This window comes from Methylosinus sp. sav-2 (genome assembly GCF_004366495.1).
GTDB lineage: Bacteria > Pseudomonadota > Alphaproteobacteria > Rhizobiales > Beijerinckiaceae > Methylosinus.
Window position 1 is genome coordinate 226,728 of the sequence record NZ_SOEJ01000002.1, and the last position, 56,999, is coordinate 283,726.

Consider the following 56,999-nt stretch of genomic DNA (forward strand, 5'->3'; position numbering starts at 1 on the left):
GCGCATCGTCTGCGGAAAGCCGTGAATGGTGAGGAAATCCGCGCCGAGCCGGGCGATCTGCCGCGTCGCGCGCTCGACCGTCTGGCCGATGTCGTGCAGCTTCAGATCGACGAAGACCTTCTTGCCGCCGGCCTTCAGCTCCTCGACCAGCGGCAGGCCGCCGCCATAGGCGAGCTCCATGCCGATCTTATAGAAGGAGACCGAATCGCCGAGCCGCGCGACGAGCACGCGCGCCGCTTCCACACCGTCGACGTCCAGCGCGACGATGAGGCGATCTCGCGCCGGGATCGTCGCGCCATTCGTCATGTCAGCCCGCCCGCCGGCTGTAGCGCCACACGCGCGCCGGCGGAATATTCGCCCAGACCTGCGAGCCCGCAGCCGTGAAGGCGGAGCCATTCGGATGGCGCTTCAGCGGCATGGGCGAGAACAGGCCATAGGTGAACTGAATGATGATGCCGCCCGGCGCCATCATCTCGAAGCCCTGGTCGAGCAGGCGCAACCGGTCCGATTCGGGCTGGTTGAGCAGCGGCAGGCTCGAGACAATGGTGGAGATCGGCCCTTCGACCTTGCCGGCGAGCGTCTGCTTCAGCGAATAGGCGTCGCCCTGCACCACTTCGACGCCCGGAAAGCGCTGGCGCAGGAGATCGCAAAAAGCGGTCTCATATTCGACCAGCAGCAGGCGCGAGGCGGGAACCCCATGCTCGAGCAGCGCCTGCGTGACCGGGCCGGTGCCCGGTCCGAGCTCGACGATCGGCCCCTCGCGGGAAAGATCGACATAGCTCGCCATGGCGCGGGCGAGCATAGGCCCCGAGGGCGAGACGGCGCCGACGCCGCGAGGATTTTCCATCCAAGACCGCAGAAAGCGCGCATTATCGGCGAGAGCGGATTTCAGTGGCTCGATATTCAGTGACACGCTGAGACAGCCTCTCGATCGTTCCAAACGCGCGCGAACATGTATGAGGTCGCACGCCCGGTCAATGGCGTCCGCCTCATTTGCCGAACAGGTCTTTCATCTTCGCGAAGAATCCGGTCGCCTCCGGATGCGTCTGGTGGGACGATTCCTCCTCGAATTCGGTGAGCAGCTCCCGTTGGCGCTTAGTGAGACTTTGCGGCGTCTCGACGCTGATCTGCACATAGAGATCGCCCGATTCGCGACCGCGCAGCAGCGGCATGCCCTTGGCTTTCACCTTGATCTGCTTGCCGGTTTGGGCGCCTTCGGGGATTTTGATCTCGGTCTCGCCGCCGTCGATCGTATGGACGGTGATCTTGCCGCCGAGCGCCGCGCGCACCATGGAGATCGGCACGCGGCAATAGAGATCGGCCCCGTCGCGCTGGAAGAACGTATGCGGCTTCACCGACAGGAAAATATAGAGGTCGCCGGAGGGGCCGCCGCGCAGCCCGGCCTCGCCCTCGCCGGCGAGGCGGATGCGCGTGCCGTCCTCGACGCCGGGCGGCACATTGACCGAGAGCGTGCGCTCTATGGTGGCGCGGCCGGTTCCCGAGCAGGCGGAGCAGGGATTGTCGATCACCTCGCCGCGGCCCTGGCAGGTGGGGCAGGTGCGCTCTATGGCGAAGAAGCCCTGCTGGGCGCGAACGCGGCCATGGCCGGCGCAGGTAGGGCAGGTCTTGGGCTTGGAGCCCTTTTTGGCGCCTGTGCCGCCGCAGGGCTCGCAGGAGACGGAGGTCGGCAGCTTCAGCGTCGCCGCCTTGCCGTGGAAGGCCTCCTCCAGCGTGATCTCCATATTGTAGCGCAGGTCCGAGCCGCGCTCGCGAGCGGAGCCGCGGCCGCCGCCGCGCCGTCCCATCACCTCGCCGAAGAGATCGTCGAAAATATCGGCCATGGAGGCGGCGAAGCCGTCGCCGCCGCCGAAGCCGCCGCCTTGCTCGAAGGCGGCGTGGCCGAACCGGTCATAGGCGGCGCGCTTCTGCGTGTCGGAGAGGCATTGATAGGCCTCGTTGACCTCCTTGAAGCGCGCCTCGGCCTCCGAGTCGCCGGGATTGCGGTCCGGATGATATTGCATCGCGGCCTTGCGAAAGGCGATCTTGAGCTCGACGTCGGTCGAGGTCTTGGCGACGCCGAGAATTTCGTAGAAGTCGCGTTTGGACATGGGGTCGGTCGATAGGAGTTGGGGAAGGCGTCCTGCGGGCGGAAGCGCCGAGGATCGCAGCCGATATAGGAACTCGGAAAATTTGTTACCACGGTTTGACGGACGCGCCAAAGTCGCGTTTCCGAACCCGCTGGGGTCTTTCGCGCCTCGGCGAAATTGCGCCCGATCCTGTTTGTCAGCGTCGACTGTCTCAGCGCGAAAAGCGTGGCGGGCGTGAACCGAGGCTGGCCGCGCTCGCTCTCGACGCGCCTCTCCTTCTCCCACTCGTGGGAGAAGGTGGCCCGACGCAGCCGGGTCGGATGAGGGTTCCGCGAGCTTAGAGCGCTTTCCGATCGAACGGAAACGGTCGATCGATTAGAATTCGCTCCAGCGAAAAAAGGCGAGAGCGCCATCCGATCCAGTTGGATCAGGTGGCGCTCTACAGCGTCGTCGAATGTCGGCGGAATGCGACAGGGACCCTCATCCGACCCTCGCGGACGCGAGGGCCACCTTCTCCCGTGAGCGGGAGAAGGGAGCGCCCTTTCGACGAACCGCCTTGTTTGTTACTTCTTCTTCTCGTCGCCGCCGACTTCCTTGAAATCCGCGTCGATGACGTCGTCCTGCGCATGGGTCTCGCCCGTCGGGGCGGCGCCTTCGGACTGCTGGGCCTTGTACATCGCCTCGCCGAGCTTCATCGAAGCCTGGGTCAGCTCATTGCTCTTGGTCTTGATCGCCTCGGCGTCCTCGCCCTCGAGCGCGGTCTTCAGCGCCGCAATGGCGGCCTCGATCGCGCTCTTGTCGGCGGCCGACACTTTGTCGCCGAACTCGGCCAGCGACTTCTCGGCCGAATGCACGGCCGCCTCGCCATGGTTCTTGGTGTCGACGAGCTCGCGGCGCGCCTTGTCCTCGGTGGCGTGCGCCTCGGCGTCCTTGACCATCTTGTCGATGTCGGCGTCCGACAGGCCGCCGGAGGCCTGGATGCGGATCTGCTGCTCCTTATTGGTGGCCTTGTCCTTCGCCGTCACATTGACGATGCCATTGGCGTCGATGTCGAAGGTCACCTCGATCTGCGGCACGCCGCGCGGCGCCGGCGGAATGCCGACGAGATCGAATTGGCCGAGCAGCTTATTGTCCTGCGCCATCTCACGCTCGCCCTGGAAGACGCGAATGGTGACGGCGGTCTGATTGTCCTCGGCCGTGGAGAACACCTGGCTCTTCTTGGTCGGGATGGTCGTGTTGCGGTCGATGAGGCGCGTGAACACGCCGCCCAGCGTCTCGATGCCGAGCGACAGAGGCGTCACGTCGAGCAGCAGAACGTCCTTCACATCGCCCTGCAGAACGCCGGCCTGCACCGCCGCGCCGATGGCGACCACCTCGTCCGGGTTGACGCCCTTATGCGGCTCCTTGCCGAAGAACTGCTTCACCACCTCCTGCACTTTCGGCATGCGGGTCATGCCGCCGACGAGCACCACCTCGCCGATCTCGGCCGCGGAGAGGCCGGCGTCCTTCAGCGCCTTGCGGCAGGGCTCGATGGTGCGCTGGATGAGATCGTCGACCAGCGCCTCGAATTTCGCGCGCGTCAGCTTCAGCGTCAGATGCTTCGGGCCGGAGGAGTCGGCGGTGATATAGGGCAGGTTGATTTCCGTCTGCGTCGCGGAGGAGAGCTCGATCTTCGCCTTCTCGGCGGCTTCCTTCAGGCGCTGAAGGGCGAGCTTGTCCTTGGTGAGATCGATGCCCTGCTCCTTCTTGAACTCGCCGGCGAGATATTCGACGAGACGGCCGTCGAAGTCCTCGCCGCCGAGGAAGGTGTCGCCATTGGTGGACTTCACCTCGAACACGCCGTCGCCGATCTCGAGGATGGACACGTCGAAGGTGCCGCCGCCGAGGTCATAGACCGCGATCGTGCCGGCGCCCTTCTTGTCGAGGCCATAGGCGAGCGCGGCCGCTGTCGGCTCGTTGATGATGCGCAGCACCTCGAGACCGGCGATCTTGCCGGCGTCCTTGGTGGCCTGACGCTGGGCGTCGTTGAAGTAAGCGGGAACGGTGATGACCGCTTGAGTCACGGTCTGGCCGAGATAGGCCTCGGCCGTCTCCTTCATCTTCTGCAGGATGAAGGCGGAAATCTGCGAGGGCGAATATTGCTTGCCGTCCGACTGCACCCAGGCGTCGCCATTGGGGGCCTTGACGATATTATAGGGGACGAGGCCGATGTCCTTCTTGGTCATCGGATCGTCGAAGGAACGACCGATGAGTCGCTTTATCGCGAAGAAGGTGCGCTCCGGATTGGTCACCGCCTGACGCTTGGCGGGCTGGCCGACGAGACGCTCTCCGTCCTCTGTGAAAGCGACGATGGACGGCGTCGTGCGCGCGCCTTCCGCGTTCTCGATGACCTTGGGGCTCGACCCTTCCATGACGGCCACGCAGGAATTCGTCGTGCCGAGGTCGATGCCGATGATTTTAGCCATATCGCCGTTCCTTTCGTTCTTTCGAAATCGGGTCCCGAAGCGGCCCGTATGTCGCCGATCCTTCGGCGGCTCGCATTTTCAGCCCGCCGCGCATCGGCTGTTCATCGTCACTTCAGATTGTAATCGGCCTGCATCGGCGCAAGTGCGATCTGCATATAGAGCGCGCCGGGCATATAGAATGAAGGCTCCCATGGCGGCAAGCGCCGTCGGGGCCGGGATTTTCTGTTCTTCCGTCGGCTTTGCCGCTCGGGCTCGCTTTCGCTTATTCTCCTCGCAGCGATTCGCGAAGCGAAGCTCGGCCGCGGACGAGCCCGCGCCTATTTCCGAACTCTGATTGCGAACAGGCCGACGCGTGCTTCCCCACTCGATCGAACCCATTCTGCGAATCGTCGCCGTCCTCGGCGACGCCGGCTTCGTCCTGCCGGCGAGCGGCGGCCTCGCCGCGGCGCTGTGGGCGGCCGGCGATCGCCGCGCGGCCGTCGCATTCCTCGGCGCCATAGCGGTCTGCGGCGTCATGGCGACCTTCGCCAAGATAATCTCCATGGCCTTCGGCCCGCCGGCGCTGCACAGCCCCAGCGGCCACGCCGCGCTCGCGGCGGCCTTCTTCCTGCCGCTCTCCGCAATTTTCATGCGCGTTCGCGAGAAGCGCGCCGGAATTTTGGCCGCCGCCCTCTGCCTGGCGGCGGCCGTGCTCGTCGCCATCATCAGAGTGGCGCAGGGCGCGCATACGGAGCCGGAGGCTTTCGCCGGATTTTTCATAGGCTTGGCGTCATTCGGCGTGTTTCTGCGCGCCGCCCCGGCGCAGGTCTCGATCGGCGCTCCGGCGATCATCGTCTTCTTCATCGTCGCTGTCGCGATTCAGTCCCAGATCGGGCTCAGCATAGAAGTAGAAGGGCCGCTCGAGCGCATTGCGACACGGCTCGCCGAGATGCTGTCGCTCTAGCTCCAATGTTTCTATCTTGTTTCTTTTGCGCTTTCGAAAAAACCTCGGGGCCGGAAGCGGATAGGCTCTTCTCGCGCGGCGCGGCTGACGCCTGACAATATTTGATTTTCATCACGAAGCGTGCGATTCGACACGATAGGAATAGCGTTTTTGGCGGAGAAACGCCGCAATGCAGAAGAGTCGATTGTTGCGGTCCGCGGCGGCGTTATCCATTCTCCTCCTGCTTTCCGCCTGTGACAATTCCGGCCGCAAGGCCGAGGACCCGGCGCGGGTCGTGCTCGTCGCGCCGGTTCATTACGCGCCGCGCTCGCCGACGCGCCAATTCGTCGCCGCCATCCGTCCTCGCGTCGAGACCGACCAATCCTTCCGCGTCGCCGGCAAGGTGGTGCGCCGCCTCGTCGAGAATGGGCAGGCCGTCAAGGCCGGCGATCTTCTGGCGGTGCTGGATGAGGCCGATCTGCGCCTGCAGAAGGAGCAGGCCGAGGCGGAACTCTCCGCCGCGCGCATGGCGCTGGAGCAGGCCGCCGCCGACGAGCGCCGCGCGCAGACCTTGCGCAAGGATGGCTGGACCGCGCAGGCGGCGCTCGATCGCCAGAAAGCCCAGGCCGAGGAGGCGCGCGGCCGCCAGCAGCGCGCGCTGCGGGCCGTCGAGCTCGCCAAGAATGCGCTGGATTACGCCTCGCTGCGCGCCGATTCGGACGGCGTGGCGACGGCGACCTTCATCGAGCCGGGGCAGGTGGTCGCGGCGGGTCAGGCGGCGGTGCGCGTCGCCCGCGCCGGCGCGCTCGAGGCCGTCGTCGCTCTGCCGGAGGCCTTCGCCTCCGTCGCCGGAGCGGGGGAGGCGAGCCTCTTTCTCTGGTCCGATCCAGCCAAGACCTATCGCGCCAGCCTGCGCGAGCTCGGCGCTTCCGCCGACGCCGCCACCCGCACCTTCTCCGCGCGCTATTCGATCGTCGGCGCCGATGAGAAGGTCGGGCTCGGCATGAGCGCGACGCTGACGCTCGCCGGCAAGGATCAGGGCGTCGCCGCGGCTCTGCCGCTGGCGGCTCTGTTCGATCAAGGCTCCGGCCCCAGCGTGTGGAAGGTGGAGGAGGGCGGCAAGCTCACCCTCGCGCCCGTCTCCGTGCTGCGCTACGAGGCCAAGACGGCGCTGATCACCGCCGGCGTCGCCGAGGGCGACCGCGTGGTCGTGCTCGGCGCCCATAAGCTCGATCCCGGCCAGCGTGTGCGTCCGGTCGACGCCGAGAGTCTGTGAGGCGCGGGGCGATGGGCTTCAATCTCTCTCTTTGGGCGGTCAAGCGTCAGACGCTCACTCTGGCGCTGATTCTGGCCGTGGCCATCGCCGGGGTCTTCTCCTATTTCCGCCTCGGCCGCGCCGAGGACCCGTCCTTCACCATCAAGGTCGCCAATCTCACCGCGATCTGGCCCGGCGTCACCGCGCTCGAGATGCGCGATCAGGTCGCCGACCGCCTGGAGAAGAAGCTGCAGGAGCTTCCCTATCTCGAGAAGATCGAGACCTATGTGAAGCCGAGCTTCCTCGCCATGCAGGTGACGTTCAAGGACACGACGCCGCCCGCGCAGGTGCCGACCCTCTTCTATCAATTGCGCAAGAAGCTCCACGACATTCAGCCGGAGCTGCCGCAGGGCGTGATCGGCCCCGACGTCAATGACGAATTCGGCGACGTCGACGCCGTGCTCTACGCCGTGCATGGCTCCGGCGCCGATTATCACCAGCTCGACCGCGTCGTGGAGATGTTCCGCCAGCGCCTGCTGGAGACGACGGACATCGTCAAGGTCAATGTCTATGGCGAGCAGGATCGCAAGATCTTCGTCGAGTTCAGCCAGGCCAAGCTCGCCAATCTCGGCGTGACGCCGCAGGCGCTGTTCGAATCGCTCGCCAAGCAGAATGCGGTGAACGCCTCTGGCGTCTTCGAGACGCCGGCCAATCGCGTGCCCTTGCGCGTCACCGGCGCGCTGAAGGGCGCGGAGGCCATCGCCGCGACGCCGGTGGAGGCGAGCGGCCATGTGTTTCGCCTGGGCGACGTCGCCGATGTCGTGTCTGGCTATCAGGACCCGCCGAACTTTCTGGCGCGCTACAAGGGCGAGCCGACCATCGTTGTCGGCGCGGTGATGGCGCGTGGCGGCAATGTCCTCACCCTCGGCAAGAATCTCGAGGCCACAATGGCCGAGGTTCGCGCCGAGACGCCGGTCGGCATAGAGATCACGCAGATCGCCGATCAGCCGACCGTCGTCTCTCATGCGGTCGGCGAGTTCACGCGCTCCTTCGTCGAGGCGCTGGTCATCGTCCTTTTCGTGAGCTTCGTCTCGCTCGGCTTTCGCACCGGAATCATCGTCGCCCTGTCGGCGCCGCTGGTGCTCGCCGTCGTCTTCGTGTTCATGAACGCCTTTGGCGTCGATCTTCAGCGCATCTCGCTCGGCGCGCTCATCATCGCGCTCGGCCTGCTGGTCGATGACGCCATCATCGCCGTCGAGATGATGACGGTGAAGATGGAGCAGGGCGAAGATCGCATCAGCGCGGCGACCTTCGCCTGGACGTCCACGGCCTTTCCCATGCTCACCGGCACTCTGGTGACGGTGGCGGGCTTCATGCCGGTCGGCTTTGCCGCCTCCTCCACCGGCGAATATACGGGCTCGCTGTTCTTTGTGCTGGCCGTGGCGCTCGTCGCCTCCTGGTTCGTCGCCGTGCTGTTCACGCCCTATCTCGGCGTGAAGCTGCTGCCGGATTTCTCGCGCCATGCGCATCACGATCCCGAGGCGATCTATTCGACTCCCTTCTATCTCGGCCTGCGCCGGCTCATCACCTGGGCGGTCGACAATCGCCTGCTCGTCGTTTGCGCGACGGGGGGGATTTTCGTCGCGGCGGTCCTCGGCTTCGGCCATGTGCAGAAGCAGTTCTTCCCCATTTCCGAGCGGCCGGAGCTGTTCTTCCAGCTACGCATGCCGGAGGGCTCGTCCATATTCGCGACGGCCGCGGCGGTGGACGAGGCCGAGAAGCTGCTGAAGGGCGATGAGGACGCCGTCCATTACACGAGCTATATCGGCCGCGGCCCGCCGCGCTTCTGGCTCGGCCTCAGCCCGGCGCTGCCCAATGAGGCCTATGCGGAGATCGTCATCGTCGCCAAGGATCTCGAGGCGCGCGAGCGGTTGAAGGTCCGCCTGTCGAAGGCGCTGGAGGATGGCGCCGTCTCGCAGGCGCGCGCCCGCGTCGATCGCTTCAACTTCGGCCCGCCGGTAGGCTTTCCGGTGCAGTTTCGCGTCATCGGCCGCGATCCGGCGGAGGTGCGCGCCATCGCCTATCGCGTGCGCGATCTAATGCGCGAGGACAAGGCCGTCGTTGAGCCGCATCTGCAATGGAACGAGCAGACGCCAGCGGTGCGGCTCGTCATCGATCAGGACCGCGCGCGCGTCATGGGCCTCACGCCGCAAGAGGTGGCGAATCGGCTGCAGATGATGGTCTCCGGCGTGACGATCACCAGCCTGCGCGACGGCATAGACCGCGTCGATGTGGTCGCCCGCGCCACGCCTGGCGAGCGCGGCGATCTCGGGCGGCTCGACGACATCGTGATATTGACGCGCGCGGGGGCGCCCGTGCCCGTCTCGCAGATCGCCAAGATCGTCTATGAGCATGAGGAGCCGATCATCTGGCGGCGCAATCGCAACATGCTCGTCACCGTGCGCGCCGATGTGAAGGACGGCGTGCAGGCGCCGGACGTCACCAATCGCATTTGGCCGCGCCTCGCCGAGATTCGCGAGCATCTGCCGCCGGGCTATCGGCTCGAGATCGGCGGCGCGATCGAGGAATCCGCCAAGGCCAATTCCTCCATCGCCGCCGTGGCGCCGGTCATGATTCTCGTCATGCTGGTGATCGTGATGTTCCAGCTGCAGGACTTCACGCGGCTCGGCCTCGTTATGATGAGCGCGCCGCTCGGCCTCATCGGCTCCTCGCTGGCGCTCAATCTCGCGGGCGCGCCTTTCGGCTTCGTCGCTCTGCTCGGCCTCATCGCGCTCTCCGGCATGGACATGCGCAACTCGATCATCCTGGTCGATCAGGTGCGTCAGGACCTCGAGAAGGGCGCCAATTATCGCGAGGCCATCATCGGCGCCACGGTGCGCCGCGCCCGGCCGGTGGCGCTCACCGCGATGGCCGCCATTCTCGGCATGATTCCGCTGACGCGCTCGCTGTTCTGGGGGCCGATGGCGCTCACCATAATGGGCGGCCTCTTCGTCGCGACCTTTCTGACGGTGCTGTTCCTGCCGGCGCTCTATGCGATGTGGTTCCGCCGCAAGCTCGGCGACACGCTGGTCGAGACGCAGCCGCCGCCGGCTGCCGCGCAATTCGCTTATTGCGAGCTGCCGAGGGTGGCGGAATGAGCGGGAGCCCCGCCCGCCGCGGCTGAAGCGGTTTGCCGAGCGCGGAAGGTAATATAGCCGCATTCCGGTTTGCCAGAATGCGGCTAACGATAGAGTGGAACCATTGAGCGAGCGCTCTGCGTCGAGCGCGCAATATTTCTTCGGAGCGGCATATGCGTAAATCATTGGCCGTGGCGGCCCTTTTGACCAATCTCCTCTGCGGCGCGACCGCCGTTCGCGCGGATGCGTCGCTGGAGGATGTCCGCGTCGCGCGACAAGTCGTCGACGCGCTCCATTTGAGCGATCAAATGGCGGCGATTCTGCCGCAGCTCGTCGACGCCGTGGGGCGCGGGCTCACCGCGCATTATCCCCAGCACGCCCAAGAGATTTCCGAGATCATGCCGCGACTGAAAGTCAAAGCGGCGGCGCGGATCGACGAATTCATGAGCCTCATGGCCACGGCCTTGGCCCCGAAACTGTCGTCGATGGAGCTGCGCGAGTTGCGGAGCTTCGCCACCGGACCGCGCGACGTCGCGGCGCGTAATGATTTCGCTCGCTCGTCGACAGGAATCAGATTTTTCTCCCTGCGCGAAGAGTTCAAGCGCGAAATGCGGGAGCGGGGAGAGCAATGGGGCGCGAAAATCGGACGCGAGGTCGATGAGGAGTTCAAGGCCGAGCTGAAGAGCCGCGGCGTCCATTTATAGAAACTGCTATCGCGCCGTCTTTGAAAATGAATTGCGCCGCTCCTTCGTTAAGAAGGGCGGCGCTGAAACCTCCAGAGAATATGCGGCTCGAGGGGAGCGATTCCCGCCCCCTCAGCCGCCGTTCTTCTTCTTGCTCTGATCGCTGGCGATGGGCGAGGCGTCGGTGAGGCCCTTGTCGATCTTCTCGAGGATCTTCGGCAGATCGTCCGGATCGGGGCTCATGTCGCGCGCGTGATTCCATTGGAAGCGCGCCTCGAGCTTGCGATTGACGCGCCAATAGGCGTCGCCGAGATGGTCGTTGATGACCGGATCGGAAGGCTTGAGATCGACCGCCTTCTCGAGCTCGCGCACCGCCTCGTCATAGCGGCCGAGGCGGTAATAGGCCCAGCCGAGACTGTCGACGACATAGCCGTCGCGCGCGCGCAGATCGACGGCGCGGCGCAGCATTTTGAACGCCTCGTCGAGATTGACGCCCTGATCCACCCAAGAATAGCCGAGATAATTCAAAACCAGCGGCTGGTCCGGATAGAGCTCCAGCGCCTTTTTGAGATCGGCCTCGGCGGTCGGCCAGTTCTTGCGGCGCTCATTGGCGATGCCGCGATAATAATAGAGCAGCCACTGGCTCTTGTCCGTCTGCGGCTGTAGGTCCAGCACCTTGGTGTAGGTGGTGACCGAATCGGCGAAGAGCTTGCGCGAGCGCTGTATGTTGCCGAGCGCGGTCAGCGCCTCCTGATCCTTGGGATGCTCGACGATCACCGCCTGGAGGTGGTCGGTCGCCTCCTTGGTCTTGCCGAGCGTCTCCAGCAGCAGCGCCGCCTGCACATCGGCGTTGACGCGCAGCGGGTTTTCCTTCGGCACGCTGTCGTAGAGATCGATGGCGATCTCCTCCTGCTTCATGCGCTCATAGATGTCGGCGAGGGTGATCGTCGCCAGCGCATTGTCGGGCGCGAGGAAGAGCGAGAGGCGCAGATAGATCAGCGAGGCGAGCTCGTCGCCCTGGCGGCCGCCGATCGCGCCGAGGCCATAGAGCACCTCGGCCGCGCCGGCGTCTGCGTCGCGAACGAAGGGCGTGAGCGGCTTGCCTGTGTCTATGTCGGCGATCGCCGCGGTGACGATGGGATGACGCGGGGCGAGATCGTCGAAGGCGCGATAGACGCGGCGCGCCTCCTCGCGGCTGCCATGCGCGACGAGGAAGCGCGCATAGGCGTCGACGAGGCGCAGCGTATTGCGCTCGGAGCCATAGGCGGATTTGAAGCGCTTGGTCGCCTCGGCCTTGTCGCTGTTCTTCGCCGAATCGACGATGAGCGCGGCGTGATAGTCGCGGAAGACGGCGAAGGCGTCTTCCTTGAGCTTGTCGGCCGTGGCCAGCGCCTGCTTGGTCTCGCCGGCGCCCGCATAGGCCCAGGCGGTGAGCAGCGTGGAGGTGACGTCATGCTTGCGGTCGAGCCCGCCTTTGGCGAGGACGGCGCGGGCCTTGGCGAATTTCTTGGCCTTTATCGCCTCGACGCCGAGCGTCAGATTGGCGAGGCCATTGTTTTTGTCGAAGGTCGCGACGCGGGCGGCGAGGGCGAAGGCCTCCTGCATATTGCCATTGGCGAGAGCGGCGACGAAGGCGCGCTCGGTCAGCTCGCGATTGCGCGGATCATTGCGCAGCGCCTCGCGGAAAAATGTGGATGCGGCCAGCGTGTCGCGTTCCGCCCCGGCGACGATGGCGGCGAGGTAATTTCCGGACGCGCTCTCGCCGACCTCGAAGGGCGTCGCGATGGAGAGAGACGATTCGCGGGCGTGAGCCGAGCCCTCGCCGACGAAGGAGATTTTGCCGGCGAAATCATCGACCCCGAGCGAAAGCGCGCAAAACGCCGCGGCGGCATAGGCCGTGCGGGTCGAGAAAGAGCGAACGCGGCGCCGTCCAGGCGCATCGGACGAGAGGAATCTGTTCACGTGCTGTTTCCCGCAATCGGCCGCAGCGGCGCGGCGCCGGCGCGCCCCGAAAGAGGCCGCCGAGCGCCACCATCATGCGGGAAGATGGCTGTTTTGAGCCGCCCCCGCAAGTGCGAAATATCCCAACGGGGGCAGCCGTCTTTTGTCGCGAAAGCGTCGCGTCAGCTTCGTCCGCGCACGGCGGCGACGATCTTCTGCGCAGCGTCGTCGAGATCGTCGGCGGGGATCACATCGAGGCCCGAGCTGGAAATAATTTCCTTGCCGAGATCGACATTGGTGCCCTCGAGGCGCACCACCAGCGGCACGGCGAGGCCGACTTCCTTCACCGCGGCGATGACGCCCTCGGCGATGACGTCGCAGCGCATGATGCCGCCGAAGATGTTGACGAGAATGCCCTTCACCTTGGGATCGGCGGTGATGATCTTGAAGGCGGCCGTCACCTTCTCCTTGGTGGCGCCGCCGCCGACGTCGAGGAAGTTGGCGGGGTTCTCGCCATAGAGCTTGATGATATCCATCGTCGCCATCGCGAGGCCGGCGCCGTTCACCATGCAGCCGATGGTGCCGTCGAGCGCGATATAGGCGAGCTCATATTTGGAGGCCTCGATCTCCTTCTCGTCCTCCTCGGTCTTGTCGCGCAGCGCGACCACATCGGGATGACGATAGAGCGCGTTGTCGTCGAAGGAGATCTTCGCGTCGAGGCAGCGCAGGCGGCCGTCCTTGGTGACGATCAGCGGATTGATCTCGAGCAGCTCCATATCCTTGGCGACAAAGGCCGAGAACAGGCGCTCGGTGAGCGAGACCGCCTCCTTCACCAGCGGGCCGGTGAGGCCGAGCGCGTCGGCGACGCGGCGGCCGTGATGCGGCAGCACGCCGGTCGCCGGATCGACGGCGAAAGTCACGATCTTCTCCGGCGTCGCATGGGCGACGGCCTCGATATCCGTGCCGCCCTCGGTGGAGACGACGAAGGAGACGCGCGAGGTGGCGCGATCGATAAGCAGCGAGAGGTAGAATTCCTTGTCGATATCGGCGCCGTCCTCGATATAGAGGCGGTTGACCTGCTTGCCGGCCTCGCCCGTCTGCACCGTGACCAGCGTCGAGCCCAGCATCTCCTTGGCGAAGGTCTCGACCTCGTCGAGCGAGCGGGCGAGGCGCACGCCGCCCTTCTCGCCGGCCGAAGCCTCCTTGAACTTGCCCTTGCCGCGGCCGCCGGCGTGGATCTGCGCCTTGACGACATAGACGGGGCCGGGCAGGCCGCTCGCGGCCTGGCGCGCCTCGTCGGCGGCGAGCGCCGGAGCGCCTTCGGCGACCGGGGCGCCGAACTCACGCAGGATGGCTTTGGCCTGATATTCGTGGATGTTCATTTCTCACCGATCCTGATTGCGACCTTACGTCGCGACAACGCGCCCCTCGCCGGGGGCGGAAACGGGGCTCAGCGCGCTCAGGCGAAGGCGGGGTCGAGCGCCTTGCTGGCGGCGATCAGCGTCTTCACCGAGCCGACGGATTTGTCGAACATCTGCTGCTCGGCCGCATCGAGCGAGATCTCGACGATGCGTTCAACGCCATTGGCGCCGATCACCACTGGCACGCCGACATAGACCCCGCTGACGCCATATTGGCCGTCGAGATAGGCGGCGCAGGGCAGCACGCGGCGTTTGTCCTTCAGATAGCTCTCCGCCATGGCGATGGCCGCGGAGGCCGGCGCGTAATAGGCGGAGCCGGTCTTCAGCAGGCCGACGATCTCGCCGCCGCCTTTGCGCGTGCGGTCGACGATGGCGTCGATCTTCGCCTGAGTGGTCCAGCCCATGGCGACGAGATCGGGCAGGGGAATTCCGGCGACGGTCGAGTAGCGCACGGAGGGAACCATATCGTCGCCATGGCCGCCGAGCACGAAGGCGCTCACATCCTCCACCGAGACGTTCAGCTCCTCGGCCAGAAAGAATCGGAAGCGCGCCGAATCGAGCACGCCCGCCATGCCGACGACCTTATTGGTCGGCAGGCCGCTCGCCTTCTGCAGCGCCCAGACCATGACGTCGAGCGGATTGGTGATGCAGATGACGAAAGCGTTCGGCGCATAGGCCTTGATGCCGGCGCCGACCTTGGAGACGACGCCGAGATTGATGGTGAGCAGATCGTCGCGGCTCATGCCCGGCTGGCGCGGCACGCCCGCCGTCACGATGACGACATCGGCGCCGGCGATGGCGGAATAATCGTCCGCGCCGGCGATGCGCGCGTCGAATCCCTCGACAGGCGCGGATTGGGAGAGGTCGAGCGCCTTGCCCTGAGGCACGCCGCTCGCGATGTCGAACAATACGACGTCGCCGAGCTCCTTGAGGCCGATGAGATGGGCCAGCGTCCCGCCGATATGGCCGGCGCCGATCAGGGCGATTTTCTTGCGCGCCATCTTTTCTCCTATGGGCGTGCCTGGAAATAAACTGCTAGCGCGCTTTTTCCCGTCTGAAAAGGCGAGAGTCGCTTCTAGCGAAGCTTCGCACGAAAATTGAGCAAGCGCGCGAGCCTGCGCCGCGCGGCTGTGGAAATAGGCTGTTCCGAACCCGCTCTCCTTCCGACGCCGCTCCGTGGGTCTAGAGCGCGTCCACGCCGCCGAGCGAGAGAATGAGCTTCCATTCCTCCTCCGAGACGGGCTGCACCGATAGGCGAGAATTATTGACCAGCACCATTTCGGAAAGGCGCGGATCGGACTTGATCTCGGCGAGCGTCACCGGCCTCGCGAATGGCGCGACGGCCTTTATGTCGACCATGCCGAATTTGCCGCTCTCATCCGTATGGTCGGGATAATAGGTCTTGATGACTTCCACCACGCCGACGACGGCCTTGTCCTCGTTGGAATGGTAGAAGAATCCATGCTCGCCGATCTGCATCGCCATCAGCTGCTTCTTGGCGAGATGGTTGCGCACGCCGTTCCAGAATGTGCCCTTCGCGCCGGCCGCGACCTGCTGGTCCCAGGACCATGTTTTGGGCTCGCTCTTGAACAGCCAATGCGCCATCAGAGCTCGGCTCCCACCACGCGCTTCCAAGGCTTGACCTCGACGCTCGCGAACAGCCCGGCCTCGGCGTAAGGGTCCTCGGCGAGCAGAGCCTGCGCCGCGGCGACATCCGCCGCCTCGACGATCAGCAGCGAGCCGACGGGCTTCTCGGCCGAATCGAGAAACGGCCCGCCGAGCTTCACCTGCGCCGCATTGGCGGCGAGGAAGGCGAGATGCGCCTCGCGGGTGGCGAGCCGAAGCTCGACATGGTTCGGCTTGTCCAGGCAGAGAGCGACGAAGAGCGGCAAAGCGGCCTCGTGAAAAGGGGGAAGCGACGGCGCGGCGCTGATTAGCAGATCATGGCGCCGCGGTCGACAGAATTGGACGTGGGAAGCAGGGAATGCGTCGGCGTCAACGCCTTCCGCTCGGAGGGACGATAACGCGCCCGGGGTCGGATGAGCGACGTCGCATTTCGCCTCGAACGTGACGTGACGTCGCATGTCTCATTTCTCAGAGCTTGCAGCGTCAGTCGTTCGGGCAGGCTCGGATACGTTCAGGGGCGCCTATAGTTTAGTGCAGGAAACAGTTCATCCAATCGATGCGCCCTCAATCGATGCGCCCACCTTGCCCCTGCCGCCGTTCTCGCCTATAAGCCGCGCCATCCCACAGGCGAAAGTCTTACGGTTCCTGCTACAAGGCGCCGTTCCGGTGGCCGGTTCTCCGGCTTCTCCATGCTTTCGCCGAGGCTAGAACCGGAGAAAATACAATGGCGATTCCTGATTTCACGATGCGCGGCCTGCTCGAGTCCGGCGCTCATTTCGGCCACCAGTCGCATCGCTGGAACCCGAAGATGGCTCCCTATATCTTCGGCGCGCGCAACAACATCCACATCATCGACCTCGCCCAGACGGTGCCGCTGCTGCATCAGGCGCTGAAGGTCGTCTCCGACACTGTGGCGCGCGGCGGTCGCGTGCTCTTCGTCGGCACCAAGCGTCAGGCGCAGGATCAGATCGCCGACGCCGCCAAGCGCAGCGCGCAATATTTCATCAACTCCCGCTGGCTGGGCGGCACGCTCACCAATTGGAAGACCATCTCCGGCTCCATCCAGCGCCTGCGCAAGCTCGACGAGCAGCTCGGCGCCGGCTCCGCGGGCGTCACCAAGAAAGAGCGTCTGCTGCTCACCCGCGAGCGCGACAAGCTCGAGAAGGCGCTGGGCGGCATCAAGGACATGGGCGGCACGCCCGATCTCATCTTCGTGATCGACACCAATAAGGAGCAGCTGGCGATCAAGGAGGCCAACCGCCTGAAGATCCCGGTGGTGGCGATCCTCGACACCAATTGCGATCCGGACGGCATCACCTTCCCGATCCCCGGCAATGACGACGCCGGCCGCGCCATTGCGCTCTATTGCGATCTCATCGCCCGTGCGGCGATCGACGGCATCTCGCGCAGCCAGGGTCTTTCGGGTCTCGATATCGGCGCCATGGAGTCGCCGACGGCGGAGCCGGCGCTCGGCCGCGTCCACACGGATCTGCGCTCGGCCGACGAAGTCGCCGCCGATGCTGCGACCGCCGAGGTCGAGATCGCGCTCGAGCCCTTCGAGCTGCTCGCCGCTCCGCGCGGCGCTCCGGACGATCTCGCCAAGCTGCATGGCGTCGGTCCGCAGCTGGTCAAGAAGCTCAACGATGGCGGCATCTTCCATTATTGGCAGATCGCGGCCATGGCGCCGGCCGACGTCGAGAAGCTCGATCTGGACCTCAAGCTCAACGGCCGCATCGCCCGCGACGGCTGGGTCGATCAGGCGCGCTCGCTGGCTTCGGCCTGATTTCGCGCCAGAGCGCTTTCCGATCGAACGGAATCGTTCGATCGATCAGAATTCGCTCCCAAATAGAGAAATGAGAGCGTCATCCGATCCCGAGTGGATCGGATGACGCTCTAGCGTCACATTCACGAAAGATTATCGCGCCGGCTCCCAAAGGGGCCGGCGTTAGCTCTAGCTAGAGGTGTCTAACCCCATGGCCCAGATCACCGCCGCTCTCGTCAAGGAACTGCGTGAGAGCACGGGCGCCGGCATGATGGATTGCAAGGCCGCCCTCAACGAGACCAATGGCGACATCGAGGCGGCCGTCGATTGGCTGCGCAAGAAGGGCCTCTCCAAGGCCGCCAAGAAGTCCGGCCGCGTGGCCGCCGAGGGTCTCGTCGCTGCGATCGTCGAGGACGGCGTCGGCGTCGTCGTCGAGGTGAATTCCGAGACCGACTTCGTCGCCCGCAACGACGACTTCCAGAAGCTCGTCAATAATATCGCGCGAGTCGCGCTGGAGACCGGCGCCACGAGCGCCGAGGAGCTCGCCGGCAAGCCCTATCCGGGCGGCGGCGTCGTCTCCGAGGCGATCACCACCGGCATCGCCACCATCGGCGAGAATCTGACGCTGCGTCGCGTCGCGCCGCTGAAGGTGGAGGGCGCGGTCAATCGCTACGTCCACACGCAGATCGCCGACGGCCTCGGCAAGATCGCGGTGATCGTGGCGCTCGAGTCCAAGGGCGACAAGGAAGTCCTGTCGACTCTCGCGCGTCAGATCGCCATGCATGTCGCCTCGGCCAATCCGCTGGCGCTCGACGCCTCCGGCCTCGACCAGGCGACGGTGGAGCGCGAGAAGGCGCTGCTCGCCGAGAAGAACGCGGGCAAGCCGGCCAATGTGCTGGAGAAGATCATCGATTCGGGCCTCAAGACCTATTACAAAGAGGTCCTGCTGCTCGATCAGGTCTCGAACCACCCGGATCACGGCGGCAAGACCATCACCCAGACGCTCAAGGAGCATGAGGGCAAGGCTGGCGCGCCTATCGCGATCAAGGGCTTCGCCCGCTATGCGCTCGGCGAGGGCATAGAGAAAGAGACCAGCGATTTCGCTGCGGAAGTGGCGGCGGCCGCCAAGGGCTGATCGCATCTGTCAAATCCCCGGTCGCTGCGGCGGCCGGGAATGGCGGGCCATAAGGCGCCGGCGATAAGACAAAGAAAAAGGCGAAGCGAGCCCGAGGGTCGCTTCGCCTTTTTGGTTTTGTCGCTGCCGTCCTCGCGCCCACATGGCCCCGTGTGGGGCCATGTGGCGCCTGCGAAGACTAGAACAGGTTGAAGTGGTAGTTGATGCCGGCGCGGACCGTGTGGAACTTGGCGCGCTGCGGGCCGATGGCGAAGCCGCCATTGTTGGTGAGGTCGGTGTAGAGATACTCGACCTTGGCCGACCAGTTCGGCAGGAAGGCGTATTCCACGCCGCCGCCGGCGGTCCAGCCGGTGCGGGTGTCGCTGCCGAACGGCGTGTTCAGCTCGCCATAGGCGAAGCCGCCCGTGCCATAGACGAAGAGCTTCGACTCGAGCAGGGCGAAGCCGGCGCGGCCGCGCACAGTGCCGAACCAGGGCAGGCTGGCGTTGCCGAAGCCATTGTTGGAGCGCAGGCTCGTGCCCTGGAAGTCGGTCTCGAGGCCGACCACGAAGAGCGGCGAGATCTGGTAGTTGTAGCCGATCTGGCCGCCACCCACGACGCCGCTGACGTCGCCGCCGAAGCTGTTGTCCGCCTTGAAGCCGCCGCCGACATTGAGGCCGACATAGGCGCCCGTCCAGGAGAAGACCGGCGGCGGCGGCGCGAAGGCCGGCGCATCCTTGCGATAGGGCAGGTCGGCGGCGTGAGCGGCGCCGACGGAGAGAGCGGCGGCGACCGCGAGAGCCGAAAGGCTGTTCTTGATATGCATGGAAACCTCCGAAGAGCACGAAAAAAGGACGCCCAGCCGCCGCCTCGGCTAGAACGTGACCATAGGCCGAAATTCGTCGAGTCGGCCTGATTTGTCAACCACTGTTGATATCTTCGGCGAGAACCCCGTCGAGCGCGTCGGACGTCTGGTCCGGTCGAGCCCCGCCGGAGGCTTCACCATGCGGTGGACGAGCGTGACCTTGGCCTGCGAAAGGTTCACATTTCCCTAATAGGTAAAATACCGCGAAATTTTGACGAGAAGTCGGCCGGTCGCTGGAATGCCGATTGACGGCGCGTCGCGCGCGATCGATTGTAAATACATATCGGGAGAAGGATTCTCGATGCGGCCGGATAAATCGGAGAAGCGTTCGGGGGAGGCGACGCGGCGGCGTATTCTCGCCGCGGCGATCGCGCGTTTCGCGCACGCCTCCTTCGAGGAGGTGAGGCTGCGCGACATTGCCGCAGATGTCGGCGTCGATGTGGCCCTGGTGCATCGCTCTTTCGGCTCAAAGGAGCAACTGTTCGCCGCCGCCGTCGTCGAGGCGTGCCCGGCGACTCTCCTATCGGCGGATCGCAGCCGGCTCGGCGCGGTGTTCGCGAGCTTCGCGCTCGAATCGCAGCAGCACGACGGGCTGCAGATCTTCATTCGCTCGCTGACGAGCCCGCTGGCGCGCGATCTCATTCGCGCCTGCTGCTATCGGGATTTCATCGGGCCGCTGGCCGCCAAGCTCGATGGGCAGGCGGCGCAGCAGCGGGCGGCGCTGTTCGTCTCCTGCCTCATCGGCTTCTCCATCATGCGGGAGGTGCTGCGGGTCGAACCGCTGCTCGCCGACGCCGACAGCGGGCCGATGATCCAGCGCCTGCTCGCCGCCTGTCTCGACGAGATCGGACCGCTCGTCGCGAGCGATCAAAACTCCTCCCAATCGTCCTGAGCCGGCTGCGGCTTACGCGCCGCGCCGCCGCCGCGTTCGGCGGAGACCGTCTTCAGCGCCGCCCGCGGCGCCTTGGCGTGCGTGCGGGAGCCGTGCTTGTCGCCGAGCTCGAAGCTGGCGACCGAGCGCGTCAGCGCCTCCGTCTCCTTGCGCAGGCTGTGGCTGGCGGCGGTGGTCTCCTCCACCATTGCGGCGTTCTTCTGCGTGTTCTGATCCATCTGGGTGACGGCGGTGTTGACCTCGGCGAGGCCCGTGGCCTGCTCGCGGGCGCCCGCGGCGATGTCGGCGACCACCTTGTCGATCTCCGCCACCTGGGCGACGATGGTGTCGAGCGCCTTGCCCGTCGCGCCGACGAGCTCGACGCCCTGATCCACCTCTACCGTGGAGGTGGAGATGAGGCCCTTGATCTCCTTGGCCGCCTCGGCGGAGCGCTGCGCCAGCGCGCGCACTTCCGAGGCCACCACCGCAAAGCCCTTGCCGGCTTCGCCCGCGCGCGCCGCCTCGACTCCGGCGTTGAGCGCCAGGAGATTGGTCTGGAAGGCGATCTCGTCGATGACGCCGATGATCTGGCCGATCTGCTGCGAGGAGCGCTCGATGCGGCCCATTGCGTCCACCGCCCGGCGGACGATCTCGCCGCTCTTCTCGGCCTCCATCTTGGTGGAGCCGACGATATTGCTGGCGTGAACGGCGCCCTCGGCGCTCTTCTTCACCGTGGTGGTGATCTCTTCCAGCGCGGCGGCCGTCTCTTCCAGGCTCGCGGCCTGCTGCTCGGTGCGGCGGGCGAGATCGTCGGCGGCGACGGCGATCTGGCTGGAGCCGGAATCGATGGCTCGCGCGCCGCCGGCGACGAGGCCGAGCGCGGCTTCCAGCTGGCTCATGGCCGCGTTGAAATCATTCTGCAGCCGGCGATAGGTCTCTGGCATGGCGTCGGAGAGCCGATAGACGAGATTTTTGGAGGCGAGCTTCTCGAGACCGTCGCCGATCGCCTGCAGCGCCGCCTCGCGCTCTCTTTCGACCACGGCCTGCTCGGCTTTGCGCCGCGAATCGGCCTCCTCGCTGCGACGGCGCTCCTCGGCGGCGCGGGCCTCGGCGGCGCGCAGCTCCTGCGCATTGCGCTTGAACGTGTCCAGCGCGCGCGCCATCGCGCCGACCTCGTCGCCGCGCTCCACGCCCGCCACGACGGCGCCGAGATCGCCCTTGGCGATATCGCCCATCTGCCCGGTGAGGCGCGCGATCGGCGCGCCGATCTTGCGGCCGGAAACATACAGCGACGCCGCGCAGCCGATGAGAACGGCGAGGGCGCCGACGCCGATCATCGTCCAGATCGTCTGCGCGGTCTGGCGGCGCAGCTCCTCGCCGACGCGCTTGTCCTCCGCCTCGGCGGCCCTATAGATGGAACGCATCTCATCGACGATGGCGCGGATTTCCTCATCGGCGCCGCGCAGCAGCGACACGCATTTGGCGAGCTGCTCCAGCTCATGCGGCTTCAGGCGCGCGCCGAGCTCGAGCGCCGGCAGCTCCTGGGCGATTGCGATCGCGGGCTTCGCCTGCTCGAAGACCTTGGCGAAGCGGTCGCGATAACCTTTGATCTGCGCCGCATGTGCGGGATCGAGCTGCATCGCCTCGCCGAGCAGCGTGTCGACGCGCGGGCCGATAGAGGCGGCCTCCTGCGTGGCGGCGCGCGAGATAGGCGTATCCGCGTCATAAGCGATCATCTGATGTACCGAGAGGCCGAAATCGGTGATGGCGCGATTGGATCGCAGCAGCTTCACCACGGCGGCGTAGGAATGCTCGGTCAGATCTTCGTAGCGTCGTCCGAGTTCGCTCATGCGATGGACGCCCAGCCCGGTGACGCCGATGAAGAGCAGGCAGGTCAAAGCGAGTGGAAGAAGGCTCTTGGTGGTGAGCTTCAAATTGTCGAACCGCATCGAGAAAGCTTCCTTATGATCGACGGCGAGCCGGCGCAGTTGTCGCGGGAGTGGCGCTCGCGGGAATACGGTGGAGCCTAAGCAGCAAAAGGTTTCTGAAAAATCTATGTTTTCCTCTTTCGCATGCGCCGGCGCGGCCGGCGCGCAGCAGCCTCGGCGCCAAAAAAGAGAGGCCGCCGGGGCGTCCCCGGCGGCCTCTCGGATCGTCGAAAAGCGAGCGTCCGGTCAGAACTCCGTCCAATCCTCCTGCGCCGGGAGGGGCTGCGGCTTGCGGACCGCGCCGCCGCCGCCGGCGGAGACCGTCCTCAGCGCCGGGCGCCGCGCCTGCGGGCGCTCTGCGAGCCGGAAGCTCGCCACCGAGCGCGTCAGCCCCTCGGTCTCCTTGCGCAGGCTGTGGCTGGCGGCGGTGGTCTCCTCCACCATTGCGGCGTTCTTCTGCGTGTTCTGATCCATCTGGGTGACGGCGGTGTTGACCTCGGCGAGGCCGGTGGCCTGCTCGCGCGCGCCGGCGGCGATGTCGGCGACGACGCGATCGATCTCCGCCACCTGGGTGACGATCTTCTCCAGCGCGCGGCCGGTCGCGCCGACCAGCTCGACGCCTTGCTCCACCTCGACCGTCGAGGTGGAGATGAGGCTCTTGATCTCGCGCGCGGCCTCGGCGGAACGCTGCGCCAGAGCGCGCACTTCCGAGGCGACCACGGCGAAGCCCTTGCCGGCCTCGCCCGCGCGGGCCGCCTCGACGCCGGCGTTGAGCGCCAGAAGATTGGTCTGGAAGGCGATCTCGTCGATGACGCCGATGATCTGGCCGATCTCCTGCGAGGATTTCTCGATCCGCCCCATGGCGTCGACGGCGCGGCGGACGATCGCGCCGCTCTTCTCCGCCTCGGTCTTGGTGGAGCCGACGATGCCGCTCGCATTGACGGCGCCCTCGGCGCTCTTCTTCACCGTGGTGGTGATCTCCTCCAGCGCGGCGGCGGTCTCCTCGAGGCTGGCGGCCTGCTGCTCGGTGCGACGGGCGAGATCATCGGCGGCGACGGCGATCTGATCGACGCCGGAGCCGATCGCCTCCGCGCCGCCCGCCACCACGCCCAGCGCCGCCTCCAGCTGGCCGATGGCCGCGTTGAAATCGCTCTGCAGGCTGCGATAGGCGGCGGGCATGTCCTCCGAGAGGCGATAGACGAGATCCTTGGCGGCGAGCTTCTCGAGGCCTCTGCCGATCGCCTTCAGCGCCGCCTCGCGTTCCTTCTCGGCGGCCGCGTGCTCGGCCCGGCGCTCTGCGTCGGCCGCCTCGCCGCGCCGTTTCTCCTCGGCCGCGCGGGCCTCCGCCGCGCGCAACTCCTGGGCGTTGCGCTTGAATGTGTCGAGCGCCTCGGCCATCGCCCCCACCTCGTCGCGCCGCGCGACGCCTTCCACGACGATGTCGAGATTGCCGCGGGCGATGGCGCTCATCTGTCCGGTGAGCCGCGCGATGGGCGCGCCGATCTTGCGGCTCGAGACATAGAGCGTGGCGGAGCCGCCGCCGAGCAGGGCCAGCGCGCCGACGATGAGCATGGTCCAGATCGTATGCTCGGTCTGGCGGCGCAGCTCGTCGCCGACATGCTGATTGTCCTCGAGCACCGAGTCGTTGAACTTCTTCATATCCTCGGTGAGCTTTTCCAGCTGCATGTCGACATTGCGCAGAATCGCCAGGCATTTGGCGAGCGCGTCGAGCTCGTGCGGCTGCAGGCGAGAGCCGACCTCGAGGCCCGGAACGTCCCGCGCGATGCGAACGGCGGGCTTGGCGTCCTCGATGATCTTGTCGATTCGCGCACGGAAGGTCTTGATCGCCGGGGCGCGGGCCGGATCGAGCTGCGCCGCCGCGTCGAGAAGCGCATTGACGCGCTCGCTGGCGGTCTCGAAATTCTTCTCGGCGAGCTTGAACAATTCCGTGTCGGATTCATAGGCGACCATCGAATGAACGGCATAGCCCACTTCGAAAGCGGTGCGATTCGTTCGCAGCAGCCGCACCAGGGCGGCGTCCGAATGGTCGGTCAGATATTGGTAGCGGTGGCCGAGATCCTGGATTCGATAGACGCCGAGCGCCGTCACGCCGAGGAACAGCAGGCAGGTCAGGGCGAGCGGCAGCAGGCTTTTGGTGGTGAGCTTGAAATCGTCGAATCGCATGGAGCCGGGGTCCTTCGAGACGGAGATCGGGATGCGCGCCGTCGTCCGGCAAGCGCATTCGCTCCGCGGTGAGATGGGGACAGTCGCCGACGCGCTCGGAATCTCCGGCGGGCCTCATGCCTCGGGTCGGTCGAACAATCTCCAGCCTAGACCCGGAAAAGTTTCAGAAATCTCTATGTTTTTGAGAATACGGATGATTTTTGTATTTGAGCGACGAGACGGGGCGTCTGCTGCGGCGTCGCGTCACCCCTCGGCGCGGCGTTCCGGCGCGGCCCACAGCTCCTCCGCATAGCCGCGTCTGATCCAGCTGCGGAAGCGATAGCGGCGGGAAAAGCCGTAATCGGGCAGCAGCGCGCCCACCACCGATTGCCGGCCGGAGGAGCCGACCACGCGATTGGCCTCCTGATTGACGCTCAGCAGCAGCGGCGCCCAGCGGCCGATGCGGGCGAAATAGCTTCGGCAGACGGCGTCGCCCATCTCGGGAAAGGAATCGCAATTGACGACGATGTCGCTCTCGATGAGCGCTTCGTCGTCGATCTCCGGCGCGAGGACGAGATCGACGCCCTCGCCGCGGGACGGCTCGCGCGGATGGCGGAACTGCACGCTCGCTTCGGGCAGGCCGCGCCGCAACGCGAAGAATTGCATGGCGGCGACCGTCGGCAGATCGACGATGGTGTAATGGCGCGCGCCGGCGAGCAGCGCATAGCGCGCCGCCTTGCCGAAGCCGCCGCCGATCTCGCAAATTCTGGGACGCGCGAGGCCGCTGGCCTCTATCGCGCGCAGAGCGAGATAGAGCGCCTGAATGTCGCGCCCATGCAGCACATTGCCGTCCATGGCGAGGCCATAGAGCCCGTCGAAGACGGCGGGCGGCGCGATGGGAAAGCCGAGCGCCGCCTCGATCTCGGCGACCAGCTCGCGCGAGGAGGCGACCAGCGTCTCGCCCACATAATCCTGCTCGGCGCATTCCACCCGCGCGAGGCCGATATATTGCGCGAGCGAGGCCAGCATGTCGTGGAAGGGCGCGACCGCGGCCCGGCGGCCCTCCGGCGAGGCGGCGAGAAAGTCCCGATAGGCCTGCACGCCCTGCTCGAGCCCGGTGGCGGCGGAGGATTTCTGCACATCGACGAGACATTGCGCCAACGCGCGCGGGTCGCCGCCGTCGAGAAGCGCGAGCAATGGCTGATGGCGATTCGAGACGATATCGGTCCACATGGCGCCGCCGCCGCCCAAGCGCCGCGCGCCGCGGCCGCTGGCGTGCTGCGCCCAGGCGCTCTGCAGCTCCGCGGCGATCTCTATGTCGCGCTCGTCGACCGGCCGCAGCGACAGCGTCGGCTCCAGCCGCGGCAGGCCGCGCCGCGTGGAATTGAGCAGCTCGGCCGAAAGGCTGCGCCGGCCCGCATTCTCCAGCAGCCAGAATTCCTCGCCGCGCACGCGGGCGGCCAGAGTCTCCTCGGGATAATCGCCGTTCGGCAGATCGAAATCGAAGCCATAGCGTCCGTCGCCGAAGCCGGCGCGCGCCAAATCCTCGCGCAGCCGATCGGCGCGCGCGACGCCGATCACGGCGCCGGCGGAGCAGATCTCGACATCGAATCGATCGCGCGGCCGCAAACGGTCATAGACCCAGCCGGACACGCGGCCGCCGCTCGCGAGATCGACATAGCCCGAGAATTCCCGCAAGCGCTTGCGCGTGAAGAACATCGGCCGTGCTCCTATGGCGCGCGCGAGCGCTGCGTGTCACTTGCGCGCAAAAATCGAAAGCCCGGAGGAGTGGCCGCTCTCCGCCTCTCGTATGTTCGTAAAACCGGCTTCATGCAATGCGGCGATCAGATCGTCGCGGCGGAGCAAAGACGCCTCTCCGCGCTGCGCGACTTGCGTGTGAATATACAGCGCATCGGCGCGGTGCGCGAGAAGCGCTATGGCCGCGAGCGGATCGGCGAAACGGCGCAGCGCGTCGCAGGCGACGACGAGATCATAGCGCGTGTCCGTATCGCGCAGAAACGCCTCCATGTCGCCGAGCCAGAAGCGCGTTCGCGAGAGGCGCATCACCTCTTTGGCGACGAGGCAGCGGATGAATGCGGCTCGGCTCGGCTCGATCGCCTCGACGCGCGCGCCGGCGGATTCGAGAAGGAAGCTGTGGCCGGCCTCGCCGGGCGAAAGCTCGAGCACATTGCGGCCCTCGAGCGAGCCGAAGCAATCGATCGCCCATCGAATGCGCGCATCGTCGAAGGCTTCGATCCGACCGGCGGAGACGCCGCATGCGGGCGGAAAAGCGCAGCTCCATCCGCCGATCACATCGATGGCGTTCTGCAGGCGCGGAACGCTCGACACATAGGAGTCGAAAACCTCCGCCGGAGGACGCGACACTCCTCGTTTCGGCAGCATGTCTCGCAGCTTCCTCAGCATCGATACGATCATCCCTCGGCGATGAGCAGAAATGCTTTCGAATCGCATCGAAAACACGACTGATTTTTCTGTTTAAAGACATCTATTCCATGCGCGCCGGGAGCGCGCACGGGCGCCCGCGACGCGGCGCGACGGATTACGCTGTCGCGACGCTTTTGGCAATCGGCGGGCGTTACACGCGGAAATGACGGCCCGGCGGCAGGCTGCTGAGCAGTTGCAATCGCGGCGCCGCATTGTCGCGACTGTACCAGGGGTTGAATGCGGGATCGACATAATTGACGAGATCGTATTTTTTGCGCAGCGTGTCCTGCTCGCGGCGAAAGCGCGCGATATTGGCGTTCGTCTCGTCGCTGCCGCGGCTCGCCGATTCATGATGATAGAGCGTTGCGAAAGGCGTCCATACGACGCGAAATCCGGCGCGGCCGGCGCGCATGCAATAATCCGTGTCATTATAGGCGATGGCGAAATTCTCTTCGTCCAGTTCGCCGACCGTCTCGAGGCAGGCGCGTGTGATCAGCATGCAGGCGCCCGTCACCGCCGCCATGGATTGGCGGACGTCGAGTCGGCCCATGGGGCCGGGATAATCGCCGGGCATTCCGCAGAACCAATGTCCCGCCACCGAGCCGAGGCCCATGATGACGCCCGCATGCTGCAATGTTCCATTGGGATAGAGCAGCCGCGCGCCGACGATTCCCGTGGACGGATAGGCGAGGCAGGAGACCATCTCCTTCAGCCAGCCGGCGTCAATGACCTCTATGTCGTTATTGAGCAGCAGCACGCAATCGCCGCGCGCCGCCCTCAGGCCGCGATTGACCTGCCGTGAGAAGTTGAATGTCTCCTCGACGATATCGACCGAAAAGAAAGGATGCGCGGCCTTCGTCTGCTCATAGAGAGCGAGAACGCGCTCGTCCTTCGTGCCATTGTCGACGACGAGTATCTCCATGCGTGGATAGTCGGTCCGCAAGGTGAGATCGTCGAAGAGGCGCGTGACGAGCGCGAAGGAATCGCGGCTCGGCACGATGATGGAGACGAGCGGCCAAGCGTCATCCTTCGGCGAAAAGCGAACGCGATGCAGATCGGCGTTGCGCGCCGGCTCCACCACCGCCGGCGCGCCGTCGACGGCGTAGCTCTCGGCGAGCGAGCGGCGCGCGCTCGTCGTGGCGCGATCGAGAAAGCTCACCGAATAGCTCTTCCCGTCGCGGCGCCAGAGATAGGCGGGATAGGGGAGATGGACGATCTCCTCCGTCGCGAGGCCGCGCGTGTAGCGCAGCAGCAGATCATAATCCTGCGAGCCTTCATATCCGCGGCGCAGGCCGCCGAGCTCCTGCAGCCGCTCGCGGCGATAGAGCGAGAGATGATTGACGTAATTGACGCCGGAGAGCAGCGCCGGATCGAAGGCGGGCTTCAGCGAGTAATGCTTGGGTTGCAGCTTGGCGTCGGCGACGATCTCGTCGGTGAAGACGAATTGCGCGCCGGGCGTGCGCTCGATCGTCTCCAGCAGCGCATCGACGGCGAAAGGCGCGAGCGCGTCGTCGTGATCGATGAAGCCGACCCAATCGCCGCGCGCCGCGGCGAGGCCGCTATTGGTGGCGACGGCGATCCCGCCATTCTGCGCCGCGCGCAGAACCGTCACATGCGGCGTGTCGCGATGGCGCTCGAGCCAGTCGATTGTCTCGCGCGACGTCGAGCCGTCGTCCGAGAGGATCAGCTCATAGGCGCCGGCCCTTTGAATCCGAAAGGAGTCGAGCAGCTGATCGAGATAGAGCGCGGGCGCGTCATAGACCGGCGTTACAAAGGAGAATGCCGGCCGCTCGCCCGCCCATGCCGGCGCGCCGGCGTAGCGGGCGTTGCCCATGGCGATCACCTGCTCGAAATGCGGAGTCGCGCCGCGCACCTTGGCGACGCGCGCGCCGACGTCGGAAAGCTCCGGCGCGCCCGGCCGCGCTATGGTCTCGCAGAGCGGCGCCGCGCGCTCGCCCCGCGCGGCCTCGCGCAGCCTGCCGCCGACGAAGGCGCGCACGGATTTTTCATCATAGGCGATGAAGGCGCGAAAACGAAACCGTGAAGGGTAGGAGGAGGGATCGAAACGGACATGATGCACGCGGCCGAAGCTGCGCAGCGCGATCACATAGAGGCCGTCGCGCGTGTGCTTGAGCTCGATCTCGTCATCCGGCTCGAAGCCCTTGCCGAAATCGATATAGATGCGCGGGTCGAGCGTCTGATCGGCGTCGGCGACCTCGAGAATGATATAGGCGGCGCGCAAAAAGCCCGTGACGAAGACGAAGAGCGGGTCCGCATCCGTGGCCTGCCAGCTCTCCCAGCCGAGCCGGCGAAGGCCGGATCGACGCACAGAAGGAATTCTCAGCAACAAGACCGTGCTTTCCCGAATATGAGTCGCGGACCGGGGTTCCGCGCTCGCGTCATATAGTCGAGCCGCGGCGCCTTGGCCATAGCTCGGCGCCTCTCGCGCATGGTGGGGCCATGGCGGAAAAGTGGCGAAATTAGGCCTTTGCGCCTGCGTGGACGCGGCGCTCTCGCTGGGCTATAAGGGCCACGGTTCGTGTCATTGGCGGTTCCCTGGCGAAACCTGCTCGAAGAGAAGATGATCCAACTCTTAGACGTCTTCAAATTCTATAAGACCGAGCGACACTCGAAGGTCATATTGGATCATGTGTCGATGGTTTTCGACACGAGCTATTCCTATGGTCTGCTCGGCGTCAACGGCGCCGGCAAGACGACGACCCTCAAGGTCATAGCGGGCACCGAGCTGCCGAATTCCGGCAAGGTGCGACGCACGGTGCGCGTGTCCTGGCCGCTCGGCTTCGGCGGCGGCTTTCATCCGGCGATGACCGGCCGCGAGAATGTGCATTTCGTGGCGCGAATCTACGGCGCCGATCCGCGCAAGGCGGCGATGTTCGTCGAGGAGTTCTCTGAGCTAGGCGATTATTTCGACGCGCCGGTGAAGACCTATTCGTCCGGCATGGGCGCGCGTCTGGCCTTCGGCATGTCCATGTCCATCGACTTCGACGTCTATCTCATCGACGAGATCACCGGCGTCGGCGACATGCGATTTCAGAAGCGATGCCAGGAGGCGTTCGACCAGCGGCGCAAGAATTCGAGCGTCATCTTCGTCTCGCATTCGATGCAGGCCGTGGCCGATTATTGCGACCGCGGCGGCGTGCTCGTCGACGGCCGCCTCTTCATGTTCGACACGGTCGCCAAAGCGATCGAAATGTACAATCGAATGAACCGATAGAGGCGAGGATGGACGAACCTCCGAAGTCTCCCGATCTTCGCACGGTCAATGCGCTGGAGCGCGCCGAGGCCGTTCAGCGCTTCCTGGCCGAAGCCGCGCGGCGCGCGCGATTTTCGGCGCGGGCGCGCGGCGCCTATCAGAAATCCAGCTTCGCCGAGCGTCGCGGCGCAAAGGCGATGCGCATCGCCTTTCTCGTCCTCGCGATCGCCATGGTGGCGATCCCCAATGTCGTGGGCGGGCTCTATTACGGGCTGCTCGCTTCGGACCAATATGTCGCCGAGGCGAAATTCACCGTGAGCAGCGCGGCCATTCCCAAGCTCGACGGGCTCGGCTCCGTGACCGGCCTGCCGCAGATGATGATCTTTCAAGATTCGATGATCATCATCGAATATATCGAGAGCCGGACGCTGGTCGAGCAGCTCGAGCGCCAAGTGGATCTGCGCGAGCTCTATGGCGCGGATCGCATCGATTGGTGGGCGCGCTTCAAAAAGTCGAAGCCGATCGAGAATTTCACCGAATACTGGAAGAAGATGGCCACGGCGACGATCAGCTTCCCCTCGGGAATCGTCACGCTGACGGTCCGCGCCTTCTCGCCGGCCGACGCCAAGACCATCGCCGACAAGGTGATCGCCGACTGCGAGACGCTGGTCAATGATCTCAATGAGCGTATGCGGCAGGACACTGTGCGGGCCTCCGAGCAGGATGTCGAGCGCGCCGCCGAGCGGCTGAAGGTCGCGCGCGTGAATTTGGAGCGCGCGCGCAATACGGAAGGGCTGATCGACGTTCGCCAGACGAGCAAATCGCAGAGCGAAGTGCTCTCCGCCGTCCAGATCGAGCTGCTGAAATATCAGCAGGAATATCTCACCCAGTCGCGCTACGTCGATGAGAGCGCGCCGCAAATTCGTCATCTGAAGCGACAGATCGAATCGCTCGAGAAGCAGGTCGCGAGCCTGAAGGCGGAGATCACCACGCGCGAGCAGCAGGGGATCGACGCGCTGGCGAGCAAGACGCTCTCCGGCAAGATGACGACCTTCGCCAATCTCGACCTAGAGCATAAGATCGCCGAGACGAGCTATCAGATCGCGACCGCCTCGCTCGACGGCGCGCGGCTGTTCAGCGATCGCAAGCTGCTCTATCTCCATCAGATCGAGGCGCCTGCTCTGCCGGAGGACGCGCGCTATCCGCGGCGCTGGCTCTATACGGGCCTGCTGCTCGCCATTTCGCTCACCCTTTATGGCTTGGTCGTCGGACTCATCGCCTTCGTGCGCAACCATATGGCCTGAGCGCGCGTCAGCGCTCGCGCGCCACTTGCGTCAGATAGGCGCCATACTGGCTCTTGGCGAATTTCTGCGCGGCGGCGCGTAGCGTGTCGGCGTCGATCCAGCCTTGGCGAAAGGCGATCTCCTCGAGGCAGGCGATGCGTTGTCCCTGTCGCAGCTCGATCGCGCGCACATATTCCGCCGCCTCCAGCAGCGAGGCCGGCGTGCCCGTGTCGAGCCAGGCGAAGCCGCGGCCCAGGCGCTCCACATTCAGCTCGCCGCGCTGCAGATAGATATTGTTGAGATCGGTGATCTCCAATTCGCCGCGCGGCGAAGGTCGCAGCTCCGCCGCATATTGCGGCGCGCGCTCGTCATAGAAATAGAGCCCCGTGACCGCCCAATTGGATTTCGGCGCTTTCGGCTTTTCCTCGAGCGACAAGGCGCGGCCCTGCGCGTCGAAATCGACGACGCCGTAACGCTCTGGATCGGCGACGTGATAGGCGAAGACCGTGGCGCCGCGGCGCGATTGCTTCGCCTTGCTCAGCGACTCCGTGAGGCCGTGGCCGTAGAAAATATTGTCGCCCAGCACCAGCACAGAGCTTTGCCTTTCGACGAAGCTCGCGCCGATTATATAGGCTTGCGCCAGTCCGTCCGGGCGCGGCTGCGCGGCATAGGTGAAGGCGACGCCCCATTGCGCGCCGGAGCCGAGCAGGCGCTTGAACGCCGCCTCGTCATCGGGCGTCGTGATGACGAGTATCTCGCGCACGCCGGCGAGCATCAGCGCGCTCAGCGGATAATAGATCATCGGCTTGTCATAGACCGGCAGCAATTGCTTGGAGACGGCGAGCGTCGCCGGATGAAGCCGCGTGCCGCTGCCGCCCGCGAGAATGATTCCGCGCATTTCATGCTCCTCCATCTGTGGGGCCGGCGAGCAGCCTGTCGACGCAGGCCTCGAGCGATGGGCGCCAGTCGGGCAGAGCGACGCCGTAGATTTGCGAAAGCTTCGTATTGTCGAGGCGCGAATTGGCCGGGCGCCGCGCCGGCGTCGGATAATCCGCCGTGGCGATGCGGCGAACGCGCACTGGCGCGCGCCCATGCGCTTCTGCGCGCGTGAAGATCGCTTCCGCCACATCGGCCCAGCAGGCGTCGCCCGCACCGATCATGTGAAAGACGCCGCGCAGCTGCGGCGCGCCGTCGCTGCAAAGGCGCCTCGCAATGCGCAATGTCGCCTCGGCTATGTCGATTGCGCTCGTCGGATTGCCGAGCTGATCGGCGACCACGCCGACCTCCTCGCGCGTCTCGCCGAGCCGCAACATCGTGCGCACGAAATTCGCGCCGAAGGGGCTGTAGACCCAGGCCGTGCGCAGGATGGCCGAGCTTGGACAGAGCGCAGCGACGCGCCTCTCGCCCTCGAGCTTGGAGCGGCCATAGGCGCCGAGCGGCGCCGTGGGATCATCCTCGCGATAGGGGCGCGTGGCGGAACCGTCGAACACATAATCGGTCGAGACATGCAGGAGTGGAACGCCGAGCGCTGCCGCCGCCTCGGCGACATGACCGGCGCCTTCGCCATTGACGCGCATGGCGAGCGCTTCTTCCTGTTCCGCTTTGTCGACTGCGGTGTAGGCGGCCGCATTGACGATCACATCGCAGCGCGCATCGTTCAGCGCCGCGCGCACGCTATCGCGATCCGTCAAATCGAGCTGCGGCCTTCCGAGCGCGATGATTTGCGTTTCGTCGGAGCCGCGCTCGCGCAGAGCGGTGACGATCTGGCCCTGCATTCCGGTGACGGCGATGCGCATGGGCGCGCTCACGCGAACGTATCCGTGAGATCGCGCAGGCGCGGCCAGCGGCGATCCTTCTCCGACAGAATGGCGCGCGCCGGCGCGATCGGCCAGGCGATGTCGAGATCGCCATCATCGAAGGCGAGGCCGCGATCATTGGGCGCCGAATAGAAATTCGTCACCTTATAGACGACCTCCGTATCCGGCTCGAGCGTGCAGAAGCCATGCGCGAAGCCGATGGGAACGAGCAATTGCCGCCAATTCTCCGCGGAGAGCTCCACTGCGATATGACGACCGAATGTGGGCGACGAGCGGCGAATATCGACAGCCACATCCAATATGCGGCCGCGCGTGACGCGCACCAGCTTGTCCTGCGCGAAAGGCGCGGTCTGAAAATGCAGCCCGCGTATGACGCCCGTCTCGCGCGAGAGCGAATGATTGTCCTGCACGAAGCGCAATGGCGGCAGGCCGCGTTCCTGCCAGCGTCTTTCATTATAGCTCTCGGAGAAAAAGCCGCGCGCGTCGCCGAAGCGATCGGGCGTGACGATCTTGACGCCATCGAGCGCCGTGTCCTCGATCTTCATGCTGTCCTCACGCGCGCGTCAGGCGACGCAGCCGAGCCGCTCGCCGCGATATTTGCCGGAGCGTATGGCTTTCCACCATTCTTCATTTTCGAGATACCAGCGCACCGTCTTGGCGAGCCCGCTGGCAAAGCTCTCCTTGGCGCGCCAGCCGAGCTCGCGCTCGATCTTGGAGCAATCGATCGCATAGCGCAGATCATGGCCCGGCCGATCCTGCACGAAGGCGATCAGCTCGCGATAGGAGCCGCGCGCGCGGGGCCTCAACTCGTCGAGACAGTCGCAGATCGCCTGCACCACTTCTATGTTGCGCATCTCCGAGCGGCCGCCGACATTATAGGATTGTCCGACGACGCCGGCGCACGCGACGGTGAGCAGCGCCTCGGCGTGATCCTCGACATAGAGCCAATCGCGCACATTCTCGCCGCGTCCATAGACGGGCAGCGGCTTCTCCTCGAGCGCATTGAGAATGGTGAGCGGAATGAGCTTTTCCGGGAAATGATAGGGGCCGTAATTATTGGAGCAATTGGTGACGATGGTCGGCAGCCCATAGGTCTCGCGCCATGCGCGCGCGAGATGATCCGAGCCCGCCTTGGATGCAGAATAAGGCGAGTTGGGCGCATAGGGCGTGTCCTCGTGGAACAGCCCTTCCGCGCCGAGCGCGCCGAACACTTCGTCGGTCGAGATATGCAGAAAGCGAAAGCCCGCGGCGGTCTGCGCATCGAGACGGCGCCAATAATCGAGCGCCGCGGCGAGCAGAGTGAAAGTGCCGACGACATTCGTCTCGATGAAGGCGCCCGGCCCGTCGATGGAGCGATCGACATGGCTCTCGGCGGCGAGATGCATCACGACGTCGGGCCGGAATTCCTCGAAGGCGGCGGTGACGGCGTCGCGGTCGCAAATGTCGGCGCGACGGAAGCAATAGCGCGGATCGCCGGCGATAGGCGCGAGCGAGTCGAGATTTCCGGCGTAAGTGAGCTTGTCATAGACGAGCAGCTCATGCGGCGTCGTCTCGATAATGCGGCGCGAAACCGCCGAGCCGATGAAGCCGGCGCCGCCGGTGACGAGAATGCGCATCTATCGCCCGATCCGGGCGGCGTTCGCCGCTGTCTCATGGAGGAAGCGAGAGGGAAGACGCATCCGCGAAAAGCACCTTGTTCCTGGTCCCGAGGATTCGCCTCGTCGCCGCCGCCGCAAGATTTTTCTCTTCTATTCACGCCTATTGAAAGATCGCGGCGCTGGCTGTCAACTCCGGCGCGCCGAGCGAAAATATGTTTTTTATGCGGCGTTTTCTGGCGCGCTGGCGTCGGCCGCGAGAATTTGGACTCGTTCCAGACTGCTTGCGCAGCGTGTCGGTTTCGCGCTATCCCGCGATAGATCGGGCCGCGACGGATCGCCGGCCGTACAGAAGAGTAGTCGATGTTTCAGCGTCCCGGCAAGGCGGCCTTCGTCTTCATCCTCATCACTGTCGCGCTCGACATGCTGGCGCTCGGCGTGATGATCCCGGTGCTTCCCAAGCTCATCGTGGAGTTCGAGGGCGGCGATCTGCAAAGCGCTTCTATAGCGACGGGCGTCTTTGGTTTCGCCTGGGCCTTCATGCAATTTTTGTTTCAGCCCATGCTCGGCGCGCTGTCGGATCGTTTCGGCCGTCGGCCGGTCGTGCTGCTGTCCAATCTCGGCATGGGGCTCGATTATGTGTTCATGGCGCTCGCGCCGTCCTTGCCCTTCCTCTTCATCGGACGGCTGATATCGGGCGTGACGGCGGCCAGCGTCTCGACGGCGACGGCCTATATCGCCGACATCACCGAGCCGGAGAAGCGCGCCGCCCGTTTCGGCATGATCGGCGCGGCTTTCGGCGTCGGCTTCATCCTCGGCCCGGCGCTCGGCGGCGTGCTCGGCAATCACGGCTTGCGCTACCCGTTCTGGGCCGCGGCGGCGCTGAGCCTGCTCAACGCCGCCTATGGCTATTTCATCCTGCCGGAGTCGCTCTCGCCGGAAAAGCGCACCAGCTCGGTCCTCTGGCGCAGCGCCAATGTGCTCGGCTCGTTGGATTTCCTGCGCCGCGACCGCTCGCTCGCTCTGCTGGCGCTCGCCATATTCCTCTCCTATCTGGCGCATGAATCGCTGCCGAGCCTCTTCGTGCTCTACACGGAATATCGCTACCATTGGGACGCGGAGACGACCGGCTGGGCGCTCGCCATCGTCGGCGTGTCGCAGACGGTGGTGTCCGGCGGATTGGTGCGGCCGGCGGTCAAGCGCTTCGGCGAGCGCGCGACGCTGGTCGTCGCTCTGGCGGCGGGGGCGCTCGGCTTCGCGGCCTACGCCTTCGCGCCCACGGGCGGGATCTTCATGGCGGCGCCGCCGCTCATCGCCCTCTGGGCGATGGCCAATCCGGCCTTTCAGGGCCTCGCCACGCGCTTCGCCTCGGCCTCGGAGCAGGGGCGGCTGCAAGGGGCGCTGTCGAGCCTGCGCGGCGTCTCCGGCATGGTCGGGCCGCTGTTCTTCACGCAGATTCTCTCCCTCTCCATCGGCGCCGGCGACTTTCCGGGGGCGGGCTATTTCGTCGCGGCGCTGCTGCTCGCGGCGAGCCTCTTCGTGGCGCGCAACGCCGTGAGCGGAGCCGTGCAGCCTCCCGCCGTCTGACGTCGCATTCCGCCGCGCGGCCGCTTATATTGAGGCCGCGCGCGGTCCATCGGCCGGCGCTTTCGGAGATGCGCATGAGCTTCGTCGCTGCGGCCATTTATTTCGCCATTCTCGCCTCCGCGGCGCTGGGCGTCTATCTGAAGGCTCGCCAGAGCCGCGCCGCGCGCGCCGATCGCGATGCGCCTCCACCCGAATTCGCGGAGACGATCACCCCGCAAGAGCATCGCCGCTCCGCCGATTACACGGTCGCGCGCATGCGCCTCTCCGTTGGCGAGACTTTGCTGGACGCGGCGATCTCCGTCGCCTGGCTCGCTTTTCTGCTCGGCCCGCTCTATGCGCTGCTCGCGCAATTCATCGCGCCGGGCCTGACGCTCAGCGTCGCCGTCGTCGTCGTGGTGGCGATCGTCGATCATCTGCTGCGCCTGCCGCTGTCGCTGGTCGAGACCTTCGGTCTCGAGGCGCGCTTCGGCTTCAACCGCACCACGCCTTTCATGTTCGTCCTCGATGAGGCGAAGGGCGCGGCGCTCTGGCTGCTGTTCTTCATTCCCTTGCTCTATGGGCTGTTCTTCGCGGCGCGCTTCTCGCCCGATTATTGGTGGCTGGCCGGCTTCGTCGCGGCGGTGGCGCTGCTGCTGGCCATGACGGTGATCTACCCTTCCGTCATCGCGCCCATGTTCAACCAGTTCACGCCGCTCGAGGATGCGGCGCTGAAGGCGCGCATGGAGGAGCTGCTGGCGCGCTGCGGATTTCAGTCGGGCGGGCTCTTTGTGATGGACGCCTCGACCCGCTCCACCCATGGCAACGCCTATTTCTCCGGCTTCGGCAAGGCGAAGCGCATCGTCTTCTTCGACACGCTGCTGCGCAAGCACAGCGCCGATGAAATTCTCGCCATTCTCGCCCATGAGCTCGGCCATTATAAATTCGGCCATGTGCGGCAGCGGATTTTCCAGGCGGCGGGCTTTCTCTTCATCGGCTTCGCGGCTCTGCACCTCGCCTTCGAGAGGGGGCTCGGCGGCGCCTTCGGCCTGCCGAATGATCCGGGAATCATTCTCGTCATCGCGCTGACGGCGGCCGCGCCCATTCTGCATCTTCTGTCGCCGCTCACCAATTTCCTGTCGCGCCGGGCGGAGTTCGAGGCCGACGGCTTCGCCAAATCCATTTATGGCAAGGAGCCGATGGTGAGCGCGCTCACCAAGCTCTCGCGCGACAATCTCTCGACGCTGACGCCGGACCGGCTCTATGCGCTGTTTTATTATTCGCATCCGCCGGCGCCGATCCGCATCGCCGCGCTGGAGGAGGCGAGGGGCGCCTGACCTTCAGGCGGCGTGCGCCTTGCCGCGGAAATAATGGAAATCGCCGCGCGTGATCAGCGCATCGCCGGGCGCGATCTCATGCGGCGCGAGATCGGCTTCTGACCGCAGACGGTCGTAGATGGGGCCGAAATCGCGATAGCAGGCCTCGAGCAGGCGCTCGAATCCATCGACGACGAAATAGCACTGCTGGAAATCGTCGATGATGTAATTGGTGCGCATCACCCGCTCGAGATCGAAGCCGATGCGATTGGGCGACGTGTCCTCGAGCGAGAAGACCGTCTCCGCCGGCGAGGAGAGGATGCCTGCGCCGAAGATGCGCAGCCCCGCAGGCGTCGCCAGCAGCCCGAACTCCACCGTATACCAATAGAGCCGCGCCAAATTGGCGAGCTGGCCGCGCGCCAGCGCCCGCCGTCCGCCCTCGCCATAGGCCTGTAGAAAGCGCGCATAGACGGGGTTCGCCAGCAGCGGCACATGGCCAAAGACGTCGTGGAAGACGTCCGGCTCCTCGAGATAATCGAGCTCCTCCTCCGGGCGAATGAAGGCGCCGGCGGGAAAGCGCCGATTGGCGAGATGCTCGAAGAAGACGTCGTCGGGAACGAGGCCGGCGACCGGAACGACGCGCCAGCCCGTCAGCGGCGAGAGCCGCGCGCTCAGCACGTCGAAATCGGGAACGCCGGCGGGCGAGAGCGCGAGCGCGTCCATTGCGGTGAGATATTCGTCGCAGGCGCGGCCGGGCAGAAGCTCGGCCTGGCGGGCGTAGAGCCGGCTCCAGCGATCATGCTCGGCCGCGCTATAGGAGGGCCAATTCTGCTCGATCGTCCAATCGGCGCGGCGGGGCGCGTCGGCGTAGCGGTTCGTGCCCTTCTCCATGCGGCCCTCCTTTAGCGAAAGCCGGGTTCTCGAAATAGATAGGCGCGCGCCGGCCGGCCGCAAAGCCGCTCAGCCGGGCGCGAAATGCGCGGTGAAATGGCGCAGGAAGGGCGCCTGCCTCACGATACGAAACGGCGGGATGGCGGCGCGCTCGCGGAATACGTTCTCGATCGCCTCGATCACATAATCGAAATGGCTCTGCGTGTAGACGCGGCGCGGAAAGGCGAGGCGCACCAATTCGCGCGGCGCCGGCGTCTCCGTTCCGTCTTCCGCGCGGCGGCCGAACATCACGCTGCCCAATTCGACGCCGCGCACGCCGCCCTCGAGGTAGAGCGCTGCGGTGAGGCCCACGCCCGGAAAATCCTTCGCCGAAAGATGCGGGCAAAAGCCCGCGGCGTCGATGAATACCGCATGGCCGCCGGCCGGCCGCACGATCGGAACGCCGCGCGCGATGAGGCGGGAAGCGAGATATTCCACCGTCGCATGGCGATAGCGTTGGTATTCCTCCTCCAGCGCTTCCTCGAGCCCAACGGCGATCGCCTCGAGATCGCGGCCCGCGAGTCCGCCATAGGTGGGAAATCCTTCCGTCAATATCAGCAGATTACGAAAATCCTCCGCCCAGCGATCGTCATTGCAGGCGAAGAATCCACCTATATTGGCGAGCCCGTCCTTCTTGGCGCTCATCGTCGCGCCATCGCAGAGAGAGAACATTTCGCGCGCTATGTCGATGAGCGCGCGATCCGCATAGCCGCGCTCCCAGAGCTTGATGAAATAGGCGTTCTCGGCGAAACGGCAGGCGTCGAGCACCAGAGGTATTCCGCGCCGCGTCAGCAGAGCCTTGGCCGCGCGAATATTGTCGAGAGAGATCGGCTGCCCGCCGCCTGTGTTGTTTGTCGCGGTGAGCATGCAGAAGGGAATTTTCTTTCCCTCGCGCTCCAGCGCACGCTCCAGCGCCGCGAGATCTATGTCGCCTTTGAAATGCGTCTCCGCATGAATATCGGCGGCCTTTGCGCTGGGCAGATCGAGCGCCGTCGCGCCGACATATTCGATATTGGCGCGCGTCGTATCGAAATGGCTGTTGTTGGGGACGATATCGCCGCGCTTCAGCCGCGTCGCAGCGAGAATGCGCTCCGCCGCGCGGCCTTGATGCGTAGGAAAAATATGCTTGAAACCCGTGATGTCGCGAATGGTCTTCTCGAAGCGGCGCCAGGACCTGCTTCCCGCATAGCTTTCGTCGCCCATCATGAGCGCGGCCCACTGCCGATCCGACATGGCGCCCGTGCCGCTGTCGGTCAGAAGATCGATGGTGATGTCTTCCGCATCGAGCAGAAAAACATTGTAATGCGCGGCCTTCAGCCGCTCCTCGCGCGTGTTCCGCCTTGTGATCGGCAGAGCTTCTGTCATCTTGATGCGGAAGGGCTCGATGATGGTGCGCATATGCCGCCTCCTTCGAGATGCGAAATAGGGCGCGGCGCCGACGCCGCTTTACGTAGCCTCGCCGGCTGTGGCAAAAGCGTCGGCGCGATAAGAGGAGACCTCATGGCGGCCGACGTCACTTATCCTGCCGCTGCGGCGGCGGGCGTGCTCTCTTTCCTCAGCCCTTGCGTGCTGCCATTGGTGCCGCCCTATCTCACCTTCATCGCGGGCGCGAGCCTCGAGGAGCTGACCCACGCCGGCAAATCGCGCGCGCGGCGCGATGTGCTCATCGCCTCGCTTCTGTTCGTCGCCGGCTTCTCGACGGTCTTCGTCGCGCTGGGCGCGACGGCGAGCGTGTTCGGCAAAGTGCTGCGCGCCAATCTGGAGATTTTGTCGATCGCCGCCGGCGTCGCCATCATCCTCATGGGCCTGCACTTCCTCGGCGTGTTCAAGATCGGCCTGCTCTATCGCGAGAAGCGCCTCGAGGTCGGCCGTCCGGTCGGGCGTCTCGGCGCCTATGTCATGGGCCTCGCCTTCGCCTTTGGCTGGACGCCCTGCATCGGGCCTATCCTCGCCGCGATTCTCGCCGTTGCCGGCTCGCAGGAGACGGTCGCCAAAGGCGCCGCTCTGCTCGGCGTCTATTCCGCCGGGCTCGGCCTTCCTTTCCTCGCCGCCGCGGCGGCGATGGGGCCGTTCATGGGCTTCATGCAGAAGTTCAAGAAGCATTTCGGCAAGGTGGAGAAGGTCGTCGGCGCGCTGCTGGTGCTCACGGGACTCGCCTTCCTCACCGGCGGGATGCAGAGCTTCTCCTTCTGGCTGCTGCAGACCTTTCCGGGTCTCGCGAATTTCGGGTGATCGCCCATGTCTCAGCGCATCGATGAAAATCTCTTCACCGGGCCGATCGGCGCCGAATATCGCATGCTCGAGCTCATCTGCCCCAATGCGGCGCTGCTCGCCCGCCGCGTGGCGGAGCGCGTCGCGCATTGGCGCGAGGGTGTCGCGCTAGAGGTTCTGGAGATCGGCTGCGGCACGGGCGTGAGCACGCTGCCGCTGCTCGCCGGGCGCGACGATCTCCATGTCACCGCGATCGACAGCGCCGCCAAAATGCTGGATCAGGCGCGCTCTCACCTCGCGGATTTCGTCGCCGCCGGCCGCGCGCAATTCGTGGAGGCCGATGCGCTCGCCTATCTTCGCGGGCTTCCCGCGGCCAGCGTCGACGTCGTCTCCTCCAATTACGCCGTGCATAATTTCCTCGACGATTATCGTCGGGAATTTCTCGCCGAGATTTTCCGCGTGCTGAAGCCGGGCGGCATCTTCGTCAATGGCGACCGCTATGCGATGGACGATCGCGCCGCGCATCTCTCCGCGACGCAGGCGGAGGTGCGCAGCTGGTTCGCAAAGCTCGGGACGATCGGCCGCTATGATCTGCTCGAGGATTGGGTCGCGCATCTCTTCAGCGACGAATCGCCCGAGCATGTGATGTATCTGGCGCCGGCGCTGGAGCGCATGACGGCGGCAGGCTTCGCCGATGTTCGTGTCGAATATCGCGAAGGCGTGGACACGCTGCTGACCGCGGTCAAGCCGTAACGGGTCCCAGAAAAGAAAAACGCCGGACGTACCTCCGGCCCGGCGTTAGAGCCCGCGGTGGCATGTAGCCATCGTTTGCTCTTCGTCACAACTAGCGCCGCGCCATGACCGGACAATGACAAGAGCGCGGCAATCCTATGATTGTCGCGCGCGTGATCTGTTGTGGTCGGGCAGGGTGAAGCACAGCCGTGGCGGCTGCACACTGATGATGCGAAGACCGCGCTCTTACGGGTCTCTCGCCACGCCGAAATCGGCTTTGATTTATTGGTGGGCGCACAAGGGCTCGAACCTTGGACCCGCTGATTAAGAGTCAGCTGCTCTACCAACTGAGCTATGCGCCCGTCCGTCGCTTCGGCTTGCGCTGAATGAGCGGAACGAGGTGGCAAATACCCAATGACGCCGCTCATGTCCAGCGCTGAAAAGAAAAATCGTCACATTTTCTGTGTCGATCTCTCTTCGCCTCAGGGCCGCCATTCCGGCGCGGGTTCGGCCGCCGTCGCCTCCTCATGCGCGGCTGTCTCCTTGGCGGCCGCCAGGGCGCGCAGGGCCGCCGTCACGCCTTCGCTGGTGGCGGAGGACAGCAGCAGCAGGGCAGGGCGCTCAGCGGCTCCCGCAGGGCCGGCGGAGGCCATTGCGCGTTTGAGCCGCTCTTTCTGCTTCTTCAAATGCTCGGGGTCGGCGGCGTCGATTTTCGACAGCGCGACGATCTCCCGTTTCTCGTCGAGCTCGGCGCCATAGGCCGCGAGCTCGCGACGGACGATCTTGTAATCCTTGCCGGCGTGCTCGCCGGTGGCGTCCACGAGATGCAGCAGCGCGCGGCAGCGCTCCACATGGCCGAGGAAACGGTCGCCGAGCCCATGGCCGTCATGCGCGCCCTCTATGAGGCCGGGAATGTCGGCGAGCACGAATTCGCGATCGTCCACCCGCACCACGCCGAGGCCGGGATGCAGGGTGGTGAAAGGATAATCGGCGATCTTGGGCTTGGCGGCGCTGACCGTGGCCAGAAAGGTCGATTTGCCGGCGTTGGGCAGGCCGATCAGCCCGGCGTCGGCGATGAGCTTCAGCCGCAGGATGAGCGTGCGCTCTATCCCCTCCAGACCGGGATTGGCGCGGCGCGGGGCTCTGTTCGTCGAGGTGGTGAAATGCAGATTGCCGAAGCCGCCATTGCCGCCGCGCGCGATGATCGCGGTCTGCCCGACCTCGGTCAGATCGGCGATCAGCGTCTCGCCGTCCTCCTCGAGGATCTGCGTGCCGGCCGGCACTTTCAGCACTGCGTCGGCGCCCTTGGCGCCATGGCGGTTCTTGCCCATGCCGTGGACGCCGGTCTTGGCCTTGAAATGCTGCTGATAGCGATAGTCGATGAGCGTGTTGAGCCCATCGACGCAGATCGCCAACACATCGCCGCCGCGGCCGCCGTCGCCGCCGTCCGGCCCGCCGAACTCGATGAATTTCTCGCGACGGAAGGAGACGCAGCCGGCTCCGCCATCGCCCGAGCGCACGTAGATTTTCGCCTGATCCAGGAATTTCATGGCTGTTTCGAACTCATGTCGCTTGCAGCTTCGGGCGCCGCGCGCCGAAGTTCGTCGGAATGGCGCCGCGGCGCAGGTCGAAAAGCTCCACATCGACCTCGCCGCCGCGCGCCGGCGCCGGGAATTTGCCCTGTCCCGCGCGGGTGAAGCCCAGCTTCTCATGCACCCGCAGCGAGGCGGCGTTGCTCGGCAGCGCGCTGGAGACGATTCGCTCCAGCCCGGTCATGCCGAACACCATATCGATGAAGGCGCCCGCCGCTTCGCTCATCAAACCGCGTCCCCAATAGGGTCGTCCCAGCCAGAAGCCGATCATGCCCGCCCCGCGCGCATTCGCCCCATGCACGCCGATCACGCCGATCGCCTCGTCCGCCTGGCGCTTTTGCGTCAAGGCGAGGGTGAGGCCGGCGCCGCTGGCGTTTTCGGCGCGCGCGGCGAGAATGAAGCCTTCCGCGTGATAGGACTCATATGGGTGTGGAATGCGCGCCGTCTTCAAGGCGACCTCGGGATCGCCGGCCAGACGGCAGATCGAGCCCTCATCGGCGGCGCGCGGCCAGCGCAGCCACAGCCGTGAGGTCTCCAATCTGAAAATATCGTCGCGGGCAATTTCCGGAAACATCCGAGGCTCCATGGCGGCCGAGTGCGAAAAAGGGCCGAAAAAAGACGAAGGGGAAGCGGGCGTTCCGCTTCCCCTATCGACCCTTTGAGGCCTTTTTCCGGATTTTGCGCCTGGAGCGTCGCCTTTATCGCGACTGCTCGAGGACCAAATCCGCCGGGGATCGAAACGCCGGCGGAAGGTCCTCGCAGATCCTCCGCCTATTCGGCGGCTGCGGCCGCCGGCTCGACGACCGATACCGAGGCGCGGCCGCCGCTGGACTTGAACAGGACCACGCCATCGACGAGCGCGAACAGCGTGTGATCCTTGCCGATGCCGACATTACGGCCGGGATGCCATTTCGTGCCGCGCTGGCGAACGATGATGTTGCCGCCGATCACGGCCTCGCCGCCGAACTTCTTCACGCCGAGACGGCGACCGTCGGAGTCGCGACCGTTGCGCGACGAGCCGCCCGCTTTCTTGTGAGCCATTGTTCTCGCTCCTTAAATTTTCACGCCGAGCCGGCGCCCGCCGCTCGGGGGGGGGCCGCGCAGGGCGGCCGCTGAATTGGTGCGCGCGCCGAACGCGCGGCGCGCTTGGTTCTTCTATACGCCGCCGGGCGGCGTTACGCCAAATTCTCAGGCGCCGGCTTCGATGCCGGTGATGCGCACGATCGTCAGGTCCTGACGGTGGCCGCGCTTGCGCTTGGAGTTCTGGCGGCGGCGCTTCTTGAAGGCCAGCGTCTTGGGGCTGCGGGCCTGCTCGGCGATCTCGCCGGTGACGCTCGCGCCCGCGACCAGCGGCGCGCCGATCTTGGCGGAGCCCTCGGCGCCGACGAACAGAACCTCGTCGAAGGTGATCTTGTCGCCCGCCGCGCCCTCGAGGGCCATGACGGTTATCGTGTCTCCGGCGGTGACGCTATATTGCTTCCCGCCGGTCTTGATGACTGCGAACATCTCTTTTTCCTGTGTTCGTCCCGGCTCTGGCGACGATGCGCCGGCCGGCTTTTTTGCAGTTGACCGGTTTTTGCTCCGCTCCTCGCGCCGAAGCGTCGACGCAAAAAGAAAATCGCGGCGAAACCGCCGCGACGAAGCGGGAAAGCCCTAGACGGGCGCGGCGTCTTTGTCAATCGCCGGTCGCGGAGCCGATTCGGCCGCCGCCTCGATCTTCTGCCGCTCATAGGCCGAGATGATCGACTGCACCATGGGGCCGAAGCGCTCGGCCAGCTCTGCGCAGCGAGTCGAATTGATGAGCTCCACGCCGCGGCGCTCGCTGCGGATGAGCCCGGCCTCCCGCAAAATGCGGAAATGCTGCGAGAGCGTCGATTTGGCGAGCGGCGCCTGCTCGAGAACATTCAGGAATTGCGAGCAGTTCTGTGCGCATTCCGACGCCGCCAGCCGGGTGAATATCTGCACGCGCACAGGGTCGGCCAGGGCGTAGAGAATCCCTTCGACAGTGATCTCGTCCAGCCGCGGATGGTGGAGCTTCCTCATGCGCCACGCTAGCACGATTGACATTCATTCAGTAGTTCCGTATTTCAGAACTAATGAATTTAGCGCGAAAGGAGCGCGGACATGGGTCGTCTTTCAGGAAAAATCGCGGTCGTTACCGGCGGCAATAGCGGCATAGGTCTCGCCACGGCGGAGCTCTTCGCCAAGGAGGGCGCGCAGGTCGTAATCACCGGCCGGCGGAAGGCCGAGCTCGATGCGGCGGTCGCTCGCATCGGCGCGAGCGCCGTCGGCGTGCAGGGGGATGTTTCGTCGCTCGAAGATCTCGATCGGCTCTACGCCGAGGTGAAGGAGCGCTTCGGCCGCATCGACATTCTCTTCGCCAATGCCGGAGTCGTCCGTCTCGCGCCGATCGAAGCGGTGAACGAGGCTTTCTTCGACCACATGTTCGACATCAACGTCAAAGGCCTGCTGTTCACCGTGCAGAAGGCGCTGCCGCTGTTTTCCGACGGCGGCGCGATCGTGCTCAACTCGTCGATCGCCAATACGGTGGGCACGCCCGGCTTCGGCGTCTATTCGGCGACGAAGGCGGCCGTGCGCTCCTTCGCCCGCACTTGGACGGCCGAACTGAAAGACCGCAAGATTCGCGTCAATGTCGTGAGCCCCGGCCCGATCGAGACGCCGATCTTCGACACGATGGGCCTCTCCGAGCAGCAGCACGACGAATTGGCGGGACAATTGGAGACCAGCGTTCCGCTCGGCCGCTTCGGCAGATCGGAGGAGGTGGCCGAGGCTGTGCTCTTCCTCGCCTCCAGCGCGAGCAGCTATGTCGCCGGCGTCGATCTCTATGTCGATGGCGGGATGGTGGCTGTCTGATCGAGGCATTCTGCATGAGCCGCCGCCGCGCGTCGGACCGACGCGCGGCGGCGGCTGTTTGGCTCAAGGGCCGAGATCGCGCCTGATCTCGTCATTGGCCCGAGCGAGATGACGCTCGACGGTGCGCACCGATACGCCGACGCGCGCCGCGATCTCGGCGCTGGTCAGATGCTCGAGGCGTTTCAGCAGAAGTATTTCCCGATAGAGCGGCGGCAGCCGCTCCAGCGCGGCGCGCAGCTTTTGAAATTCCATGAGCGTGGCGATCGCGTCGCCGGAGTTCGACCGCTCCGCCTGATCGGCGTCGCGCGCGGCCTCCTCGGCATAGCGCGAGCGGATGCGATCCCGGCGCATGGCGTCGACCGAGAGATTGGCGGCGATGCGGAAGAGATAGGCGCGCGGGCTGTCGAGCGTGGCGACATCGACGCGCTGCAGCGCGTGGAGATAGATGTCCTGCACCATATCTTCCGACTCTTGCATGCCGACGCGGCGACGCGCGAAGCGGCGGAGGGCCGGCGCATAATCCTGATAGAGCGCGCCGAGGGCTTTCTCCGAGGCGGTCATCGCACGCCCTCCCGCGTCCCGATGTGAGAAAATCTCGCGGCGGCGCCGCATGAGGATTTCGTTCTCGGCATTGGAAAATCCCTTCATCGAGGGCGGGGCTCCGTCGAGCCGCCATTGTTTTTCGAAAAAAAAGCGAAGTCGGGCGCTGCGCGCGACGAGCGTCGCGCGCGACAAATCTCTGGCCGCGCGACAGGGCTCGCGGCGCGATGAGGCGATATGTCACGCCTCGGCGAGCAGCGGCGCGCGAAGGGAATCGAGAAAAAGTCGCGGATGGAGATCAGATTGCGGCGGGCGGCCCGCGCGCGGCGAAGACGAGGCGCGCGACAAGTGGGCGCGACCGCGCATCGCCTGGACGGCGCGATGGCGACGGCGCGGACCATGGGGCGATATGCACCGAGGCGAACGCGCTCGCTAGCCAAGAGGCGTCATGCGACGCGCAGCCGAGCGTGCAGCAGTCGAGCGTTCGGCAATCGTGATCTAGAGGCGGACGGCTTTTGCCCGTCGCGCTCGAAGCGCAGGTCGATGCGCGAGCAAAATGCTCGGGCGGCGGCGCGGCGGGGAGCGCGAGCAGAGATGGCAGGACAATGGCGCAGAGCAGGATCGCGACGTTTCGCGAAACGTGGCGATACAGGAACAATTGGCCCAAAATGCGCTGCATGGCGACGAAGCTAGCATCGACGCCGCACGAATACAACTAATACGTGTATTATAAATTGTTACAACCTGTATCGCGCCGAGTGTTCCGTTCGTCGCACGCTCAGGCGGCGCGCCAATGTCCTGCATCCGCGAGGAAGGCGCCGATCGACTCGGCGATATAGGCGATATGCGCCTCGCTCAATCCGGGATAGACGCCGACCCAGAAAGTGCGGCGCATAATGACATCGGTGGCGGAGAGCGCGCCGGCGACGCGATGCGGGCGGTCCTTCATATAAGGCTGGCGCAAAAGATTGCCGCCGAACAGCAGCCGCGATCCGATGCGGCGCTCGGCGAGATGCTGCAGCAGCGCCTCGCGTCCAAAAGGCGCATTCTCGCGCAGCGTCAGCGCGAAGCCGAACCAGGAGGGATCGCTGCGCGGCGTCGCCTCGGGCAGCAGGAAAACATCCTCATAGGGGCGCAGCGCCTCTTTCAGCAGCGCGAAATTGCGCTTGCGGGCCTCGATGAAGCCCGGCAGGCGCTCCATCTGCGCCAGCGCCACGGCGGCCTGCATATCGGTGATCTTCAGATTATAGCCGAGATGCTGATAGACATATTTGTGATCATAGCCGAAGGGCAGATCTCCTGATTGCCACTCATAGCGCTTCTTGCAAGTGTCGTCCTTGCCCGGCGCGCACCAGCAGTCGCGGCCCCAGTCGCGGAAGGATTCGACGCTGCGGCGCAGCACGGAGCGCGAGGTGAACACCGCGCCGCCTTCGCCCATTGTGATGTGATGCGCGGGATAGAAGCTCAGCGTGCCTATGTCGCCGAATGTGCCGACCTGGCGTCCATCATAGAGCGAGCCGAGCGCGTCGCAGCAATCCTCGACCAGCCACAGGCCGTACTTCTCGGCGATGCGCGTCACCTCTGCGAGATCGAACGGATTGCCGAGCGTATGGGCGATCATTATGGCGCGCGTGCGCGGCGAGATCGCCGCCTCTATGAGATCGGCGCGGATATTATAGGTCGGTATGTCGACATCGACGAAGACGGGCGTCATCCCATTCTGCAAAATGGGATTGAGCGTCGTCGGAAAGCCGGCGGCGACGGTGATGACCTCGTCGCCGGGCTGAAGCGCGCGCTCCTTCAGCAGCGGCGAGGTCAGCGCGGTGAGCGCCAGAAGATTGGCCGAGGACCCGGAATTGGCGGTCAACGCATGCCGGACGCCGATGAACTTTTCCAGCGCCTTCTCGAAAGCCGCATTGAATCGTCCGGTGGTGAGCCAAAAATCCAGCGCCGAATCGACGAGCGTCTGCATCTCGCGCGCACCATAGACCTTGCCGGAGACCGGGACGGCCGAGGCCCCGGGGCGAAACTCCGGCGTCGCATGGGCGATCTCGGCGTAGCGGCCGACAAGCGCCAAAATCTGCTCGCGCAGCGCGTCTTTCTCATCCGCCGTCTCGGCGGGGGCGTGCGAGGCGGCGGCTGCGGGCGGCGTCATATCATTGCTCCGGGCGTGCTCGCGCCGCGCTCAGCGGCGTCCATGCGTCTCTCATAGGCGTCGATCTGGGCGAGCGATGTGGTCGCCACATCCTCGCCGCGGCGGCGGCGCGATTCCCAATCGACGATCGCCTCCAGCGCCTCGAAGATCGACCATTGCGGGCGCCAGCCGAGCCGGCTGCGCGCCTTGGCGGAATCGAGTTTCAGCAAATGCGCCTCATGCGGCTCGTCGCCGCCGCTCTTCGTCCAGCCGGCGCCCTCGCCATAGGCGCGGCAGAGCGCGTCGGCCATCTCTCCCACCGTGCGCTCGCCGGAGGGATCGGGGCCGAAATTCCAGGCTTCCGCGAAGGGCGCGCCATCGTTCCGCAGGCGCTCGGCCAGCGTCAGATAGCCGGCGAGCGGCTCCAGCACATGCTGCCAGGGACGCACCGCGCGCGGAAAACGTATTTGCGCCGTCTCGCCGCGCTCCAACGCGCGCAAAATATCGGGCACGAGCCGATCCGCCGCCCAATCGCCGCCGCCGATGACATTTCCGGCGCGGGCCGTGGCCAATGCTGCGCCTCGTGTGGGGTGATCGGCTGTTGCAAAATAGGAATTGCGGAAGGAGGCGGCGACGAGCTCCGCGCAGCCTTTGCTGGCGCTATAGGGATCGAAGCCGCCCATCGCCTCATTCTCGCGATAGGCCCAGGGCCATTCGCGATTCTCATAGCATTTGTCGCTGGTGACGATGACGATGGCGCGGGCCGAGGGCGCGCCGCGCAGCGCCTCCAGCAGATGCGCAGTGCCGAGGGCGTTGACCTCGAAGGTCTCGATCGGATTGGCGTAGGAGTAGCGCACGAGCGGCTGCGCCGCGAGATGGAAGACGATCTGCGGCTCGAGCTCCCGCACCGCGCGCGCCAGCCGCGCGGCGTCGCGAATGTCGCCGATGACGCTCGTCATCTTCTGGTCGAGGCGCGCGAGCGCGAAAAGGCTGGGCTCGGTCGGCGGCGCCAGGGCGTAGCCCGCCACATTCGCGCCGAGTCGCATCAGCCATAAGGAGAGCCAGCCGCCCTTGAAGCCGGTGTGTCCGGTGACGAGGACGCGCTTGCCGGCCCAAAATTGCGGCGTCATTGGGCGTTCGCCAATTGCGGAAGAGCGAGCCTGAAGGCTCGCGGTCCAAACAGCGCCCTGGACCGCGAGCCTTCAGGCTCGCCTCGATCGCCACGAATTCTGCTCACGCCCAGACCTTCCAGGGCGCCTCGCCGCCGCTCCACAATTGCTCGAGGAAACGCTTGTCGCGCAGCGTGTCCATGCATTGCCAGAAGCCGTCATGGCGATAGGCGCGCAGCTGCCCGTCGGCGGCGATGCGGGTCAGCGGCTGCTGCTCGAGCGCGGTCAAATCGCCGTCGATATAATCGAGCGCCTTCTTCCACATCACGAAGAAGCCGCCATTGATCCAGCCGCCGTCGCCGCGCGGCTTTTCATCGAAAGAGAGAATGTCGTCGCCATCCATGGTGACGGCGCCGAAGCGGCCGGGCGGACGCACCACCGTCATGGTCGCGAGCCGGCCATGGGCGCGGTGATAGTCGATCTCGCCGGCGATATCGATATCGGCGACGCCATCGCCATAGGTGAGGCAGAAGGGCTCGTTGTCGGGGAGATAATCTGCGATGCGCTTCAGACGTCCGCCGGTCATCGTCTCTATGCCGGTGTCGACCAGTGTGATCCGCCAGGGCTCGGCCATTTTATTATGGACGATGGTCTTGTTCTCGGCGAGATCGAAGGTGACGTCGCTCATATGAAGGAAGTAGTTCGTAAAATAGTCCTTGATGAAATAGCCTCTATAGCCGAGGCAGACGATGAACTCGTTGACCCCGTGCTGCGAGTAGATCTTCATTATGTGCCACAAGATCGGCTTGCCGCCGATCTCGATCATGGGCTTGGGGCGATTGTCGGTCTCCTCGCTGAGGCGCGTGCCGAGACCGCCTGCGAATATTACGGCCTTCACGCGCGGTCTCCTCGAGAATGCGAGGGCGGTCCTCGGCGAATCGGGACGCGCCTGTCACGCAGTCTATCCGCGCGCCTTGCGCGAGCCTGTCGCGCGGCGCGAGTGGCGGCGGGCCGAGGGGCGGGGTGCTTGCGTCCTCTCGTGCGCGGGCGCACATTATCTTTCATTGTGGCGTGCGAGAAGATCGCTCGGCGATCGACGTAGATTTTGTGGCCAAAAGGTCCCAGCAGCTTCGACCGTCCTCCTACGATCGAAGCGGTATTCGAGCGATTGTTTCTTTAATCGAGGGCGGGGGCCGCGAATGCGTTGGTGTGTTTGCAAATCGCACGGCATTATCGATTATCGTTCCGCGGATGCGCCGCCGGCGCGCAAGCCGGACGAGGTTCGGATTTCCGAATCCGTCGGTCTCGGCGGCGTCAATTCCTATTCTGACGTGCTGAAGATTCAGCAGCTTATCGACAAGATTCCGAAGATCAACGGCGGTCCCGCGCCGCTGTTGGCGACAGACGGAATATGCGGGCCGCTGACGCGCGGCGCCATTCTCGACTTCCAAAAAAAGCAGTTCCCGGCAAATCCGCAATTCCATGACGGCTGGCGCCCGGATGGACGCGTCGATCCTGGAAAATGGACGATCGACAAGATGAATGTCATCGCCAATTGGGGGAGCCGAACCGATTTGCTGGAGATCGCGCGGAAGCAGGCTCCGGTCGCGCGAGCGCGGGTGATGAACGCGCTCCACCGCCTTTCGGTCGTGCGGTCCTCCTACGCATTGCCGAGCCCGCTATTCTCCAACGCGCAGCTGAAACGCGAGGCGGATTGGCATTTCAAATTCCATAAGGCGGCCTATCCGCTGGAGAATATCGACGCGGTGTCGACGATCTACCAGCGGATGAACGCCGCTCTGACCAAATTCATCGCCGGCAGCTTCCCGCTTTTCCAATTGTCGGATCACTATCGCGAGGACGCTCTCGCCTATGCGCATGTGGGCGGATATTCTTTCAGCATCGCAGAAATCGAATCCGGCGAGCAGGGCGCCTACATTTATGTCGCCAATGAGCGGTTCGGCAGCCTCCCGGTGATCATCCACGAGCTGGGACATTATTGTGGCGGCCGTTTCCGATCCGGGCGCGAGATCGATCACGTCAGCACGCCGCATCCCAAGCCGAATGGCGCGGCGCGCGAAGCCGGACGGCACGACTACCGGCGCATGACGCCGCAGGAAGCATTGAAAAATGTCTATAGCTATCAGGTCTACGCCCTGCCGGAGATGGGCTATGGCCCGCCCGAGTCGGGACAGATCTGAGCGCGGCGGCCGGAACCGGCCGATGAGGCGGCGTCAGGGTTAATCGCCCCTTAACCCCGCCTGCCTACCCTCGGCCGTCACGTCAGCCGAGCGCGCCCGTTTTCGGCGCGCTTCGCTGTATTTTTCGATTCGTCGCACGAGTGGGCTCGTTCGTCATGATGCGCAGCAACGCATTCCGTCACGTTTCCGAGCCGGTGCGCGAATTCACGGCGCGCCGAGCCGCGGAGCTCGCCGGCGCGGCGCTGATAGCGGCCTCGGTCGCGGCGGCTCTGGCGCTGGTCTCCTGGTCGGCGCGCGATCCCTCCTTCAATCATGCGACCACCGGGCGGGTGCGCAATCTGCTCGGCTCCGGCGGCGCGGTCGCCGCCGATATATTGATGCAGCTGTTCGGCCTCGCGGCGATCGCGGCGATATTGCCGATCGCCGCGCAGGGCCTGCGGCTCGTCACGCAGCGCGCGCTGCATCGGCCGCTGCTGCGCTTCGGCTTGTGGATCATCGGCGCGCTCGCGGCGGCGGCGGTCGTCTCGCTTCTGCCCGTCACCGACCGCTGGCCGCTGCCCACCGGGCTCGGCGGCGTGCTCGGCGACGCCGTGCTGGCGCTGCCGCGCCGCTTCTTCGGCGATTCGGCGGCGGCCATGGCGCTGGTGGCGCTGGTCGGCGCCGGAACCGCCATTCTCGCCCTCACCGGCGCCGCCGGCTTCGGCTTCGAGGCCGCCGCATCCGCCCATGCCGAGGACGAGCCCGCCGACCGCCGAATCGACGAGGAGGAAGAGGATGACGAGCCGGGCGTCGCCATCGTCTCGCTGGGCGCGCTCATTCACGCCGGCCTCACCATAAAGACGCTCGTGACGCGTCGTTTCGCCGCGCTGCTGGCGCGCCGTCGTAAGCCGGTCGAGATCGAGGAGCCGTCCGGCCCGCCTTTGCTCTCCGCCCGCCGCGAGCCGGTTTTCGACGCCTTCTCCTTCGTCCCGCCGCCGGCGCCCGCGCGCGCCGCCGCAGCCGCCGCTGCGCCGCGCGAGGAGGATTACGACGAGCCGCCGCCGGCCTCCGCCCGCGTGATGGAGCCCGTCGGGCCGCTGAAGCAGGGCAAGCGCGTGATGCGCGAGCGCCAGCCCACTTTGTTCGAGAGCCGCAATGAGCAGCATCGCTACGAGCTGCCGCCGCTGCTGCTGCTGAGCGAGCCCAAGAAGCAGGCTGCCGCCGCCAAAATCTCGCAGGATGCGCTGGAGCAGAACGCCCGCCTGCTGGAAGGCGTGCTCGAGGATTTCGGCGTCAAGGGCGAGATCATCAACGTGCGGCCAGGCCCGGTGGTCACGCTCTATGAGCTGGAGCCCGCGCCGGGAATCAAATCGTCGCGCGTGATCGGCCTCGCCGACGATATCGCCCGCTCGATGTCGGCGGTCTCGGCGCGCGTCGCCGTGGTCTCTGGCCGCAACGCCATCGGCATAGAGCTGCCCAACCATCGCCGCGAGACCGTCTTCCTGCGCGAATTGCTCGCCTGCGAGGATTTCGAGAAGACCAAGCATCGTCTCGCCATAGCGCTCGGCAAGACGATCGGCGGCGAGCCGGTCATCGTCGATCTCGCGCGCATGCCGCATCTTCTCGTCGCCGGCACCACCGGCTCCGGCAAATCGGTCGCCATCAACACGATGATCCTGTCGCTGCTCTACCGGATGAAGCCGGAAGAGTGCCGCCTCATCATGGTCGATCCGAAAATGCTCGAGCTTTCGGTCTATGACAACATCCCCCATCTGCTGACGCCCGTCGTCACCGACCCCAAAAAGGCGGTGGTGGCGCTCAAATGGGCGGTGCGCGAGATGGAGGACCGCTACAAGAAAATGTCCAAGCTCGGCGTGCGCAATATCGAGGGTTTCAATCAGCGCGTCGTCGAGGCGCAGGCCAAGGGCGAGATCATCACCCGCACAGTGCAGACCGGCTTCGATCGCGAGACCGGCGAGGCGATTTTCGAGCGCGAGGAGATGGAGCTGCATCCTCTGCCCTTCATCGTCGTCATCGTCGACGAGATGGCGGATCTGATGCTCGTCGCCGGCAAGGACATTGAGGGCGCGATTCAACGCCTCGCGCAAATGGCGCGCGCGGCCGGCATTCATCTCATCATGGCGACGCAGCGTCCTTCGGTCGATGTCATCACCGGCACGATCAAGGCCAATTTCCCGACGCGCATCTCCTTCCAGGTGACGTCGAAGATCGACAGCCGCACCATTTTGGGCGAGCAGGGCGCCGAGCAGCTCTTGGGCCAGGGCGACATGCTCTATATGGCCGGCGGCGGCCGCATCTCGCGCGTGCACGGGCCTTTCGTCTCGGACAATGAGGTCGAGAAGATCGTCGCGCATTTGAAGACGCAAGGCCAGCCGCAATATCTCGACGCCATCACCACGGAGGACGAGCCCTCCGAGGAGGCGGTGGAGAGCGCCGCGCCGGGCTCCATGGATGCGGAGGAGGGCGCCGATCTCTACGATCGCGCCGTGGCGATCGTGCTGCGCGACCGCAAATGCTCGACGAGCTACATTCAGCGGCGCCTGTCGATCGGCTACAACAAGGCCGCCTCGCTGGTGGAGCAGATGGAGCGCGAAGGCGTGGTGGGCCAGGCCAATCACGCCGGCAAGCGCGAGATTCTGGTGGGCGGCGGGATAGATCGCGGGGCGTTCGACATAGACGCGGCGTGAGGGATTTCAGCGAATGTGGGGGTGAAGCTTTCCTCATCCTGAGGAGCTCGCGAAGCGGGCGTCTCGAAGGACGAGGAAAGCTTCACTTGCGCCTTTTGGAGCTTCCCCTCGCGCTTCGCGCCGCTCATCTCACGAGCATTCGGCCCATCTCGATCGCTTCCTTTGCGAGGTTCGTCGCGACGATCCGCACGCTCAGCACGGCGCCTTGCGCAGGCACGATCCGAACCCAGCTCTGCGCGCCGACTTTCAACGTCTCGACGGCCGCTCCGGCGGCGACCTCTATGTCGATATAGGTTCCGACGCCTGTCGCTCCCGCGTGCCAGGCGTAGACGCCCTCGCCATAATGGGCCGCCGCGCCCGTCGAGAGCCGCAGCGAGCCTTCCATCTCGATCCGCGCATAGCTGACGCCCGGCAGTTCCGATGTGAGCGTATGTCGAAATCGACGCGGCGCGGTCAGCAATTCGGCCGTTCGAATTGGGTTCTTGTCCTGCAGATCGGCAGCCGTCTTGGCGAGGCGGACCATCGCAGGGTGTAGAGCGTTGCGCTCCAAGGCCTTGCGGGCGGCCCTTTGCGCGAGCAGCTTCAAGACGACTCTGCCGCCCTTCGCAGCGAGCTTGACGAGACCATAGCCCGCTATCACATAGCTCAGCGGGTCTTCCGAAACGAGTCCGGGCTCGCTCCCGCCGGAACCAAGGATCGCCAGGATTCGGCCCTCGGGGTCGATCAGCAGCTCGAAGTAATTCGGCCCGATATTGTTGAAGTGAGCGAAGGAGCCCCAATCGCCCGCATTCGGATAATCCTCTTCCACATAGGCGATATCTTGATCCAATATCGCCCGAAGTTCCTTTATGCGCGTCTCGCCGTCGTTCTTGGTGGCGAATTTGCGTTGAACGATGATGTTCTCGACCAACACTCTTCCGATATGTCCGATCACCGGATAGGCGGCGAATTTGCCGACGACCGGATAATCATAAGCGTAGAAGGGCTTTTGATCGACGACCGGCGCGAGCGACATTTTCGTGCTGCGGTTGGCGAAGAGGAGGCTGTAGCGCTTCTCCCACCTCGTCGCGAAATCCTCGAATTTCGTGCTCGGCGAACGATAGAGATCCAACGGCCGCATTTGCGCGGGAAGCAGCTGAAAGCCCTGGATGGAATCCTGAAAAGGCACGCGAACCCGGCCGCCATGGGCGTTGTCGCCCACGGTCACCCATTCCTGCCGCGCCCATAATGTGGCGTCGAGCAGGCTGCGGTTGGCAATGGCTTCGTAATCCATGAAATTCTCCGGCGGCAATTGGAGCGTTCTCGCTCCGGCGCCGTGATCTTGCGCGGATGCGCGCCGGCGACTGTGCGTCAGAGCACGCTCGCGCGAGAGCCGCCGCTCGCCGAGAGGGCGCCGACGTCAGGGCGACGCAATCGTGCTCCGCGTATATGATCCAACATTAGCCATATCGCCGTCCTAGTGAGGACGGCGGACGGCTCCCGATCAGCCGCGCCGAAATCGTCTGGAGCACCAATTCCTGTGAAATCGCCTCTCGCCGCCGCGCTGGTTCTCACCCTTCTCGCCGCCTCCGGCGCTCAGGCCGTGGAGCAGAAGAAAAAGCCGCATCCGGCGCCGGCCGCCAAGGCTCAGGCGGGAAAGCCAGCGGCCAAGGGCAAGCCGGTCGCCGCCGCCAAAGCGAAGCCGAGGCCCGCCGATCCCAAAACCGCGCAGGCCAAGCCGGCCGACCCCAAAGCTGCCCCCCCCGCCGCCAAGCCGCCGGCCTCGGCGCCCGCGGTTCCGGACGCGGCCAAGGCCGCGGTGGGCGCCGTCGCAGTGGGCGGAGCCGCCGCCGCCGTCGCTGTGGCGGCTCAGCCCCAGGCGCCGCTCACCCGTGACGAGGCGATCAAGCGCGCCGAGGCCTCGCTCAACTCCTCTCCCGTCATGACGGCCGATTTCGTGCAGATCGGCGGCGACGGCCGCCGGGCCGAGGGCAAGCTCTATGTGCATAAGGTCGGGCGCATGCGCTTCGAATATGCGCAGCCGGCCACGATGGAGGTTGTCTCCGACGGCGTGCAGGTCGCCGTGCGCGATCGCAAGCTCAATACGCAGGACCTCTATTTCATCAATCAGACGCCGCTGAAATTCCTTCTCAACGAGAAGATCGATCTGCAAAAGGATGTGAAGCTCGTCGATGTCGTGATCGACGACGCCGGCGCCTCCATCTCCATAGAGGACAAGGCGACCTTCGGCGGCACGTCGAAGATCAAGCTGATCTTCGATTCCAAGACCTTCCTGCTCAAGCAATGGCAGGTCTCCGACCCGCAGGGCTATGAGACCTTGGTGTCGCTGTTCAACGTCGACCGCAGCAGCGCGCCGGACGCCAATCTGTTCAAGATCGACAAGGGCTCGCTGCTCGACTTTCATTAGAGCGTTTCCAGCCGAAGTGGACGCTGGTTCGGCGTTGGAAACGCGTTGAAACTAGAGCCGGCGAGCCCTCGTGATGCTCACGCGGCTTTCAGCGACGCCATATCGATGA

The 56,999-nt window shown here is 65.3% G+C and carries 49 protein-coding genes and 1 tRNA gene (2 of these 50 cut by a window edge); 17 read left to right on the forward strand and 33 right to left on the reverse strand.

Annotated features, from left to right (window positions below):
• The 4 genes from pyrF to dnaK form a co-directional block, all read right to left on the reverse strand.
• Nucleotides 1-306, reverse strand: the 5' portion of a protein-coding gene (pyrF, locus tag EDE12_RS07260; RefSeq protein ID WP_026597931.1) for an orotidine-5'-phosphate decarboxylase. 411 nt of this gene lie to the left of the window's left edge; only the first 306 of its 717 coding nucleotides appear in the window; the start codon lies at nt 304-306; the stop codon falls past the left edge of the window.
• Nucleotide 307: 1 nt separating this feature from the next.
• Nucleotides 308-913 carry a methyltransferase domain-containing protein gene (locus tag EDE12_RS07265; RefSeq protein WP_026597932.1) on the reverse strand — a complete coding sequence of 202 codons (606 nt, stop codon included), beginning with the start codon at nt 911-913 and terminating at the stop codon, nt 308-310.
• Nucleotides 914-989: 76 nt separating this feature from the next.
• Complete coding sequence (gene dnaJ / locus EDE12_RS07270; protein ID WP_026597933.1) at nt 990-2,108, reverse strand: molecular chaperone DnaJ; 1,119 nt, start codon at nt 2,106-2,108, stop codon at nt 990-992.
• A 542-nt stretch (nt 2,109-2,650) separates the two neighbouring features.
• Nucleotides 2,651-4,552: a molecular chaperone DnaK gene (dnaK, locus tag EDE12_RS07275; RefSeq protein ID WP_026597934.1), complete on the reverse strand. Its 1,902-nt coding sequence runs from the start codon at nt 4,550-4,552 to the stop codon at nt 2,651-2,653.
• A 352-nt stretch (nt 4,553-4,904) separates the two neighbouring features.
• Here dnaK and EDE12_RS07280 point away from each other — a divergent pair, with 352 nt between their 5' ends.
• From EDE12_RS07280 to EDE12_RS07295, 4 genes are all read left to right on the forward strand, one after another.
• Nucleotides 4,905-5,495 carry a phosphatase PAP2 family protein gene (locus tag EDE12_RS07280; RefSeq protein ID WP_024878965.1) on the forward strand — a complete coding sequence of 197 codons (591 nt, stop codon included), beginning with the start codon at nt 4,905-4,907 and terminating at the stop codon, nt 5,493-5,495.
• A gap of 169 nt (nt 5,496-5,664) precedes the next feature.
• Nucleotides 5,665-6,750, forward strand: a complete 1,086-nt coding sequence (locus EDE12_RS07285; RefSeq protein WP_024878966.1) for an efflux RND transporter periplasmic adaptor subunit — start codon at nt 5,665-5,667, stop codon at nt 6,748-6,750.
• Between the two features lie 11 nt (nt 6,751-6,761).
• Nucleotides 6,762-9,887 (forward strand): efflux RND transporter permease subunit, encoded by a 3,126-nt coding sequence (locus tag EDE12_RS07290; RefSeq protein WP_026597936.1) that lies wholly within the window; start codon nt 6,762-6,764, stop codon nt 9,885-9,887.
• A 152-nt stretch (nt 9,888-10,039) separates the two neighbouring features.
• Nucleotides 10,040-10,570: a hypothetical protein gene (locus tag EDE12_RS07295; protein ID WP_026597937.1), complete on the forward strand. Its 531-nt coding sequence runs from the start codon at nt 10,040-10,042 to the stop codon at nt 10,568-10,570.
• Between the two features lie 111 nt (nt 10,571-10,681).
• Here EDE12_RS07295 and EDE12_RS07300 read toward each other — a convergent pair whose 3' ends face one another.
• The 5 genes from EDE12_RS07300 to EDE12_RS07320 form a co-directional block, all read right to left on the reverse strand.
• Nucleotides 10,682-12,511, reverse strand: coding sequence for a tetratricopeptide repeat protein (locus EDE12_RS07300; RefSeq protein WP_026597938.1), 1,830 nt, complete (start codon nt 12,509-12,511; stop codon nt 10,682-10,684).
• A 161-nt stretch (nt 12,512-12,672) separates the two neighbouring features.
• On the reverse strand, nt 12,673-13,872 hold the full coding sequence (sucC, locus tag EDE12_RS07305; protein ID WP_024878970.1) for an ADP-forming succinate--CoA ligase subunit beta: 1,200 nt from the start codon (nt 13,870-13,872) through the stop codon (nt 12,673-12,675).
• A gap of 77 nt (nt 13,873-13,949) precedes the next feature.
• Nucleotides 13,950-14,912: a malate dehydrogenase gene (gene mdh / locus EDE12_RS07310; protein WP_024878971.1), complete on the reverse strand. Its 963-nt coding sequence runs from the start codon at nt 14,910-14,912 to the stop codon at nt 13,950-13,952.
• Between the two features lie 181 nt (nt 14,913-15,093).
• Entirely contained in the window at nt 15,094-15,516 is a 423-nt protein-coding gene (locus EDE12_RS07315; protein ID WP_024878972.1) for an EVE domain-containing protein, read from the reverse strand.
• Nucleotides 15,516-15,803 carry a YciI family protein gene (locus EDE12_RS07320; protein WP_024878973.1) on the reverse strand — a complete coding sequence of 96 codons (288 nt, stop codon included), beginning with the start codon at nt 15,801-15,803 and terminating at the stop codon, nt 15,516-15,518. The genes EDE12_RS07315 and EDE12_RS07320 overlap by 1 nt, the downstream gene beginning before the upstream one ends.
• Nucleotides 15,804-16,261: 458 nt before the next feature.
• Here EDE12_RS07320 and EDE12_RS07325 point away from each other — a divergent pair, with 458 nt between their 5' ends.
• Nucleotides 16,262-17,320, forward strand: coding sequence for a 30S ribosomal protein S2 (locus EDE12_RS07325; protein WP_026597939.1), 1,059 nt, complete (start codon nt 16,262-16,264; stop codon nt 17,318-17,320).
• A 190-nt stretch (nt 17,321-17,510) separates the two neighbouring features.
• Nucleotides 17,511-18,434 (forward strand): translation elongation factor Ts, encoded by a 924-nt coding sequence (gene tsf, locus EDE12_RS07330; protein WP_024878975.1) that lies wholly within the window; start codon nt 17,511-17,513, stop codon nt 18,432-18,434.
• 178 nt (nt 18,435-18,612) lie between these two features.
• On the opposite strand, the gene EDE12_RS07335 is transcribed toward tsf, so the two are convergent.
• Nucleotides 18,613-19,239 carry an outer membrane beta-barrel protein gene (locus tag EDE12_RS07335; protein ID WP_026597940.1) on the reverse strand — a complete coding sequence of 209 codons (627 nt, stop codon included), beginning with the start codon at nt 19,237-19,239 and terminating at the stop codon, nt 18,613-18,615.
• Between the two features lie 340 nt (nt 19,240-19,579).
• Between EDE12_RS07335 and EDE12_RS07340 the strand changes: the two genes are divergently transcribed.
• Entirely contained in the window at nt 19,580-20,170 is a 591-nt protein-coding gene (locus EDE12_RS07340) for a TetR/AcrR family transcriptional regulator (RefSeq protein ID WP_024878977.1), read from the forward strand.
• Here EDE12_RS07340 and EDE12_RS07345 read toward each other — a convergent pair.
• The 5 genes from EDE12_RS07345 to EDE12_RS07365 all read right to left on the reverse strand — a co-directional run bounded on the left by EDE12_RS07345 (nt 20,146) and on the right by EDE12_RS07365 (nt 29,014).
• Nucleotides 20,146-22,098 (reverse strand): methyl-accepting chemotaxis protein, encoded by a 1,953-nt coding sequence (locus tag EDE12_RS07345; RefSeq protein ID WP_026597942.1) that lies wholly within the window; start codon nt 22,096-22,098, stop codon nt 20,146-20,148. The two genes, EDE12_RS07340 and EDE12_RS07345, sit on opposite strands and share 25 nt — an antisense overlap.
• 225 nt (nt 22,099-22,323) lie before the next feature.
• Entirely contained in the window at nt 22,324-24,261 is a 1,938-nt protein-coding gene (locus tag EDE12_RS07350) for a methyl-accepting chemotaxis protein (RefSeq protein ID WP_026597943.1), read from the reverse strand.
• Nucleotides 24,262-24,504: 243 nt separating this feature from the next.
• The gene (locus tag EDE12_RS07355) at nt 24,505-25,959 is read right to left on the reverse strand and encodes a hypothetical protein (RefSeq protein ID WP_026597944.1); all 1,455 of its coding nucleotides are present in this window, start codon (nt 25,957-25,959) and stop codon (nt 24,505-24,507) included.
• A 36-nt stretch (nt 25,960-25,995) separates the two neighbouring features.
• A complete protein-coding gene (locus EDE12_RS07360; RefSeq protein ID WP_134188023.1) occupies nt 25,996-26,643 on the reverse strand; it encodes a class I SAM-dependent methyltransferase in 648 nt (215 codons plus the stop codon).
• A gap of 193 nt (nt 26,644-26,836) precedes the next feature.
• Complete coding sequence (locus tag EDE12_RS07365; protein WP_245275707.1) at nt 26,837-29,014, reverse strand: glycosyltransferase family 2 protein; 2,178 nt, start codon at nt 29,012-29,014, stop codon at nt 26,837-26,839.
• A 252-nt stretch (nt 29,015-29,266) separates the two neighbouring features.
• Between EDE12_RS07365 and EDE12_RS07370 the strand changes: the two genes are divergently transcribed.
• Both EDE12_RS07370 and EDE12_RS07375 read left to right on the forward strand, forming a co-directional pair.
• Nucleotides 29,267-29,920, forward strand: a complete 654-nt coding sequence (locus EDE12_RS07370) for an ABC transporter ATP-binding protein (RefSeq protein WP_024878983.1) — start codon at nt 29,267-29,269, stop codon at nt 29,918-29,920.
• Nucleotides 29,921-29,928: 8 nt separating this feature from the next.
• Nucleotides 29,929-31,203, forward strand: coding sequence for an LPS biosynthesis protein (locus EDE12_RS07375; RefSeq protein ID WP_026597946.1), 1,275 nt, complete (start codon nt 29,929-29,931; stop codon nt 31,201-31,203).
• 7 nt (nt 31,204-31,210) lie between these two features.
• Here the strand turns inward: EDE12_RS07375 and rfbA are convergent, their stop codons facing one another.
• The 4 genes from rfbA to rfbB are packed head-to-tail and all read right to left on the reverse strand — an operon-like array spanning nt 31,211 to nt 34,615.
• Complete coding sequence (gene rfbA / locus EDE12_RS07380; protein ID WP_026597947.1) at nt 31,211-32,080, reverse strand: glucose-1-phosphate thymidylyltransferase RfbA; 870 nt, start codon at nt 32,078-32,080, stop codon at nt 31,211-31,213.
• Nucleotide 32,081: 1 nt separating this feature from the next.
• Entirely contained in the window at nt 32,082-32,978 is an 897-nt protein-coding gene (gene rfbD, locus EDE12_RS07385; protein ID WP_026597948.1) for a dTDP-4-dehydrorhamnose reductase, read from the reverse strand.
• 8 nt (nt 32,979-32,986) lie between these two features.
• A complete protein-coding gene (gene rfbC, locus EDE12_RS07390) occupies nt 32,987-33,544 on the reverse strand; it encodes a dTDP-4-dehydrorhamnose 3,5-epimerase (RefSeq protein ID WP_026597949.1) in 558 nt (185 codons plus the stop codon).
• A gap of 18 nt (nt 33,545-33,562) precedes the next feature.
• Entirely contained in the window at nt 33,563-34,615 is a 1,053-nt protein-coding gene (gene rfbB, locus EDE12_RS07395; protein WP_026597950.1) for a dTDP-glucose 4,6-dehydratase, read from the reverse strand.
• Between the two features lie 342 nt (nt 34,616-34,957).
• On the opposite strand from rfbB, the gene EDE12_RS07400 reads away from it, so the two are divergent.
• Nucleotides 34,958-36,181: a tetracycline resistance MFS efflux pump gene (locus tag EDE12_RS07400; protein ID WP_026597951.1), complete on the forward strand. Its 1,224-nt coding sequence runs from the start codon at nt 34,958-34,960 to the stop codon at nt 36,179-36,181.
• 74 nt (nt 36,182-36,255) lie between these two features.
• On the forward strand, nt 36,256-37,494 hold the full coding sequence (locus EDE12_RS07405) for a M48 family metallopeptidase (protein WP_026597952.1): 1,239 nt from the start codon (nt 36,256-36,258) through the stop codon (nt 37,492-37,494).
• Between the two features lie 3 nt (nt 37,495-37,497).
• Here EDE12_RS07405 and phhA read toward each other — a convergent pair whose 3' ends face one another.
• Nucleotides 37,498-38,364, reverse strand: a complete 867-nt coding sequence (phhA, locus tag EDE12_RS07410; protein ID WP_024878991.1) for a phenylalanine 4-monooxygenase — start codon at nt 38,362-38,364, stop codon at nt 37,498-37,500.
• Nucleotides 38,365-38,433: 69 nt separating this feature from the next.
• A complete protein-coding gene (locus EDE12_RS07415; protein WP_024878992.1) occupies nt 38,434-39,801 on the reverse strand; it encodes a tryptophanase in 1,368 nt (455 codons plus the stop codon).
• 102 nt (nt 39,802-39,903) lie between these two features.
• Between EDE12_RS07415 and EDE12_RS07420 the strand changes: the two genes are divergently transcribed.
• Entirely contained in the window at nt 39,904-40,635 is a 732-nt protein-coding gene (locus tag EDE12_RS07420; protein ID WP_026597953.1) for a cytochrome c biogenesis protein CcdA, read from the forward strand.
• 6 nt (nt 40,636-40,641) lie between these two features.
• Nucleotides 40,642-41,367, forward strand: a complete 726-nt coding sequence (locus EDE12_RS07425) for a class I SAM-dependent methyltransferase (RefSeq protein ID WP_026597954.1) — start codon at nt 40,642-40,644, stop codon at nt 41,365-41,367.
• A 265-nt stretch (nt 41,368-41,632) separates the two neighbouring features.
• Here EDE12_RS07425 and EDE12_RS07430 read toward each other — a convergent pair.
• From EDE12_RS07430 to EDE12_RS07455, 6 genes are all read right to left on the reverse strand, one after another.
• Nucleotides 41,633-41,708: transfer RNA gene (locus tag EDE12_RS07430), tRNA-Lys, on the reverse strand.
• A gap of 120 nt (nt 41,709-41,828) precedes the next feature.
• Nucleotides 41,829-42,896: a GTPase ObgE gene (obgE, locus tag EDE12_RS07435; RefSeq protein WP_026597955.1), complete on the reverse strand. Its 1,068-nt coding sequence runs from the start codon at nt 42,894-42,896 to the stop codon at nt 41,829-41,831.
• 13 nt (nt 42,897-42,909) lie between these two features.
• Nucleotides 42,910-43,512 (reverse strand): GNAT family N-acetyltransferase, encoded by a 603-nt coding sequence (locus EDE12_RS07440; RefSeq protein WP_026597956.1) that lies wholly within the window; start codon nt 43,510-43,512, stop codon nt 42,910-42,912.
• Nucleotides 43,513-43,709: 197 nt separating this feature from the next.
• Nucleotides 43,710-43,979 (reverse strand): 50S ribosomal protein L27, encoded by a 270-nt coding sequence (rpmA, locus tag EDE12_RS07445; protein ID WP_024878997.1) that lies wholly within the window; start codon nt 43,977-43,979, stop codon nt 43,710-43,712.
• Nucleotides 43,980-44,126: 147 nt separating this feature from the next.
• Nucleotides 44,127-44,444 (reverse strand): 50S ribosomal protein L21, encoded by a 318-nt coding sequence (gene rplU, locus EDE12_RS07450; RefSeq protein WP_024878998.1) that lies wholly within the window; start codon nt 44,442-44,444, stop codon nt 44,127-44,129.
• Nucleotides 44,445-44,591: 147 nt separating this feature from the next.
• Entirely contained in the window at nt 44,592-44,981 is a 390-nt protein-coding gene (locus EDE12_RS07455; RefSeq protein ID WP_024878999.1) for a helix-turn-helix domain-containing protein, read from the reverse strand.
• 81 nt (nt 44,982-45,062) lie between these two features.
• Between EDE12_RS07455 and EDE12_RS07460 the strand changes: the two genes are divergently transcribed.
• Complete coding sequence (locus EDE12_RS07460) at nt 45,063-45,812, forward strand: glucose 1-dehydrogenase (protein WP_024879000.1); 750 nt, start codon at nt 45,063-45,065, stop codon at nt 45,810-45,812.
• 63 nt (nt 45,813-45,875) lie between these two features.
• Here EDE12_RS07460 and EDE12_RS07465 read toward each other — a convergent pair whose 3' ends face one another.
• The 4 genes from EDE12_RS07465 to rfbF all read right to left on the reverse strand — a co-directional run bounded on the left by EDE12_RS07465 (nt 45,876) and on the right by rfbF (nt 50,493).
• Nucleotides 45,876-46,373, reverse strand: a complete 498-nt coding sequence (locus EDE12_RS07465) for a sigma-70 family RNA polymerase sigma factor (RefSeq protein ID WP_166671833.1) — start codon at nt 46,371-46,373, stop codon at nt 45,876-45,878.
• Between the two features lie 757 nt (nt 46,374-47,130).
• Nucleotides 47,131-48,507 (reverse strand): lipopolysaccharide biosynthesis protein RfbH, encoded by a 1,377-nt coding sequence (gene rfbH / locus EDE12_RS07470; protein WP_024879003.1) that lies wholly within the window; start codon nt 48,505-48,507, stop codon nt 47,131-47,133.
• Entirely contained in the window at nt 48,504-49,616 is a 1,113-nt protein-coding gene (gene rfbG / locus EDE12_RS07475; RefSeq protein ID WP_026597960.1) for a CDP-glucose 4,6-dehydratase, read from the reverse strand. The genes rfbH and rfbG overlap by 4 nt, the downstream gene beginning before the upstream one ends.
• Before the next feature lie 103 nt (nt 49,617-49,719).
• Nucleotides 49,720-50,493, reverse strand: coding sequence for a glucose-1-phosphate cytidylyltransferase (rfbF, locus tag EDE12_RS07480; protein ID WP_024879005.1), 774 nt, complete (start codon nt 50,491-50,493; stop codon nt 49,720-49,722).
• A 301-nt stretch (nt 50,494-50,794) separates the two neighbouring features.
• On the opposite strand from rfbF, the gene EDE12_RS07485 reads away from it, so the two are divergent.
• Both EDE12_RS07485 and EDE12_RS07490 read left to right on the forward strand, forming a co-directional pair.
• Nucleotides 50,795-51,796 carry a hypothetical protein gene (locus tag EDE12_RS07485; RefSeq protein ID WP_026597961.1) on the forward strand — a complete coding sequence of 334 codons (1,002 nt, stop codon included), beginning with the start codon at nt 50,795-50,797 and terminating at the stop codon, nt 51,794-51,796.
• A 158-nt stretch (nt 51,797-51,954) separates the two neighbouring features.
• Complete coding sequence (locus tag EDE12_RS07490; protein WP_036290410.1) at nt 51,955-54,483, forward strand: DNA translocase FtsK; 2,529 nt, start codon at nt 51,955-51,957, stop codon at nt 54,481-54,483.
• A 124-nt stretch (nt 54,484-54,607) separates the two neighbouring features.
• Here the strand turns inward: EDE12_RS07490 and EDE12_RS07495 are convergent, their stop codons facing one another.
• Nucleotides 54,608-55,756 carry a hypothetical protein gene (locus EDE12_RS07495; RefSeq protein ID WP_134188025.1) on the reverse strand — a complete coding sequence of 383 codons (1,149 nt, stop codon included), beginning with the start codon at nt 55,754-55,756 and terminating at the stop codon, nt 54,608-54,610.
• 246 nt (nt 55,757-56,002) lie between these two features.
• Between EDE12_RS07495 and EDE12_RS07500 the strand changes: the two genes are divergently transcribed.
• Nucleotides 56,003-56,890: an outer-membrane lipoprotein carrier protein LolA gene (locus EDE12_RS07500; protein ID WP_026597964.1), complete on the forward strand. Its 888-nt coding sequence runs from the start codon at nt 56,003-56,005 to the stop codon at nt 56,888-56,890.
• A gap of 77 nt (nt 56,891-56,967) precedes the next feature.
• Here the strand turns inward: EDE12_RS07500 and EDE12_RS07505 are convergent, their stop codons facing one another.
• Nucleotides 56,968-56,999 carry the end of an NAD(P)-dependent alcohol dehydrogenase gene (locus EDE12_RS07505; protein WP_026597965.1) on the reverse strand. It continues 1,024 nt past the right edge of the window, so only the last 32 of its 1,056 coding nucleotides appear in the window; its start codon lies off the right edge, out of view; the stop codon is at nt 56,968-56,970.

Excerpts from the sequence above, each read along its gene's own strand:
- dnaJ (WP_026597933.1), bottom strand. The coding sequence starts at position 2,108 with ATGTCCAAACGCGACTTCTACGAAATTCTCGGCGTCGCCAAGACCTCG.
- dnaK (WP_026597934.1), bottom strand. The coding sequence starts at position 4,552 with ATGGCTAAAATCATCGGCATCGACCTCGGCACGACGAATTCCTGCGTG.
- EDE12_RS07285 (WP_024878966.1), top strand. The coding sequence starts at position 5,665 with ATGCAGAAGAGTCGATTGTTGCGGTCCGCGGCGGCGTTATCCATTCTC.
- EDE12_RS07290 (WP_026597936.1), top strand. The coding sequence starts at position 6,762 with ATGGGCTTCAATCTCTCTCTTTGGGCGGTCAAGCGTCAGACGCTCACT.
- EDE12_RS07295 (WP_026597937.1), top strand. The coding sequence starts at position 10,040 with ATGCGTAAATCATTGGCCGTGGCGGCCCTTTTGACCAATCTCCTCTGC.
- sucC (WP_024878970.1), bottom strand. The coding sequence starts at position 13,872 with ATGAACATCCACGAATATCAGGCCAAAGCCATCCTGCGTGAGTTCGGC.
- mdh (WP_024878971.1), bottom strand. The coding sequence starts at position 14,912 with ATGGCGCGCAAGAAAATCGCCCTGATCGGCGCCGGCCATATCGGCGGG.
- EDE12_RS07315 (WP_024878972.1), bottom strand. The coding sequence starts at position 15,516 with ATGGCGCATTGGCTGTTCAAGAGCGAGCCCAAAACATGGTCCTGGGAC.
- EDE12_RS07325 (WP_026597939.1), top strand. The coding sequence starts at position 16,262 with ATGGCGATTCCTGATTTCACGATGCGCGGCCTGCTCGAGTCCGGCGCT.
- tsf (WP_024878975.1), top strand. The coding sequence starts at position 17,511 with ATGGCCCAGATCACCGCCGCTCTCGTCAAGGAACTGCGTGAGAGCACG.
- EDE12_RS07335 (WP_026597940.1), bottom strand. The coding sequence starts at position 19,239 with ATGCATATCAAGAACAGCCTTTCGGCTCTCGCGGTCGCCGCCGCTCTC.
- EDE12_RS07340 (WP_024878977.1), top strand. The coding sequence starts at position 19,580 with ATGCGGCCGGATAAATCGGAGAAGCGTTCGGGGGAGGCGACGCGGCGG.
- EDE12_RS07345 (WP_026597942.1), bottom strand. The coding sequence starts at position 22,098 with ATGCGGTTCGACAATTTGAAGCTCACCACCAAGAGCCTTCTTCCACTC.
- EDE12_RS07350 (WP_026597943.1), bottom strand. The coding sequence starts at position 24,261 with ATGCGATTCGACGATTTCAAGCTCACCACCAAAAGCCTGCTGCCGCTC.
- EDE12_RS07355 (WP_026597944.1), bottom strand. The coding sequence starts at position 25,959 with ATGTTCTTCACGCGCAAGCGCTTGCGGGAATTCTCGGGCTATGTCGAT.
- EDE12_RS07360 (WP_134188023.1), bottom strand. The coding sequence starts at position 26,643 with ATGCTGCCGAAACGAGGAGTGTCGCGTCCTCCGGCGGAGGTTTTCGAC.
- EDE12_RS07370 (WP_024878983.1), top strand. The coding sequence starts at position 29,267 with ATGATCCAACTCTTAGACGTCTTCAAATTCTATAAGACCGAGCGACAC.
- EDE12_RS07375 (WP_026597946.1), top strand. The coding sequence starts at position 29,929 with ATGGACGAACCTCCGAAGTCTCCCGATCTTCGCACGGTCAATGCGCTG.
- rfbA (WP_026597947.1), bottom strand. The coding sequence starts at position 32,080 with ATGCGCGGAATCATTCTCGCGGGCGGCAGCGGCACGCGGCTTCATCCG.
- rfbD (WP_026597948.1), bottom strand. The coding sequence starts at position 32,978 with ATGCGCATCGCCGTCACCGGAATGCAGGGCCAGATCGTCACCGCTCTG.
- rfbC (WP_026597949.1), bottom strand. The coding sequence starts at position 33,544 with ATGAAGATCGAGGACACGGCGCTCGATGGCGTCAAGATCGTCACGCCC.
- rfbB (WP_026597950.1), bottom strand. The coding sequence starts at position 34,615 with ATGCGCATTCTCGTCACCGGCGGCGCCGGCTTCATCGGCTCGGCGGTT.
- EDE12_RS07400 (WP_026597951.1), top strand. The coding sequence starts at position 34,958 with ATGTTTCAGCGTCCCGGCAAGGCGGCCTTCGTCTTCATCCTCATCACT.
- EDE12_RS07405 (WP_026597952.1), top strand. The coding sequence starts at position 36,256 with ATGAGCTTCGTCGCTGCGGCCATTTATTTCGCCATTCTCGCCTCCGCG.
- phhA (WP_024878991.1), bottom strand. The coding sequence starts at position 38,364 with ATGGAGAAGGGCACGAACCGCTACGCCGACGCGCCCCGCCGCGCCGAT.
- EDE12_RS07415 (WP_024878992.1), bottom strand. The coding sequence starts at position 39,801 with ATGCGCACCATCATCGAGCCCTTCCGCATCAAGATGACAGAAGCTCTG.
- EDE12_RS07420 (WP_026597953.1), top strand. The coding sequence starts at position 39,904 with ATGGCGGCCGACGTCACTTATCCTGCCGCTGCGGCGGCGGGCGTGCTC.
- EDE12_RS07425 (WP_026597954.1), top strand. The coding sequence starts at position 40,642 with ATGTCTCAGCGCATCGATGAAAATCTCTTCACCGGGCCGATCGGCGCC.
- obgE (WP_026597955.1), bottom strand. The coding sequence starts at position 42,896 with ATGAAATTCCTGGATCAGGCGAAAATCTACGTGCGCTCGGGCGATGGC.
- EDE12_RS07440 (WP_026597956.1), bottom strand. The coding sequence starts at position 43,512 with ATGTTTCCGGAAATTGCCCGCGACGATATTTTCAGATTGGAGACCTCA.
- rpmA (WP_024878997.1), bottom strand. The coding sequence starts at position 43,979 with ATGGCTCACAAGAAAGCGGGCGGCTCGTCGCGCAACGGTCGCGACTCC.
- rplU (WP_024878998.1), bottom strand. The coding sequence starts at position 44,444 with ATGTTCGCAGTCATCAAGACCGGCGGGAAGCAATATAGCGTCACCGCC.
- EDE12_RS07455 (WP_024878999.1), bottom strand. The coding sequence starts at position 44,981 with ATGAGGAAGCTCCACCATCCGCGGCTGGACGAGATCACTGTCGAAGGG.
- EDE12_RS07460 (WP_024879000.1), top strand. The coding sequence starts at position 45,063 with ATGGGTCGTCTTTCAGGAAAAATCGCGGTCGTTACCGGCGGCAATAGC.
- EDE12_RS07465 (WP_166671833.1), bottom strand. The coding sequence starts at position 46,373 with ATGACCGCCTCGGAGAAAGCCCTCGGCGCGCTCTATCAGGATTATGCG.
- rfbH (WP_024879003.1), bottom strand. The coding sequence starts at position 48,507 with ATGACGCCGCCCGCAGCCGCCGCCTCGCACGCCCCCGCCGAGACGGCG.
- rfbG (WP_026597960.1), bottom strand. The coding sequence starts at position 49,616 with ATGACGCCGCAATTTTGGGCCGGCAAGCGCGTCCTCGTCACCGGACAC.
- EDE12_RS07485 (WP_026597961.1), top strand. The coding sequence starts at position 50,795 with ATGCGTTGGTGTGTTTGCAAATCGCACGGCATTATCGATTATCGTTCC.
- EDE12_RS07490 (WP_036290410.1), top strand. The coding sequence starts at position 51,955 with ATGCGCAGCAACGCATTCCGTCACGTTTCCGAGCCGGTGCGCGAATTC.
- EDE12_RS07495 (WP_134188025.1), bottom strand. The coding sequence starts at position 55,756 with ATGGATTACGAAGCCATTGCCAACCGCAGCCTGCTCGACGCCACATTA.